Annotated in this window: 54 protein-coding genes (1 of these 54 only partly in view); 18 read left to right on the top strand and 36 right to left on the bottom strand. The window is 65.7% G+C overall.

Translation table 11 applies throughout. From position 1 onward, the window contains the following. The 4 genes from QME71_10015 to QME71_10000 form a co-directional block, all read right to left on the bottom strand. Positions 1-770: the 5' portion of a glutamine amidotransferase family protein gene (locus tag QME71_10015; protein MDI6858635.1), read on the bottom strand. 364 nt of this gene lie to the left of the window's left edge; the window shows 770 of its 1,134 coding nt (coding positions 1-770); the start codon lies at positions 768-770; its stop codon lies beyond the left edge, outside the window. Beyond that, complete coding sequence (locus tag QME71_10010) at positions 757-2,088, bottom strand: FAD-dependent oxidoreductase (GenBank protein ID MDI6858634.1); 1,332 nt, start codon at positions 2,086-2,088, stop codon at positions 757-759. Before QME71_10010 ends, QME71_10015 begins: the two co-directional genes overlap by 14 nt. Before the next feature lie 2 nt (positions 2,089-2,090). Beyond that, entirely contained in the window at positions 2,091-2,564 is a 474-nt protein-coding gene (locus QME71_10005; protein MDI6858633.1) for a 4Fe-4S dicluster domain-containing protein, read from the bottom strand. Between the two features lie 333 nt (positions 2,565-2,897). Further along, entirely contained in the window at positions 2,898-5,405 is a 2,508-nt protein-coding gene (locus tag QME71_10000; GenBank protein ID MDI6858632.1) for a hypothetical protein, read from the bottom strand. Positions 5,406-5,568: 163 nt separating this feature from the next. Between QME71_10000 and QME71_09995 the strand changes: the two genes are divergently transcribed. Continuing rightward, entirely contained in the window at positions 5,569-5,784 is a 216-nt protein-coding gene (locus tag QME71_09995; protein MDI6858631.1) for a helix-turn-helix domain-containing protein, read from the top strand. Between the two features lie 64 nt (positions 5,785-5,848). Here QME71_09995 and QME71_09990 read toward each other — a convergent pair whose 3' ends face one another. From QME71_09990 to QME71_09970, 5 genes are all read right to left on the bottom strand, one after another. Then, complete coding sequence (locus tag QME71_09990) at positions 5,849-6,646, bottom strand: hypothetical protein (protein ID MDI6858630.1); 798 nt, start codon at positions 6,644-6,646, stop codon at positions 5,849-5,851. A 23-nt stretch (positions 6,647-6,669) separates the two neighbouring features. Next, positions 6,670-7,308: a phosphoribosyltransferase gene (locus tag QME71_09985; GenBank protein ID MDI6858629.1), complete on the bottom strand. Its 639-nt coding sequence runs from the start codon at positions 7,306-7,308 to the stop codon at positions 6,670-6,672. Between the two features lie 117 nt (positions 7,309-7,425). After that, positions 7,426-8,448: a D-glycerate dehydrogenase gene (locus QME71_09980; protein MDI6858628.1), complete on the bottom strand. Its 1,023-nt coding sequence runs from the start codon at positions 8,446-8,448 to the stop codon at positions 7,426-7,428. Next, entirely contained in the window at positions 8,430-8,684 is a 255-nt protein-coding gene (locus QME71_09975) for a YHS domain-containing protein (GenBank protein MDI6858627.1), read from the bottom strand. The genes QME71_09980 and QME71_09975 overlap by 19 nt, the downstream gene beginning before the upstream one ends. A gap of 460 nt (positions 8,685-9,144) precedes the next feature. Continuing rightward, a complete protein-coding gene (locus QME71_09970) occupies positions 9,145-9,879 on the bottom strand; it encodes a LysE family transporter (GenBank protein ID MDI6858626.1) in 735 nt (244 codons plus the stop codon). A gap of 185 nt (positions 9,880-10,064) precedes the next feature. Between QME71_09970 and QME71_09965 the strand changes: the two genes are divergently transcribed. Further along, a complete protein-coding gene (locus QME71_09965) occupies positions 10,065-10,763 on the top strand; it encodes a haloacid dehalogenase-like hydrolase (GenBank protein MDI6858625.1) in 699 nt (232 codons plus the stop codon). Positions 10,764-10,945: 182 nt separating this feature from the next. Here the strand turns inward: QME71_09965 and QME71_09960 are convergent, their stop codons facing one another. The 8 genes from QME71_09960 to QME71_09925 form a co-directional block, all read right to left on the bottom strand. Next, positions 10,946-12,532, bottom strand: a complete 1,587-nt coding sequence (locus QME71_09960) for a thiamine pyrophosphate-dependent enzyme (protein ID MDI6858624.1) — start codon at positions 12,530-12,532, stop codon at positions 10,946-10,948. Between the two features lie 21 nt (positions 12,533-12,553). Further along, positions 12,554-14,530, bottom strand: coding sequence for a 2-oxoacid:acceptor oxidoreductase family protein (locus QME71_09955; GenBank protein ID MDI6858623.1), 1,977 nt, complete (start codon positions 14,528-14,530; stop codon positions 12,554-12,556). A gap of 249 nt (positions 14,531-14,779) precedes the next feature. Next, complete coding sequence (locus QME71_09950; protein MDI6858622.1) at positions 14,780-17,482, bottom strand: molybdopterin-dependent oxidoreductase; 2,703 nt, start codon at positions 17,480-17,482, stop codon at positions 14,780-14,782. Position 17,483: 1 nt separating this feature from the next. Then, positions 17,484-17,960: an NADH-quinone oxidoreductase subunit I gene (locus QME71_09945; GenBank protein ID MDI6858621.1), complete on the bottom strand. Its 477-nt coding sequence runs from the start codon at positions 17,958-17,960 to the stop codon at positions 17,484-17,486. Between the two features lie 90 nt (positions 17,961-18,050). Continuing rightward, positions 18,051-18,794, bottom strand: coding sequence for an MBL fold metallo-hydrolase (locus tag QME71_09940; GenBank protein MDI6858620.1), 744 nt, complete (start codon positions 18,792-18,794; stop codon positions 18,051-18,053). Between the two features lie 120 nt (positions 18,795-18,914). Further along, positions 18,915-20,075, bottom strand: a complete 1,161-nt coding sequence (locus tag QME71_09935) for a thiolase family protein (protein ID MDI6858619.1) — start codon at positions 20,073-20,075, stop codon at positions 18,915-18,917. A gap of 39 nt (positions 20,076-20,114) precedes the next feature. Next, positions 20,115-20,564 carry an OB-fold domain-containing protein gene (locus QME71_09930; GenBank protein MDI6858618.1) on the bottom strand — a complete coding sequence of 150 codons (450 nt, stop codon included), beginning with the start codon at positions 20,562-20,564 and terminating at the stop codon, positions 20,115-20,117. Between the two features lie 290 nt (positions 20,565-20,854). Next, on the bottom strand, positions 20,855-22,024 hold the full coding sequence (locus tag QME71_09925) for an SAM-dependent methyltransferase (protein MDI6858617.1): 1,170 nt from the start codon (positions 22,022-22,024) through the stop codon (positions 20,855-20,857). A 143-nt stretch (positions 22,025-22,167) separates the two neighbouring features. Between QME71_09925 and QME71_09920 the strand changes: the two genes are divergently transcribed. The 5 genes from QME71_09920 to QME71_09900 all read left to right on the top strand — a co-directional run bounded on the left by QME71_09920 (position 22,168) and on the right by QME71_09900 (position 25,992). Then, entirely contained in the window at positions 22,168-22,794 is a 627-nt protein-coding gene (locus tag QME71_09920) for a DUF6391 domain-containing protein (GenBank protein ID MDI6858616.1), read from the top strand. Between the two features lie 86 nt (positions 22,795-22,880). Further along, entirely contained in the window at positions 22,881-23,216 is a 336-nt protein-coding gene (locus tag QME71_09915; GenBank protein MDI6858615.1) for a LysR family transcriptional regulator, read from the top strand. Positions 23,217-23,270: 54 nt separating this feature from the next. After that, positions 23,271-24,191, top strand: coding sequence for a substrate-binding domain-containing protein (locus tag QME71_09910; protein ID MDI6858614.1), 921 nt, complete (start codon positions 23,271-23,273; stop codon positions 24,189-24,191). A 20-nt stretch (positions 24,192-24,211) separates the two neighbouring features. Beyond that, positions 24,212-24,907 carry an ABC transporter permease gene (locus QME71_09905; GenBank protein ID MDI6858613.1) on the top strand — a complete coding sequence of 232 codons (696 nt, stop codon included), beginning with the start codon at positions 24,212-24,214 and terminating at the stop codon, positions 24,905-24,907. Further along, the gene (locus QME71_09900) at positions 24,907-25,992 is read left to right on the top strand and encodes an ABC transporter ATP-binding protein (protein MDI6858612.1); all 1,086 of its coding nucleotides are present in this window, start codon (positions 24,907-24,909) and stop codon (positions 25,990-25,992) included. The genes QME71_09905 and QME71_09900 overlap by 1 nt, the downstream gene beginning before the upstream one ends. A 204-nt stretch (positions 25,993-26,196) precedes the next feature. On the opposite strand, the gene QME71_09895 is transcribed toward QME71_09900, so the two are convergent. After that, positions 26,197-26,706, bottom strand: coding sequence for a secondary thiamine-phosphate synthase enzyme YjbQ (locus QME71_09895; GenBank protein MDI6858611.1), 510 nt, complete (start codon positions 26,704-26,706; stop codon positions 26,197-26,199). 231 nt (positions 26,707-26,937) lie between these two features. Here QME71_09895 and QME71_09890 point away from each other — a divergent pair, with 231 nt between their 5' ends. Further along, positions 26,938-27,639 carry a class I SAM-dependent methyltransferase gene (locus QME71_09890; GenBank protein ID MDI6858610.1) on the top strand — a complete coding sequence of 234 codons (702 nt, stop codon included), beginning with the start codon at positions 26,938-26,940 and terminating at the stop codon, positions 27,637-27,639. Positions 27,640-27,761: 122 nt separating this feature from the next. Here QME71_09890 and QME71_09885 read toward each other — a convergent pair whose 3' ends face one another. The 10 genes from QME71_09885 to QME71_09840 form a co-directional block, all read right to left on the bottom strand. Then, positions 27,762-28,652 (bottom strand): complex I NDUFA9 subunit family protein, encoded by an 891-nt coding sequence (locus QME71_09885; protein ID MDI6858609.1) that lies wholly within the window; start codon positions 28,650-28,652, stop codon positions 27,762-27,764. A gap of 277 nt (positions 28,653-28,929) precedes the next feature. Beyond that, positions 28,930-30,264 carry a TldD/PmbA family protein gene (locus tag QME71_09880; protein ID MDI6858608.1) on the bottom strand — a complete coding sequence of 445 codons (1,335 nt, stop codon included), beginning with the start codon at positions 30,262-30,264 and terminating at the stop codon, positions 28,930-28,932. Positions 30,265-30,293: 29 nt separating this feature from the next. After that, positions 30,294-31,736, bottom strand: a complete 1,443-nt coding sequence (locus QME71_09875; protein MDI6858607.1) for a TldD/PmbA family protein — start codon at positions 31,734-31,736, stop codon at positions 30,294-30,296. Next, positions 31,729-32,559 (bottom strand): alpha/beta fold hydrolase, encoded by an 831-nt coding sequence (locus tag QME71_09870; GenBank protein MDI6858606.1) that lies wholly within the window; start codon positions 32,557-32,559, stop codon positions 31,729-31,731. The genes QME71_09875 and QME71_09870 overlap by 8 nt, the downstream gene beginning before the upstream one ends. Positions 32,560-32,631: 72 nt before the next feature. Further along, complete coding sequence (locus QME71_09865) at positions 32,632-33,966, bottom strand: glycosyltransferase (GenBank protein ID MDI6858605.1); 1,335 nt, start codon at positions 33,964-33,966, stop codon at positions 32,632-32,634. Positions 33,967-34,021: 55 nt separating this feature from the next. Beyond that, positions 34,022-35,269, bottom strand: coding sequence for a glycosyltransferase (locus QME71_09860; protein ID MDI6858604.1), 1,248 nt, complete (start codon positions 35,267-35,269; stop codon positions 34,022-34,024). Between the two features lie 69 nt (positions 35,270-35,338). Continuing rightward, the gene (locus tag QME71_09855) at positions 35,339-35,893 is read right to left on the bottom strand and encodes an Lrp/AsnC family transcriptional regulator (protein ID MDI6858603.1); all 555 of its coding nucleotides are present in this window, start codon (positions 35,891-35,893) and stop codon (positions 35,339-35,341) included. Next, entirely contained in the window at positions 35,880-36,338 is a 459-nt protein-coding gene (locus QME71_09850) for an AsnC family transcriptional regulator (protein MDI6858602.1), read from the bottom strand. The genes QME71_09855 and QME71_09850 overlap by 14 nt, the downstream gene beginning before the upstream one ends. Beyond that, positions 36,335-37,489 carry a TIGR04053 family radical SAM/SPASM domain-containing protein gene (locus QME71_09845; protein ID MDI6858601.1) on the bottom strand — a complete coding sequence of 385 codons (1,155 nt, stop codon included), beginning with the start codon at positions 37,487-37,489 and terminating at the stop codon, positions 36,335-36,337. Before QME71_09845 ends, QME71_09850 begins: the two co-directional genes overlap by 4 nt. A gap of 65 nt (positions 37,490-37,554) precedes the next feature. Then, the gene (locus QME71_09840; protein ID MDI6858600.1) at positions 37,555-38,004 is read right to left on the bottom strand and encodes an NUDIX domain-containing protein; all 450 of its coding nucleotides are present in this window, start codon (positions 38,002-38,004) and stop codon (positions 37,555-37,557) included. Positions 38,005-38,099: 95 nt separating this feature from the next. Here QME71_09840 and ybeY point away from each other — a divergent pair, with 95 nt between their 5' ends. The 6 genes from ybeY (at position 38,100) to QME71_09810 (ending at position 42,586) form a co-directional block, all read left to right on the top strand. Then, a complete protein-coding gene (ybeY, locus tag QME71_09835; protein MDI6858599.1) occupies positions 38,100-38,576 on the top strand; it encodes an rRNA maturation RNase YbeY in 477 nt (158 codons plus the stop codon). A 3-nt stretch (positions 38,577-38,579) separates the two neighbouring features. Then, entirely contained in the window at positions 38,580-40,259 is a 1,680-nt protein-coding gene (gene dnaX / locus QME71_09830) for a DNA polymerase III subunit gamma/tau (GenBank protein ID MDI6858598.1), read from the top strand. Between the two features lie 110 nt (positions 40,260-40,369). Then, positions 40,370-40,681, top strand: a complete 312-nt coding sequence (locus QME71_09825) for a YbaB/EbfC family nucleoid-associated protein (protein MDI6858597.1) — start codon at positions 40,370-40,372, stop codon at positions 40,679-40,681. Positions 40,682-40,700: 19 nt separating this feature from the next. Further along, positions 40,701-41,312, top strand: coding sequence for a recombination mediator RecR (gene recR, locus QME71_09820; protein MDI6858596.1), 612 nt, complete (start codon positions 40,701-40,703; stop codon positions 41,310-41,312). 14 nt (positions 41,313-41,326) lie between these two features. Continuing rightward, complete coding sequence (gene recO / locus QME71_09815) at positions 41,327-42,130, top strand: DNA repair protein RecO (GenBank protein ID MDI6858595.1); 804 nt, start codon at positions 41,327-41,329, stop codon at positions 42,128-42,130. Between the two features lie 51 nt (positions 42,131-42,181). Further along, positions 42,182-42,586, top strand: a complete 405-nt coding sequence (locus QME71_09810) for a zinc ribbon domain-containing protein (GenBank protein MDI6858594.1) — start codon at positions 42,182-42,184, stop codon at positions 42,584-42,586. A 3-nt stretch (positions 42,587-42,589) separates the two neighbouring features. On the opposite strand, the gene QME71_09805 is transcribed toward QME71_09810, so the two are convergent. From QME71_09805 to rsmI, 4 genes are read right to left on the bottom strand one after another with little or no spacing between them, the layout of a single operon-like run. Then, positions 42,590-43,558: a polyprenyl synthetase family protein gene (locus QME71_09805; GenBank protein ID MDI6858593.1), complete on the bottom strand. Its 969-nt coding sequence runs from the start codon at positions 43,556-43,558 to the stop codon at positions 42,590-42,592. Further along, the gene (locus QME71_09800) at positions 43,555-44,418 is read right to left on the bottom strand and encodes a TatD family hydrolase (GenBank protein ID MDI6858592.1); all 864 of its coding nucleotides are present in this window, start codon (positions 44,416-44,418) and stop codon (positions 43,555-43,557) included. Before QME71_09800 ends, QME71_09805 begins: the two co-directional genes overlap by 4 nt. Beyond that, positions 44,384-46,048 (bottom strand): methionine--tRNA ligase, encoded by a 1,665-nt coding sequence (gene metG / locus QME71_09795; protein ID MDI6858591.1) that lies wholly within the window; start codon positions 46,046-46,048, stop codon positions 44,384-44,386. The genes QME71_09800 and metG overlap by 35 nt, the downstream gene beginning before the upstream one ends. A 60-nt stretch (positions 46,049-46,108) precedes the next feature. Further along, on the bottom strand, positions 46,109-46,939 hold the full coding sequence (rsmI, locus tag QME71_09790) for a 16S rRNA (cytidine(1402)-2'-O)-methyltransferase (GenBank protein MDI6858590.1): 831 nt from the start codon (positions 46,937-46,939) through the stop codon (positions 46,109-46,111). 211 nt (positions 46,940-47,150) lie between these two features. Between rsmI and QME71_09785 the strand changes: the two genes are divergently transcribed. Further along, positions 47,151-48,284, top strand: a complete 1,134-nt coding sequence (locus QME71_09785; GenBank protein ID MDI6858589.1) for a GuaB3 family IMP dehydrogenase-related protein — start codon at positions 47,151-47,153, stop codon at positions 48,282-48,284. Between the two features lie 160 nt (positions 48,285-48,444). Here QME71_09785 and prmC read toward each other — a convergent pair whose 3' ends face one another. From prmC to hisS, 3 genes are all read right to left on the bottom strand, one after another. Next, on the bottom strand, positions 48,445-49,296 hold the full coding sequence (prmC, locus tag QME71_09780) for a peptide chain release factor N(5)-glutamine methyltransferase (protein ID MDI6858588.1): 852 nt from the start codon (positions 49,294-49,296) through the stop codon (positions 48,445-48,447). Next, the gene (prfA, locus tag QME71_09775; protein MDI6858587.1) at positions 49,293-50,363 is read right to left on the bottom strand and encodes a peptide chain release factor 1; all 1,071 of its coding nucleotides are present in this window, start codon (positions 50,361-50,363) and stop codon (positions 49,293-49,295) included. The genes prmC and prfA overlap by 4 nt, the downstream gene beginning before the upstream one ends. Before the next feature lie 90 nt (positions 50,364-50,453). After that, the gene (gene hisS, locus QME71_09770; GenBank protein ID MDI6858586.1) at positions 50,454-51,737 is read right to left on the bottom strand and encodes a histidine--tRNA ligase; all 1,284 of its coding nucleotides are present in this window, start codon (positions 51,735-51,737) and stop codon (positions 50,454-50,456) included. Between the two features lie 368 nt (positions 51,738-52,105). Here hisS and QME71_09765 point away from each other — a divergent pair, with 368 nt between their 5' ends. From QME71_09765 to QME71_09755, 3 genes are all read left to right on the top strand, one after another. Beyond that, positions 52,106-54,295: a bifunctional (p)ppGpp synthetase/guanosine-3',5'-bis(diphosphate) 3'-pyrophosphohydrolase gene (locus QME71_09765; protein ID MDI6858585.1), complete on the top strand. Its 2,190-nt coding sequence runs from the start codon at positions 52,106-52,108 to the stop codon at positions 54,293-54,295. A 159-nt stretch (positions 54,296-54,454) separates the two neighbouring features. Further along, positions 54,455-55,981: a YifB family Mg chelatase-like AAA ATPase gene (locus QME71_09760; GenBank protein ID MDI6858584.1), complete on the top strand. Its 1,527-nt coding sequence runs from the start codon at positions 54,455-54,457 to the stop codon at positions 55,979-55,981. 25 nt (positions 55,982-56,006) lie between these two features. Continuing rightward, positions 56,007-56,762: an SGNH/GDSL hydrolase family protein gene (locus tag QME71_09755; protein MDI6858583.1), complete on the top strand. Its 756-nt coding sequence runs from the start codon at positions 56,007-56,009 to the stop codon at positions 56,760-56,762. 43 nt (positions 56,763-56,805) lie between these two features. On the opposite strand, the gene QME71_09750 is transcribed toward QME71_09755, so the two are convergent. Continuing rightward, positions 56,806-57,027: a hypothetical protein gene (locus QME71_09750; protein MDI6858582.1), complete on the bottom strand. Its 222-nt coding sequence runs from the start codon at positions 57,025-57,027 to the stop codon at positions 56,806-56,808. Positions 57,028-57,153 lie beyond the last annotated feature (126 nt).

Below are 57,153 nucleotides of genomic sequence, written 5' to 3'. Positions count from 1 at the left end.
TCGATGGGAAGGCCGTGGCGCCGCATCAGCAGGTCGACGGCGTAGGCCACGACTTCCGTATCGGTCTGCATCGTGCAGTCATAGCCGAACATCTCCAGGTAGCGGCGGTTTGTGCCGTAAGATGAAATCTCGCCGTTGTGGACGACCGTCCAGTCGAGGATGTTGAAGGGATGGGCGCCGCCCCACCAGCCGGGCGAGTTTGTGGGGAAGCGTCCGTGAGCGCTCCACAGGTAGCCGCGGTACTCTTCGAGGCGGAAGTACGCGGCGATGTCCTCCGGATAGCCGACGCCCTTGAACACGCCCATGTTCTTCCCGCTCGAAAAGACAAACGAACCGGCGAAACCGGTGTTGATCTTCATCACCTGCTCGATGACGAAGTCCCCCTCCTCGCCCGCCTTTGCGCCGTGCGGCAGCAGGAAGTAGCGCCAGACGAGCGGCGGGTCTCTGATAGCGTCGCACGGCCTGGTAGGAATCTCCTCACCGCGGATGACGGTGAACGACTGCGCAATGAAGCGCTCGATCTGCTTGCGGGCCTCGTCGTCGGGGAACATGATGTGGAAGGCGTAGCAGTCGGCGTACTCGGGGTAGATGCCGTAGATGGCGAAGCCGCCGCCGAGGCCGTTGCCGCGGTCGTGCATGTTGGCGATGGCGCGGATGACGTCGCTGCCTTTGACGGCGCGCCCCGAGGTGTCCATGACGCCGAAGATGGAGCAGGCGGCGATGACCTTGTCGTCGTTGTAGGGGTTGCTGAGCCGTCTAACGTCCTGCATTTCGCCCGTCCTCCTCGATGCCGGCGCGGTCCAGCAGCCGCTGTCGCGCGTGCGGCGGTAGCGACGCGAAACTGAAGTCCTCCGCTGCGAGCGCCTTCTCGAAGCGGTGCGTATCGATGGCCGCCCGCATGAGCCCGTAGACGACGCCCGCGCTCTGGATGTCGCCGGCGAAGATCGCCCCGACGACGCGCCCGTCCTTCAAGACCACGCGCCGGTAGCGGCCGCCGCTCGTCTGCGAGCGCAGCACGCGGTAGCCGCCGTTCTTCGGCGGCTCGACGATGCCTGCCGATACAATGGCCATTCCAAAGTAGTTGAAGGCGTTGAGGTTCGTGCTTCCCTCGTAAGCGCGCGCCGGTAGGCCGGGAGCGCGGGCCATGTTGTGCCCGGCGATGCGACCACCCATGACGGCGTTCGGCCAGATGGGGTTGGGCCGCGTCTCCCCGCGTGCGAAGTCGTAGACCTCGGCCACGTCGCCGCAAGCGTAGACGTCGGGGCAGCTCGTCATCATGTGGGAATCGACGACGATCCCGCGTCGCGTCTTTATCGCTGTTCCGCTCACGAGGTCGGTTCGGGGCGAGACGCCCACGGCGGAGACTACCGCCTGGCAGGCTATCTCGCGCCCGTCGTCGAGCACAACGCCCGCCGCGCGGCGTCCGTTCTCGCGCGCGCCGATTATCTGTTCCACGCTGCGCCCCGTAATCACCTTGACGCCGGCTTCGCGCAGCCGCGCTTCGACCATCGCCGACGCCTGGCTGTCGAGAGCGGCGCTGAGAATGCGATCCATCAGCTCCACGATAATGACCTTCGCTCCGATGCTGACGAGCGCCTGCGACACGCTGACGCCGATGAGCCCGCCGCCGATGACGACGACGCGCGACGCGGCGTCAATCTCCCGGCGCAGGGCGACCGCGTCGTCGAGGGTGGTGAAGGTGAAGACGCCGCTGCGGCTTATGCCGGCGACGTCGGGCCGGATAGGGGAGCCGCCGGTAGCGAGCAGGAGCTTTTCCCAGCGCAGCGCCGTCCCGTCGTCGAGCTCGACAGCCCGGCCTTCGATGTCGAGGCGCGTGGCCTTCGTTCCAAGGACAGTTTCGATGCCGTTTTTCGAATAGAAGCCGGGCCCGCCGAGGAAGGTCTGCTTTATCGAGCGGTGTCCGGCGAGGTAGTCGGAGATGAGAGGGCGCGAGTAGGCGGGATGGCGCTCGTCGGAGATGATGGTTATCGGGCCCGCCGTGTCAAGCTCGCGGATCGCCTCCGCGGCGGCGATGGCGCCGGCGGAGTTGCCGATTAGCAGATAACGGGTGGAGACCTGCCTTCCCATCGCTACCGCTCCACGCTTTCAAGGATCGCCGCCTCCACCGCGGCTTCCTCCAGCGTGAGGGCGCGGTTGGAGCAGCCGGCGACACAGGCGGGGACATCGAGGTCAGGGCACATGTCGCACTTCGCGATCGATTGTCGCGCGGCGTCGGGTGTTATCGCGCCGAAGGGGCAGGCGATGACGCACGTCCAGCACCCGACGCAGCGTGTGGCATCGTAAAGGACGAGGCCGCTCGATGGGTCGCGGCTGAGGGCGCCGGTGAGGCAGGCGTCGACGCAGGCGGGCTCCGGGCAGTGCAAGCAGCGGACGGGCAGGAAGCCGTCCTTCGCCTGGCGCACGGATATTCTTGAGAGCGAGGGCGGGCTCTCGGACTTGAACGCCTTGAGGATGTCGCGCGACAGCGAGTGCTCGACGACGCAGCTAATCTCGCAAAGCCTGCACCCGATGCAGACGTCCTCGTTTACGCGGATGCGTTTCATTTTGCTGTCGCTGCCTTTTGCCGGAGAAGAACCGGCAGCTGCTACCGGTTACCTCTCTTTGTTTCGTCCGTTCTGTCGTCTCACCACGACTGAGAAGAGGGAGGTGAGGCGGCAAGCGGCTACCGTATGCCACAAGTTTATCGGTCTTTTATCGCTAGTGTCAAGGCAGTAGTGTGAAGAGTTCGTTAACATTTCCTCCCAAAGGAGCATGTGAGAAAAGGGGCACATTCCGACAGGCTCGGGCGTCTCTGCCCGACCAGCCGGGCTTGCCGCCCACGGATGAAAAGCGGATAAACGGATGGCTGAAGCGGCGCGCCGCCGGCAGGCGCGGCCCTATTCCGGGGGCATCTGCGGGTCTGATGAGGCGGTGTGCGCGGTGGGCAGGAGGTCCGTCTCCTCAGCGGCAGACTCTTGCCGCTCCCTGCGGCGGGGTGGCCGGGCGCGCCAGGCCGCCGCCCCCAAGCCGGCTGTCGCTGCCAGATAGCAGGCGCAGCCGACCCAGAACGAAACCGAGATCCCCCAGGAAAGGGCAATGGCCACCGCGAAGACGGAGGCGCATACGGAGGTGGCGCCGTTTACCCCCCAGAAGAAGGGCGTCGGAGCGTCCGGCCAGGCGGAAACGACCCTCATCCCGATGGGGAACGGCATCCCCATCGCCAGACCCATCGGGGCGAGAACGGCGACGGCGGCGAGAATGCGCACGGGAGTCGTCGATGATTCGAAGCGATCGATGAGAAGCGGCGTGACGAAGCCGAAGGCGAGAAGCAGCGCCAGAAGAATGACAAGGGGCAACAGGTTCAGCAACCGCGGGCCGGGGGCCGCTATCCGCTCGGTGACGAAGCTCCCGATGCCGCTGAACAGCAGGAGCGAGAACAGGACCACCGATAACCCGTACGTCGGGTGCCCCAGGAAGATGTTCAACCGCTGCATCTGCGATACTTCGATGAGCAAGAAGCCCAGCCCGATGCCCGCGAAGAACAGGAAGAAGGGAGGCATCCCCCTGAGACTGGCTTTTCTCGCCGTCAGCATCAGGGGGACGATGATGCACAGGAACGTGAGGACGAAGACGGCTATCGTCAGGCCCGCGAGGACGAGCACGGGCTCGGTCAGTCCTTTCTCGTCCGGGAGGTCACTGCGAAACAGGTCGCGGAGACGGAGCATCTGGAAGAAGTACGGCTGGTCGTCGGTGGGCGGAGAGATGTCAACCGGGAGGCCGGCCACGTAGGAGTTCACGTCTTCCGCGTTCACTATGCCCGCAAAGCTATCCTCCCCCACGTAGGCCGGCGTGATAATACGGCCGAACTGCATCTCCTCCACGGCGTGATCGAGCGCAGCAATAGTCTCCGCGGACAGAGGAGACGGACTGACGAGGATGGTCGCCGTCACCCCCGCTCCCGCCATGTAGATGTGTGCCCGCGCGTCCTTAACTCCGCGGCGATGCAGGGTCTCGGTCGCCAGGGCCACCAGGCGTTGGGCCTGCAGCGGCTGCTCCCAGTTGTAGAAGCGGGAAACGCTAAGCAGTCCGTTGGGGGTCAGGTGATCGAGGAAGCAGTCCCACGCCTCCACCGTGTAGAGAGAGTTTTCCGAGAGGGCGTAGGCGCCGGCCGCCGTGGCAGCCCACGTATCGGTCAGGGAGAGCTGTATGATGTCGTACTTCTGGTCTGAGCGCGCGATGTAGCTCCGCGCCTCGTCATTGACAAACGTCACGCGCGGGTCCCTGTCGAGATGGCCGGTGAAATCGCCGTACACGTCGTTTACGGCGTGCAGTATGTTGTCGTTGATCTCCACTCCCGTGACCGACTTCTGATCGAAGGCGAGAGCGGAAAGGATGTCGCGGCCGCCCCCGACGCCGACGACAAGGACGTCGGCGTCCTTATAACCGTAGTGCGCAAGATTCGTGACGTCGTACTTGAGGTGACGGATCTCCTCCTCACGTCCCGCATAGCGGGTCAGAACGGTGAAGGCGGTAGAGTCGATTACGAGGTCGAGCTGCTGGACCTTTATTTCTTTGGGCAGCGTGGGACTCATTCCCCACCCCATTGGGACCATGCTCAGGCTGGGGTTCACCCTGATCCTCGAAAAGGCGTTCCATTGCTCGTACAACGGCGACGAGACCTCGTAGCTGGGGACGGCCAGGTCCGACCCTACCCAGGTCACACGCAGGAATGGTTGGCGCTGTTCGAAGAGGACGGCGTTCGAGAAGGCGAGGCAAAACAGGGCGATGGCGCCAGTGAAACCGAGCCAGAAGAGTCGTTGCTGGCCGGCGGCTTGGGCGAACCAGAATGAGGCGACGCTTGGCAGGGCGGCGATGGCAACCACAGCTGAGGGGGCGTCCATCATGTCCAGCAGCCAGACGAGGGCGACGGCCCCTACGGCGGCGCCGACGAGGTCGGCGGCGTAGAGCCGGCTTATCTGCCGGGGGAAACGCGTGAGGGCAAGGCAGACGCAGACGCCGCTGAATATGAACGGGATGGCAGTCACGAGATAGATGAGGGTCGCCGAGTAGACCCCTGCTAATGACCAGCGGGCAACGAACGGCACCGAGAGCTGAGTGAGGAAGCTGAGCACGATCGATATGCTGAAGAGGAAGGAAAACACAATGAGCCGCTCGTTCGTCTTCTCCGTTGGGAAGCGGTCGGGGAGAAGGTAGACGATGAGCGCGCCGACGGTCATTCCGAAGAGGGCGACGGAGATGGCGACGAAAGCGAAGTGGTACATCATGGTCACGCTGAAGATGCGCGTGAGCAAGACTTCGTACATCAGGGTGGAAAGCGTGATGAGGAAGAGGCCGACGTAGGTGCCGAGGCGGGCCCGCGGGGTGGTCATCTCCAGCAGGGTCAAGACAGCGCCTCCCGGTGCGCGGACGGGACACTGGGCGGGGAAACCGTGTTGACGATTGTTTAGCACACTGCAGTGCTAGAGTCGAGGGGGCAGTCCTGCCGGGCGCTTGACAAGCATGGAAGAACTATGTAATGGTATTAGCAGCTTACCATCCGACTCTGAAATGGTAGTAGAACCCTTCGACAATTATCTGGACCTGGTCGAGGCAGCGCGGGTGCTCGGCATCCACCCGCAGAGCCTGCGCCGGCTGATCAAGCAGAAGAAGATACCGGCCATGGTGTTCGCCGGCAAGTATTTGATCGAACGCGACAAGCTGGAGATGTTCAAGACGAACTACGACCCGCGTCCGGGCCGGAAAACGATCCGCCGGCTGCTGTAGGGACGCCGCGCGCCAAGAAAGAAAAAAGGGCCGGGAGGCCCTTTCGCTTTTCCCGAGAAAGGACTCACGCCGGTGGCGGGACTATCTCGATCAACGGGTCGTTGAGGTTGGTGACCTGCATCTCCAGCGTCACCAGCACGTCGCGCCCCTGCTCGTCCTTGCCGCGGGCATCGAACGTTATCTCCACCGGGTAATGCCCTTCTTCAGTGAGCCAGAGGTCCACCTTCGTCTGGCCGCTGACGCCGCTTTCCTCTTCCGTATTCAGGAGCAGCGCAAGCCAGCGCATTCCTTGCTGGGTGACGCTGTAGTGGAGGACGGGAACGCCGTCAAGCTCCTCGCGGAGGGGCCGGGCGCCCGCAAACATGTCCTCCCGCGCTATCGCCGCGGTTATCTCCTCAGGAGTGAGCAGGGAGGCGTCGAGTCCCGAGTTGGCGGTCTCCGTCCACTCTTCCCCGGACTTGAACCAGGTCTTCCCTCCGATGTTGACAGTGCCGAGAGAGTGCCCGCTGTTCTTGAACTCTATCCACATCTCGCTCTTGTCCGGAGGAATGGATGCGCCCCGTATCTCGACCTCCGAGAGAAGGGATGCGAAGCCCTGGAGTAGCTCGTCCTCCATCTGGGGGATGCTCAGGCTGAGCCGCACGGAGTAGCGAAAGCTCTCGAGTTCGTTGAGCGGTCCGATGGAGACGAGCGCGGGCGGCAGTGTCGGGAACGGCGTCGGCGTGCCGGTCGCGGCCGGGGAGGCGACGGCCTCCTCAGGTGGCGCGCCGTCGTCGTCGCACGCCGCCATAAGCGCAACAAGGCCCACGACGGCAAGGACACACACAAAGAACGGGGACCGCGAGAATGGACCTTTCCTCACATCTGCCGTCCTTTCCTCCCGGGTCAAGGACCGCTGGCCCGCAGGTACTCGAGGGACCTCCTGTACCATTCCTCGCTGATCTTGCCGCTGGACATGAGATAGTTGAGGACGACTTCGAGGGTAAGTATGGAGATGAGGTTCATGTTGTGCTGCCGCAGTAGCTCGCGTCCGCCCTGTTGCCTGTCGAGCAGCACTACGACGTCTTTGATCCGCAGCCCGGCCTCTTTCAGATAGCGGGCGGTATCGAGGATGCTGTGGCCGCCGGTAATCAGGTCGTCGATGATGAGGACGCTCTGCCCGGCCTCGTGCAGCCCTTCGATCTGGCCGTTCTTGAGCTGACCGGGGTGAACGTAGATGAGGGGCACCTTAGCGGCGAGCGAGAAGGCGGTCGCGAGGTGCAGCCCGCCGAAGGGCACGCCGGCCACGAGCTGAAACGGGGCGACCTGCGGGTTGAGCATGCGCTGACGGGCGTCGACCTCATCTCTGATGACGCGCGCCGCTCGCTGGAGGGCGGAGGGCTTGCTGATGAGAAGGCGCAGGTTAAGGTATACGGGCGAGTGAACGGCGGTGCGGCCGAGCGTGAAATCGCCGAACTGAATCGCTCCCAGCTTCCACAGCGTATCGGCGAGCCAGAGGTTTCCCCGATAGGAGAGGCGTACCATTTGGGGTCCTTGCGTCGAATTAATGGCTAATATAACAGAAATGGCGAAGAATCTCTAATGCCGGCAAGATGCCCGGCCGCCCGTAACCGCGTGCCGTCATACGAAGGCTTCGTCCAGTTACGCCGGCCGGCGGGCTTCCGGATTGACGCAATGGGCCGGCATTTCGCCCTGGAGGACGGCGACGATGTTCTCCACGGCCATTCTCGCCATCTTCTCGCGGGTCGCGACGCTGGCGCTGGCGATGTGGGGAGTGATCACAACGTTGTCGAGGTCCAGAAGCGGATCGTCTGCGGGGATGGGCTCGATCTCCGAAACGTCGAGGCCCGCCGCCGCAATCCGGCCTTCCTTTAAGGCGGAATAGAGAGCGCGCTGATCGACGACGGCGCCCCGAGAGGTGTTGACGAGGACAGCGCCCGGCTTCATAAGGGCGAGCTCGCGCTCACCGATGAGGTGATGGCTCTGCGCGTCGAGGAAGACGTGCACGCTTACGAAGTCGGACTGCGAGAGGAGCCTGTCGAGGTCCACGTATTCGAGTCCAAGCTCTTTCTCCGCTTCGTTCCGCCGTACGATGTCGCAGTAGAGGAGGCGCATGTTGAAGCCGCGGGCGCGCCTGGCCACAGCGAGGCCGATCTGCCCCAGGCCGACGATGCCGAGGACGGCGCCGTGGGCGTCGCGTCCGAGAAGGAAAGAAGGGTGCCACGTTTTCCAGCCGCCGGTCCTCGTGAGGCGATCACCTTCGACGACGCGCCGGGCGGCGGCGAGGAGGAGCGCGAAAGCCATGTCAGCGGTTGTCTCGGTAAGGACGCCGGGGGTGTTGGCGACGAGGATGCCCCGCGCTGTGGCCGCCGCAACGTCGATATTGTCGTAGCCGACGGCCATGTTGCTCACCACGCGGAGGCGGGCGCCCGCGTCAAGGACTGTTGCGTCGATGCGGTCGGTAAGCATAGTGAGGAGGGCGTCGACGTGTGGCGCACGGCGGAGTATCTCGTCGCGGGGCGGCGGGGCCTCCTCGGGCCACACTTCCACGTCAGCCGCGGCCTGAAGGAGAGGGAGTGCGTTGCCGGGAAGCTCTCTGGTGACGAAGACGGCGGCGCTTTTCACTTCAGCGCGGGCGGACAGACCTACTTCCAGAACTCCCACCAGCGTTTCGACTTCGGCGCGGCCTGGCCCTTCGATGCCATCGGCATCTCGGCCGTTTCCGGCGCCGCCTCCATGCTGGAAGGAAGGGGAGCGTACTTGGAGGGGTCCGCTTCGAACTGGCGCTTACATTCCTCAGAGCAGAAGTAGTAGTTGACGCCCTGGTAGGTGGACATGCCGGCGGCGCTCGTTGTTTCGCACTCCATGCCGCAGACCGGATCGCGGACCATCTCGGCCATTTCGAAACTCCTTTCTGGAGCTGCACTTCTAGTGAAGGTAACGCATCGGGAGGGGATCGTCAATATCTGGTGGCGAGGACAGTCTTAAAGCGGTCTTACAAATGGCGTTTTCCGATTGGTCGCGGCGCTTGTTATTGGCTGCAGGACAGGGTCCTGCAGCCGGAAAAGGTTACCGGTCGGATCCAGGCCGAGCGTCGGGCCGCAAGCAAGCACCGTTTATCTGCTGAAGCGTCGTCGGGCCGCAAGCGACTCATGTCCTACTGTGACGAGGGGTCTACCGGATGGCGTGGAGATGGCGGGCAAGATGCCCGCCCTATGGGGGAGCCGGGCCGCAAGCGATTTTCGTCGGGGGCGGTCTGCCAACGGATAGAAAACGGAAAAGCGCATGCGGCGCGGATGTATTGCCGTATCCGATCCGGCGGGATGAATCCCGCAGCCTATCGTGAAGCGGCGTGTGTTGCTACATCAGGAAATCGAAGGCAGAGTAGACGAAGCGGACGCCTATCGCCAGCAGGAACACGCCGCACACAAAGAGGATCGCTCGATAGGTGCGAGCGCTCATCATGCGCCGTCCGGAAGCGAGGACGAACGCGACGAAGCTCAGCCAGAGGAAATCGGAGAGGATGTGCGCCGTGAAGAACGAGCTGACTCCAGCGGCCCCGTGATCGAGCGACTCCGTGAGGTACGCCATCCCGATGCTCGCCCACCAGATGATCCAGTAGGGGTTGGCGACGCTCACGAGGATGCCCGCCGGCACGAGGACGCCGAGCATCGGCAGGGGACGGTTTGACGCGACCGCCGCGTCCGTCCCTGCCATCGCCGCTACCAGGCGACGGCGGTAGCCTCCGGACGCGGGCTGCCCGTCACTGCTGTTCGGAAGCGAGTCCACGTCCAGGCGGAGTTCCTGGCGGGGCGCCGTGCGCACCATCTGGTACCCCATCCAGAGCAGGAACAGGCCGCCGAGAAGGGCGATCACGGCCGTACCGAGTCCCTCGTCGAGGAACTCGCTCAGACCGAGCGCGAGTCCGATGACCAGCGCCAGCTCGATGAGGCCGTGTCCTGCCGCGACCATCGGCCCGACCCAGAAGCCGCGGCGGAGCGTCTCCCGCACCGAGAGCGTGAAGAGAGGCCCCGGCATGAGGGCGCCGGAGAGGCTGATGAGGAAAGTGTTGGCGAATATCGCGAGCAGGGCCACGGAGCGTTCTCCTCAACTTTCAGTTTCGCACCCGCGCTCGAAGGCGGTCAACCGGACGAGCCTGCAGCCTGACCGCGCCGTCGGAGGCCCTATGGCCTCACCGCGCCTTGAAGCCCGCCCGCCGCAGGCAGGGACGCGGCGTCGTCTGGCCGACTGCCTCTGCTACAATGAAAAGCGGCTCAGCCATGGACCGCAAGCTCCTCCTTTTTGATGTCGACGGTACCCTCATCCGCACGGGCGGAGCGGGACGGCGCGCCATGGACCTCGCGTTCGGCGAGCTGTTTGCGGTCGAGGGCGGCCTGGACGGTGTCGAGATGGCGGGCCGCATCGACGCCGCCATCTTGCGAGCGGCGCTGCTGAAGCACGGGCTCCCTACGCAGGCCTTCGACGAGCAGGTCCGCCGCTTTCGCGACGCCTACTGCCGCCACCTCAGCGTCACCCTCAAAGAAGCGACGGGCACGGTTCTGCCCGGCGTCCGTGAGCTGCTAACGGCCCTCTGGGAAAGGCCGGACGTCCGGCTCGGCCTGGCGACAGGGAACTTTCGCAGCGGAGCGGAGACCAAGCTGTCGCACTACGGTCTCTGGCACTTCTTCGACGGCGGCGCCTTTGGCGACGATCGCGAGGAACGGAATGGGCTGGTGGCCCGGGCGATCGAGATCATGCGCGACGGCTCGTGGGCGGACGCCGACACAGTGTACGTGATCGGCGATACCGTCTACGACATAAGGGCGGCGAAGGCGAACGCCGCCGTCGCCGTCGCCGTGGCTACGGGCGGGACGACAGCGGAAGAGCTTATCGCTGAAGAGCCCGACTTGTTCTTTGACGATTTCGCGGATTGGCGGGGCGTGCTTGGGGCACTGGGCCTATCGGCCGCAGCGGAATAAAGAAGGGTGCGCTCCGTAGGGAGCGCACCCCGGGATACCGTCGCGGGGCTTGTTCCTGACGGCCATTCCGCTTCGGTGGCCTGGCGGGCGGCTTCGGCGCGATGCTGGTGGCGAGGAAAACCGCGCCGCTGCAAGTAGGGGTGACACCCGCCAGGAGTCATCCCGTAATCATTTTACATAACTCAGCGCAGTCCTGCAAGCTCCTGGAGCAAGCGCCAGTATTCAAGTCTGTCCTGCTGCGCCGCCAGCAACACCTCGCTCGGGTTCCCGTCCTTGTCGAACTGCTTCGCGAAGCGGCCCTCCGTCCTCGCGAAGGCGATGAAGTCGAGCGGCTCCTCCGTCTTCGGGTCGATGTGCCAGTCCTGCTTCATCGACGGGTTTCCCTGAAGACTGAGCCTCTCTTTAATACTCGACCCATTTCGCGGATCGTACACAAAGATGGGGAACGTGCGTGAGTCCTTGGCCAGCCGCGCCTGGTGCGACGACTGGTCGTCCGCTATCTGGTGCTCCGGCTGGCAGGCGCAGTAAACGCTGACGACGGCCGGGCCCTTGAACTCGTTGGCGGCCATGATCGAGCGGTAGAAGTGGTTGATGTCGGCCGTTATCGTCTGGGCGACGAAGACGTTGGGGTGCATCATGGCGATGATGCCCAGCTCCTTGCGCCGCTCCTGCTTGCCGGCGATGGCCGCGCCGAAGGGGGCCATCTCCGCGTCCTGCCCGGTGTAGGTTGCCGTCGACGCCTGGCCGCCGGTGTTCGAGTAGACCTGCGTATCGAGGACGAGCACCTTGACGTCCATCCCCGAGGCGAGGAGCCGGGACAGGGCGCCGAAGCCGATATCGAGAATGGCGCCGTCGCCGCCCATCGCCCACAGCCGCTTATGCTGCCAGCCCATCTGGTTCCAGCGCAGGCGTATGCCCATCGCGTCCGAGACCGCGTTCTCGAACAGCGAATTCGTCCAGGGCACGAGGTAAGGGTTGAAGGGATAGCTTGAGCCGTAGACGGTGTTGCAGCCGGTAGCGGCGACGAGGGCCACGTTCTCCGGCCCGTAGACGAAGCCGGTCGCGGCCAGCATCATGCGGATCGCCGTCGCCTCGCCGCAGCCCATGCAGGAGCCGGCGCCGCCCACGTAGAGGAGCGAGCGTTCAGCGAGCATGATGTCGGGAAGGACCTTCTCGTTGATGTAGCGGGACGGCGTGTCGGGCAGACCTTTGAAGAAGGCGAAATCGCGCTTATACGCCTCGACCGATTCCGGGGTTTTGCGCGTCATCGAGAGAGCCTCGTGGCTGCCGCAGACCTCGACGCACTCGGCGCAGCCCTTGCACTTGCTCACGTCGATGAACAGGCCGAACAGGCCGCCTTCCTCTCCCTTCTTCTCGGGCGCGCCGTAGAACTTCGTCGTCTCCGCGAAGTGGCCGCGCAGCCTTTCGCGCTCGGCGGGGTCCTCGACTACTGCCAGCCGCTTCTCGAGCTCCGATTTCGCGACGACTTTGGCGAGGATCGCCGTGTCGGGGCACTTGGTGACGCACTCCATGCAGCCGACGCACTTCTCGGCGTCGAGCGCCGGGAACTCGGGGGAGATGTAGCTAAAATCGCGGAGAGCGGCCGTCCCCGGCGGGATCAGGCTGCGCGCCGCCGCCTCATCAGAGGGGAGGATGTCGGCGCCCTTTCCCGCGCGATAGGCGGCGATGACTTTTTGCTGGAACTCCTCGGCGGTCGGGATAACGGCGCTCTGCCCCTTCTTCTGTTGTTTGCTCTTGGCGTTGCTCATGTTCTCAATACCTCTCCAGGGCTAGCGACCGGCGCGCGCCGTCGCGCTCGGTTCTTTCGCTTTCACTTCCGGCGGCACCTCGAAGACTTCGTTGAAGCCGCGGCGGACGCACTCCAGGTTGTCGCGGATCACTCCCTCGCCGCGGCCGCCGAAGTACTTGCGCAGCGACTTCTCAATGCGCTGGAACAGCTCCCTCTCGTTCACCTTCGCCTCTTCAAGGAAGGGCGTGTAGCGCAGGAACACGCCCAGCAGGACGATGCCCTGCATGCGCTGCACGAGGTCGGGGCGGCTTGCCACCTCCGCCGCGATCTTCGCCGTATCGAGGGCCAGCACGCGGATGTTGCGCTCGCGGATCGCCTGGCGCGCCGGCGCGGGTATGTCGGCCCAAACGTCCTCCGGCTTCGAGTGAGGCGTCTGGATGAACACCGTGCCGCCGTCGGCGAGGCCGGCGAGTGGGTTGCCGCTGCTGAAGGCGCTGACGTCGTGCAGGGGGACGAACTCGACGAACTTCTGCTCGCAGTGCGGCCGGATGATGTCGTGGGCCAGCGTCAGGTAGTAGCTCGTCGGCAGCCCCTTCTTCTCCGCGCCGTACCGTGGGTAGGCCTGGGCGTTCAGACCGAAGAGGTCGGACGAGATTGATGCGATGACCTTGTTGGTGGTGATGGCCCCGAAGCCGCCGACGGAGTGGCCGCGCATGGAGAACGAGCCCTTCGGCCGGACGTCGGGGTCTTCGGTGACCGGCAGCGCTGTCGGGTGGTTGACGTTGAGGGTGAAGTAGCGCTTTGGCTCCTTCGTCATCATGTTCTCGACGACCGCCACGATGTGGCCCGGCCGCACGTCGCGGCTGCCCAGGCCGGCGGAGCCCGATAGGATGGCGGGGACGCGGTTGATGGCTTCGTAGTCGGGGTGCCCGCCGATAGCGTCGGCGAAGGCGGCCTTTATCTCCGCCGTCAGCGGGTTGGACTGACCGAGCGGGTTGTCCATCTTTTCGAGAACGCTGAACGTCTTCAAATGCTTTAGAGCCGCGACGAGTTGCGGCCCCGGGAAGGGTCGGAACGCCGTCACCGTCAGCAGCCCGACTGGTATCCCTCTCTTCTCGCGCAGGTAGTCGACAGTCGCTATTGCCGTGTCCATCATCGAGCCCATCCCGACGATGGCGTATTCGGCGTCATCGAGGCGGTAGGGCATGACGGGGTTGTAGCGGCGGCCCGTAAGCTCGTAGTACTCGTCCATCGCGTTCTGGAGCGCCTGCGGCACCCTCTCGTAAAAGTACCGCTGCGCTATCTTCCCCATCATGTAGCTGTCCATGTCCTGGACGATGCCGCTCATGACGGGATGGTGTGGGTCGATGATGTTGACAAGCTTCGCGCCGGGCGGCCCGACGAAGGCGTCCATAAGCTCGGGCTCGGGCAGGCGGACGCTTTCGACAGTGTGGGTGGTGAGGAAGCCGTCCTGGCAGTTGAGGAACGGCGTCTGGGTATCCTCAGCCGTGCGGCGGGCGATGAGCGCGAGGTCGCCGACCTCCTGGGCGTTGCGGGCGAACAGAATGCCCCATCCGCAGTCGGCGACGCCCATCACGTCGTCGTGGCCGGAGTGGATGTTGAGCGACTGTGAGGTGAGAGCGCGGGCGCCGATCTGGAACACGACGGGCAGCCGCTTGCCGGAGATGGTGTAGAGGACCTCCTTCATGAGGATGAGACCCTGCCCGCAGGTGAAGTTGGTCACGCGGCCGCCGGCTGCGGCATACCCCTCGCAGGCGGAGGCGGAGCTGTGCTCGGACTCCGGCTCAAGGAAGACAAGCGTCTCTCCCCAGATGTTCTTGCGTCCGTTCGATACCTCGTCGGCGTATCCTTCCCCCATGTTGCTCGAAGGCGTAATGGGGTAGGCGCAGGCGCCCTGGGTAATGTGCGTCTCCACCCATACGGCGACGCCCGTGCCGTCGCTGGTGGAAGGGATGCCGGGATAGGGGAAGCCCCTTTCGCTTCTGTTCTTTGCCATTCGTCAGCCCTCACAAAACATAGCTAGATGGGGAAATATGCGCTCAAGTATACAAGAGTCGCGTTTCAATGCAACCGGCGGGCTGCAGCCGGCCGGTCTCCTCTCGCTGGCCGACGCGCCGAAGGCAAGCCGCTTGTCGTGCGCCGGGGAGGATTGTGATTGCGGGACCCATGATTGCGGAACCAGTACCAGTATGTCACGAATTAAAGAAGTTTGCAACGTTCAAAAGAGGAAAAGTCTCCCGGTGGGCTAGGCGGGCGTCTGGACGGCGACCTTTACCTGGGGGAGGAGACTCTCGTCGGCGTCGCCGGGAAAGAAGGCGGTGACGCCGCCGCCCACGTAGTGCAACGGCACGAAAAGGACGCCGGGAAGCACATTGGGGGTCACCCGCGCCGCGATCGCGAGTTCTCCGCGGTCGCTTACGAGGACGACCTTGTCGCCGTCCTTCACGCCAAGGCGGGCCGCGTCTTCGGGGTTAATCTCCACGAACTCTTCGCGGTGCAGCTTGTCGGCCTCGACGGAATGGACCGCCGCTCCCTCGAGACTGGTGTAGAGCCCGCGGCCGGTCGTGAGCGTGAAGACGCCGTCGGCGGGCGCCATTCGAGGCAGTGAGACGAGCGGCCTGATCGTCGCCTGCGGGACTTCTTCGGCTGCCGCGCGCGTCTTGCCCGACTGGAGCGAATCATAGCGGGCGGCGCCGTAGAGCGGCGCCACCGACGCTATCTCCTCCATTACCGCCCCCGCGCTCTCGTAAGCGAAGCCGGCCGCGCTCGACAGCTTCTCGCCCAGCCTGCTGCCCAGCTCGGAAAGTATGCGCCACGACTGCCGGGCCTCGCCCAGCGGGACCATCGCGGCGTTCAGCCGCAGCAGGCGGCGGTCGGCGCTTGTGAAGGTGCCTTCCTTGCCGTAGGTGGTCACTTCAGGCAGGACGATGTCGGCGGAGCGCGCGGTATCGGTCAGCAGATTATCGATGACGAGCAGGAACTGGAGGTTGCCCAGCGCCTCGCGCACGCTCGCTTTCGCGGCCGCGGCAAGCAGGGGGTTGTCTTTCAGAGCGACGAGCGCCTTCAGCTTGCCCTGTCGGGCCGCGGCTATCATGCCGTTGAAATCGAGGCCGTCGGCCGGCGGCAAATCGGCGCCCCACGTCTTCGCCAGGGCCTCGCCCGCCGCGGCGTCCGAAAGCGAGCGCAGCCCGGGAAGCCGGTCGGGCGCGACGCCCATGTCGCGGGCGCCGGTCGCGTTCGCATCGACAGGCAGGACGTAAAGGGAGCGGGCGGCCTGGCGTCCGCGGGCGACGATGGCGAGGTTGGCGGCCGCGCGCGCCGTGTCGCCGGCTTCGAGGGCGCTCAGTGGGCCGGGAGCGACGATGACGGCGAGATGGCCCTCGCGGTCCTTCGCGGCCTCGGTGAGCAGGGCGGCGGCGTTCTCCAGTGCCTCGGCGGGAACGCCGGGCACGTGCGCGCCGTCGCCAAGCGCTTCGACGCCCTCGACCTGCGCCTTCTCGCTTACCTCCGCGTCCTGCGCGACGAGGCGCGCCAGCGCCTGTAGTGTCGCCGCCTCGTTGCCGGGGTAGGGGCGCAACCACGCCTCCGCGAAGTCGCAGACCTCGCCCCAGTGCGGGCTGACGACTATCAGGCGGGCGCCGCCGTTCACGACCGCGTCCTTGACGCGGAGGGCGGCGACGTTATGGCTCGATTCGAGGTCGTCGGCGGCGACGACGAGCGTCTTTGCGGTGGCGATCTCGCTCATGTCGGCGGGCAGCGCCTCGGAGCCGAAGGCGGCCCGCAGCGACTCCGCAACCGCCGCCGCGACGGGCCCGCCGCTGTAATCGACGTTGTTCGTCCCGATGGCGGCCCGCGCGACCTTCTGTAGCAGGTAGTTCTCCTCGTTCGTCGCCAGCGGCGAGCCGAGGAAGCCGATGGCGTCCGCGCCGTCCCGTTCCCTGATCTCGGCGAGACGCGAGACTGCTTCGTTGAGCGCCTCTTCCCAGGTCACAGGGACGAGCGCGCCGTCTTTCTTCACGAGCGGGTGCGTCAGCCATTCCTGCTCTTCGACGGCGTCGTAGTGGAAGCGGCCGCGGACGCAGATTTGGGTGAAGCTGACGGGGTTGAGGGCATCGGGCCGGACGATGACGGGACGGCCTTCGCGCACCCCCATGCTGAGCGTGCAGCCGACGCTGCAGGAGTTGCAGGCCGTGGCGACCCACTCATCGGCCTGGCCGACCCACTTGTTGGGCTTTTCCATGAGGGTGGCCGTCGGGCAGAGGTCGATGCAGGCGCCGCAGAAGTCGCAATTCGATTCGTCCACGCGCCCCCCGGCGCCGAAGATGATACGCGTCTCGAACCCGCGCCGCGCCAGGCCGATGGCGCCCGTGTGACGGATCTCGTCGCAGGCGCGGAGACAGCGGGTGCAGATGATGCACATCTGCGGGTCGAACTCGAGGAAGGGGTTCGCGCGGTCCGCCGGCGGTTGCTCCTTCCGGTAGAAGGTGCGCTCCTCGCCGATCCACGGCTCGTAGTTGACGGTGTCGACAAGCTCGCAGGCGCGCTGGAGCTCGCAGCGGTAGTTCTTCGAGCAGGTGAGGCAGCGGTGGGTCACGACGCCGTCCCGCAGGCAGATGTCGCCGGGCATGCAATGCACGCGCCGGTGGCAGGTGAGGCAGCGGTCGGAGTGGTTGGCGAGGATGAGCGAGAGGACGGCGCGGCGCGCGTCGGCGAGCTGGGGCGTGTTGGTGCGCACCTCCATGCCGTCGGTCACGCGGGTGGTGCACGAGAGCTGGGGGCCGCGTCCCCCCTCCACCTCGACGAGGCACATGCGGCAGCCGGCGTAGGGAGGAAGTCCGTCGATGTAGCAGAGCGCGGGGATGTAAAAGCCGTTCTGCTTCGCTACTTCGAGGAGGACGGCGCCCTCGGGGGCCTCTATCTCCTGGCCGTCGATGGTTATCTTCGCCACGTCAGGCACCCCGTTCTATCGCCTCGACGACGGCCTGGGGCGCCTTGCCGCCGTGGGGGTAGGTGTAGTCGTGCTCGCGCAGGTACTGCCGAGCCAGCTCGGTAAGCGCGTGTTTGTCCTTGTACATGTCCTGGAAGATGTAGACGGCGTCGCGGTAAGTCCCACCGGGCTGGATGGCCAGGTAGGGGCAGGCCTCGGTGCAGAGGCCGCAGTACATGCAGAGACGGAAGTCGATCTCATAGCGGTCGACGCGCCGGCTGCCGTCGGGCGCGGGTGAGGTAGCGACGAGGATGCAGCCGTCCGGGCAGGCCTGGGCGCAGGTGCTACAGCCGGTGCAGCGCTCCTCGAACCACAGCAGGCTTGTCCTGGCGCGGGGAGGGATGTGGCGGACTTCTTCGGGGAACTGGACGGTGAAAGGCTTGCGGAAAGCGTTCTTGAGGGTGACAAGCATCCCCTTCGCAAGGCCGAGGCCGTACATCCGTCCTCCCTCGATTGCTGGACTGCAGCTAAAGAATAACCGGAGCGTCCTTTAGGGGGAAGACCCTATTCTCGGTGATCGTGAAAGCAGTCACAGGCGAAAGGTGGCGAAGTCGTCCGCCAGAAGTACTCCCGGCATGTCGAGCTGCGGGCGGCCCGGTTCGAGGTGGGTGAGGACGAACGTGGTCTGGGGCGGAATCTGCGCGCGAAGCCGCCGGATGTCGTCAAGGCTTATGTGGGGGCCGCAGTCCCCCTCCCAGCAGGAGCACTCGACGACGAGGACGTCGGCTCCCTTCGCGAGTTCCAGCACGGCGGGCGACATCTCGGCGTCGCCGGCGTAGGCCAAGACTCTGCCGTCCAGCCTCACTTTGAAGCCGAAGCAATCCAGCGACTCCGTGTGCTGCATGCGCACCGGTCGTGCTATCAGTTCGAGCACGGGATACTCGTTTCCCTCCGCCACTTCCAGGTACCGCCGGCGATAGCGCTGGTTCTTGCGCACGAGCCCGGGGAACCCCAGCTCGGTAAGGCGCTCTACCTTTTCCTCCACGCCGGGCGGCCCCACGATGAGCAGGTCCTTGGTGCGATGGTTGATGTACTCGTAGTCGAGGAAGAGGAAGGGCAGACCGAAGAAGTGGTCGGCGTGAAAATGGCTCAGAAAGACGGCGTCGATGCCGAGGGTCGGGATGTCGAGCCTGTTGAGATGCGCGAGCAACGTCGGCGGGGCGTCGAAGAGGAACCGACGGTTGAGCGCGAACGAGCTCCAGTAGCGGTCGCCGGCGAAGGCGTTGCCGGAACCAAGAAAGGTTAGCTCGAAGAGCGTCTCCGCTTCGCTCATGTCTCTCACGGCGCGTCCTCAGTCCATTATACACGCGGAAGGCGGCGGCCCCGATTACGGGCGGGTATCACGAAGAGGGCCGGTCTGCTGTGGCCGGCCCTCTCAGTGGATCGCGCTTGTCTATTTGACCATGATGTTGACGGTGCAGGCGGAGGTGAGCCCGATGACGTGCGCCAGCCCCACCTTCGCGTTCGGCTGCTGGCGGCCGCCGGCTTCGCCTCTGAGCTGCCATACGATCTCGCTGATGCCGCAGGCGCCGGTCGCGCCCAGGGGGTGGCCGCGCGAGAGGAGGCCGCCGCTGGCGTTCACCGCGGTCTTCCCGCCGATGTCGAACTTGCCTTCCTTCAGGTAGCGGGCGCCTTCGCCTTCCGGCGCCAGCCCCATGTTCTCGTAGTGAAGCAGCTCGGCGGTCGCGAAGCAGTCGTGCAGTTCCACCGCGTCGAGGTCCTCGGGGCCTATCCCTGCGATCTCGTAAGCCTCTTTCACCGCCAGCCGAGTGCAGAGGTTGATGTCGAGTATCGCGTTCCCCGATTCGCTCCAGGGGTCGCTGGTGAGGACGCAGGCCGCCACCTTCACGGCCTTCGAGCTCAGGCCCAGCTGTCGCACCTTGTCGGCGCTGGCGTAGATGACGGCGCCGGCGCCGTCGCCGGTGGGACAGCACATGTACAGTGTGTTGGGCCAGGAGATCATGCGGGCGTTCATGATCTCCTCCATGGAGAACTCCTGCTGGTACTGGGCGTACGGGTTGTGGACGGAGTTCTTATGGTTCTTGTAGGCTACGCGGGCGAAGTCCTCGAAGGTTGTCCCGTACTTGCGCATGTGGTCGACGCCCCATTGCGAGAACACGGGCGGCATGAGCTGCGAGCCCATGACGCCTTCGGGGATGTACGCCAGGTCTCCCATGGCGCCAATCCGGCCGGCGCCGAGGAGGCCGGCCTTCCCCATTTGCTCCGAGCCGATGCCCATGGCGATATCGAAGGCGCCGGAGGCCACCGAGAAGTAGGCCTCGCGGCAGGCAGTGGAGCCGGTGGCGCAGGCGTTCGATACGTTGACCACGGGCACGCCGGTCTGGCCGACGCTGCGCATTATCGCCTGGCCGATGGGGGCGGACAGGTTGCCGCTGCCCACCATCTGGATATCTTTCATCGTCAGGTTGGCGTCCTTGAGGGCGGCGATCACCGCTTCCGTCGCGAGGTCAACGACCGACTTGTCGGGGTAGCGGCCGTACTTCACCATGCCGACGCCGATTATGTAAGCGTCTCTCGCTGGTTTGACAGGCATGTTTCCTCCTTCTCAGCGGTCGGGGTAGCCTCTCGACCGTTAGTTCGCGGGCCGGTACTTGAAAGCGATTACGTCGTTGCCCTCGCGGTCCTCGCGGACCTTTTCGGTGTACATTTCCACCTTCTTGCCCAGGAGCGGCACCAGCTTCTCGGGGTCGGGCTCAATGCCGCCGAGGTTGCAGCGTACGGCCGTGCCCTCCGGCAGGTCGACGATGGCAGCGATGAAAGGGACCTCGATCCCGGGCGCGGACTGGTGGACGATCGTGAAGGTCTTGAGGGTGCCCTCGTCTCCGAACCTGATCTCGTCGAAGTCGCCGACCGCGAAGCACCTGGCGCAGGCCAGCCGCGGCCCCAGATATGCGGCCCCGCAGGCCTTGCAGCGGCTGCCCCACAGGTAAGGCTTCTCGTCCGGGGAGTCGGGAAGTTTCAAGTAATTGACGATGGGTTTCTGTTGTTTCTCCTTGGTTTCAGTCTCGCTTGCCTGTGTCAACGGGACCTCCTTTCGTTGGTCGGACCTCTGCCGCTGTCTCCGTCCGGAGCTGTGCGCGCCGGTAGACCGATTTCTAGCACGACTCTGAATGTGGATCAAGACATCAACAAACGCTTGACAGGGCAGTACATGTGTTCTATACTTGCCGCCAGAAGACGAACAGATGTACTGCGGAGGGAACCATGGGTAGCCTGATTGTCGCGGTGTGGGTGGTTGCGGCGGCGCTGTATCTCGTGTGGCAGTGGTGGTCGAGGGAGCTGGCGGATGGCGCGTGACGGGGCCAACGCCCACTACGCCGAGAGCTGGAGGCCCCGCAGGTGGACGGCGCCGACGCCTTTCTCCTGCAGCATCACCTTTATGCGGCCCAGGCCCGCCGGATCGGTGAGCTCGGTGACTGCCCGACGACGCGCGTAGTACTCCTCGAGGCGGGTCTCCGTGCCTTGCGGCGGAGCAAGGGCGCCGCCTATCCCCAGCGCGGTGAGGAACCTCTCCTGCGTCGTTATGCCGAGGAGGTTGAGGCCGTGCGCTTCGCCGGTCCGGACCAGGGTGGTGAAATCGACGTGCGAGGTCATGTCCTGCCGCCCGATGCGCGCGTAGGGGTCGCCGCCGGCGCTGTGGCGGTAGAAGCAGAGGAGGGTCCCGTCGCGGCGCCAGGGCGCGTAGAGGTCGGCCGCCTCGTAGCCGTAATCGAAGGTCATGACGAAGCCGCGCTGGAGCGCCTGCGCGACCTGCCTCGTCCAATCGACCGCCGCCAGGTTGACCTCGGCGCGGCAGCCCTCGCCCGGCCAGACCCCCAGCGCCTCGAAGTGGGCCGCGAGCGCCGGCGAGGAAGGGTCGCCGATCTCCTCCTGGAAGCGGCCGTCCTTCCACGTGACATATATCTCGCGCAGCTCGCCGTTTTCCATCAGCACGCGATGCACGGGAAAGCTGTCGACAAGCTCGTTGCTGAGCGCGCAGCCCTCGACGGCTTCCAGCGGCGCCGACGCGTCTTCCCAGTAGGCGTGCGCGGCCGCAGCCGCGCCCTGCGGCTCGATCGCGCGCCGTTGCCGCCCCACCAGCTCCTCGCTTGTATCCCGCAGCCGGTAGCGCAGCGCCTCGAGGAAGTCCGGCGCCTGTCTTTGCGCCCAGCGGAGGACATCGCGGCAGAGAAGGCCGTTGCCCGCTCCCTGCTCCAGCACGTCGAACACGGCGGGCCGGCCCATCAGCTCCCACATCTCGCGGAGTTGCCGGGCGACCAACTGACCGAAGATGGGGTGGACTTCGGGGCTTGTCAGGTAATCGCCCTGGCGGCCCATCTTCTCCCCGGGCGAGTTGTAGTAGCCGTACAGGGGGTGATAGAGGGCCATCGCCATGAACTGCTCGAACGTTATCCTGCCCTCCGCCTCGATCCGCAGGCGGATGGCCTCCTTGAGCGGCTCGCTCTCGGTCGACGGTTCGAAGTCGGTGTCGTCAAACTGCATGGGCATCCGCTTCCTATCTTAAGGGTGCCGCGCGGTTCAGGCGATGGGCCGAAACGATCATGGGCATCACCGATTTCAAGAAGGCGGGGCGCTGGCGAGAATCGAATTGAAGCGCTATACTCTTCTGTCGTGGGTCGTGAACAATGATATTGCTTTTCTTCGGCCTGCTGCTGGTCACTCTTGTGCTACTGCTCATGCTGCTCGTTTTCGGCTTCACGATGCGGGCGCTCTCCAGCCTGCTGCTCGTGCCGCGTTCGCTGGCGGCCTTGTTCATGAACCAGGCGGTGCGCAGCAACGAGGCGCTAAAGCACGCGACGATGAACGTGATCGAGGAGCGGTTCGGGCCGAGCGGTCTCAACGGACTGGCGCTTGAGAGCGGCTTCACTCTGGACGGCGTCGCGCCGCCGGACGTCGTCCTCGCCGCGGCACAGGAAGGGTTGCGACGTCTGCGGGCGGGCGAGCGGCGCCTTGCGGTGCACCTGCGCTCCGTCGAGGCGATCGTTGCGGCCGGCCTGCTGGGCGCCGTCGCGTTTCTCGGCGTCCTGCTCGCCATCGATCGCATGAGTCCGCTGTACGTCGTGCTCGCCGTGGTGACGGCGAACGTCATCGCCCCCTCAGTCGGGATGGCACTGCAAAGGCTGCTGCCGCGGTATATCGACCTCTCGCGTCTGCAAATCATAGGGCTGGCCGAAAGCCCCCTTCTTCCTCACGCCGAACCCATGGGCGCGTCGCGAGAGCACTTCGAGATCCGGACCGCTGTCGGCCGGTAGACGCAGCCGCCTCCTGTCATGTCGGCGGTACGATGGGGCGGCGCGGACCGGCAAAGCCCCGAATGACGCCCATTGAGGACGATGCCGTGGAGCCGAGGGTCAAGATCTGGGTGGAAAAGGGCGGCGGCGTGGCCCTGAGCGGCTACCGTGTGCGCCTGTTGCAGCTTATCGCGGAGACCGGCTCGCTTGCGGAGGCGGCGCGAAAGATGGGGCTGTCGTACCGGCGCGCCTGGGGGAAGGTGCGCGAGATGGAGGAGAACCTGGGCGCGCGACTCGTCGAGAGCGAGCCGGGAGGCCCTGGCGGGGGCCGGAGCCGCCTCACCGCCGAAGCGGAGAATATAGTCGCGCTTTACCCCCGCTTCGAAGCGGCGGCGCAGGCCGACGTCAGGCAAGAGTTCGAGAAGCTGTTCCGGCAGGGGTAGTTTTTTTGATGGGCGTTATGCTAGGGTCAGCATAACAACGCCGGGCAAAGTCGAATGAACGGGAAATGGATGCTCTTCGGTCTCCTGGTGGCGCTGGTCTTATCCATAACCGCTCTTGAGTGTGGAGAGAACGGCGACGATGGGTCAGGGTCTTCTCCGCAGGGAACGTCGTCGTCGGCCAGAGAAGGGGCGAAGGATATCATCGTGGCCACCACCACGAGCACTCAGGACAGCGGTCTCCTGGATGTTCTCGTGCCGGCATTTGAAGAGGAGACGAGGTACAACGTGAAGGTCATCGCCGTCGGGACAGGGCAGGCGCTGGCGATGGGGGAGCGCGGCGACGCCGACGTCCTCCTCGTGCACGCTCCTGCCTCCGAAAAGATGCTCGTCGATAGCGGGGCCGGGATTAACCGTCGCCTCGTGATGCACAACGACTTCATCATTCTCGGTCCCGAAAGCGACCCTGCCGGCATCAAGGGGACCACCTCTACCGTCGAAGCCTTCGAGAAGATCTACGAGGCCGGGTCTACCTTCCTCAACCGTGGTGACGATTCCGGCACCGACAAGCTGGAAAGAAGCCTGTGGAAGAAGGCCGGCCTGGACCCGAGCGGAGCTTCCTGGTACGAAGAGAGCGGCCAGGGAATGGGGGCGACGCTCCAGATCGCGAACCAGCGCGACGCCTACATCCTCTGCGACCGCGCCACCTATTTCGCCCAGAGGGGAAGCCTCTCGCTCGTCATCTTGTTGGAGGGCGATCCGGCTCTCTTGAACGTATACTCCGTCATTCAGGTCAACCCCGACAAGTTTGATCTCGTCAACGGCCCCGGTGGGGAGGCCTTCGCCGACTTCGTCGTTTCGGACAAGGCACAGCAGATAATCGCCGACTTCGTCGATGAGGTTTCCGGCGAGCCGCTCTTCATACCGGATGCCGACAAGACGTACGAGGACCTGGGGTTGAGCACGCCTTTCGGATAGACTTTCCCAGGGAGGTGGCCGTGGACCTGATTTGGGACGGACTCCGCGAGTCGCTCGACATACTGCGCAGCGGCGACTACGACCTGTGGCAGATCACGTTGCGCTCGTTGCTGATATCGGGGAGCGCCGTCGCCCTGAGTCTAGTCTTTGGAGTGGCGATTGGAGCCGCCCTCGCCTTCAACGACTTCCGTGGCCGCGGTTTCCTCGTGACGCTTGTGAATACGGGCATGGGGCTGCCGCCGGTGGTCGTCGGGCTGCTGGTGGCGATCCTGCTCTGGCGTAGCGGCCCCTTCGGGCAGATGCGCCTTATCTACACTCCCGCAGCGATGGTGGTCGCACAGACGATCATAGCCACGCCCATCGTCACCGGCTTCACGACGGCGGCGTTGCGCCACCTCGATCCGCGGCTGCGCACCCAGGTCTACGCGCTCGGCGCCTCACGGCTGCAGATGCTCTGGATCATCCTCTGGGAGACGAAGCTCCCGCTCCTGGCGGCCGTCATGGCCGGCTTCGGCGGCGCCATCTCCGAGATCGGGGCTTCAATAATGGTGGGCGGCAACCTGGCGGGCGAGACGCGCGTCCTCACCACCGCCGTCGTCCTCGAGGTCAGCCGCGGTAACTTCGCCCCCGCCATCGCGCTGTCGCTCATCCTGCTCGTCCTCATATTCATCGTGAATTTGGTCTTGACTTCCGTCCAGCAGCAGGAAGGGACTTAATGGCAGGGGAGAAGCTGTCCCTCCGCGATATCATCGTGCGCCGGCGCGACAGAGAAATCCTTCGTCTGGCCGCAATGGACGTGATGGAAGGCGAGGTGTTGGCGGTCATCGGCCCCAACGGCGCCGGCAAGAGCACGCTTCTCCAGGTGCTGGGGCTCCTCCTGCGGCCGGCCCGCGGCGAGGTGCTATTCGAGGGGCAGCCGGTGCGCAGGTGGGAGCTTTCGCTTCGACGTCGCATGGCCGTGATGCTCCAGGAGCCGCTCCTCCTGCGACGCTCCGTGGCCGAGAACGTGGAGATGGGGATGAGCCTGCGGGGCGTTCCGCGCGGCGAGCGGAAGGCGAGGGTCGAGCGATGGCTGCGGCGCTTCGGCGTAGCGCATCTGGCGGAACGTTCCGCCCGCAAGCTCTCCGGCGGCGAAGCGCATCGCGTCAGCCTGGCGCGCGCGTTCGCCCTGGAGCCGGAAGTCCTCCTCCTCGACGAGCCGTTCAGCGCCCTCGACCAGCCGACGCGGGAGGCTCTGCTCGAAGAGCTCGCGGAAGCCCTGCGCGAGACGGGGGTCACGACCGTCTTCGTCACGCACGATCGCAATGAGGCGCTGCGCCTGGGGGCGCGCGTGGCCGTGATCGTCAAGGGCGAGCTCCGTCAAATCGGCCCGACCACGGAGGTCTTCGCCGCCCCCGCTGACGAAGACGTTGCCGCGCTCGTGGGCGCGGAGACGGTCGTCGCGGGACGGCATATGTCAGAGGATGGAGGGCTGAGCCGCGTGCAGGTCGGGCCGCACGTGGTGCAGGGAGTCTCCAACGGGCGGTTGCCTGATGACGTTCTCGTTGTTGTGCGTCCCGAAGACGTCACGCTCTTCCCGGCGGGGGACCTCTCGGTCGCGGGCAGCGCGCGTAACCGCTTTCACGGCAAGATCGTCAGCGTCACGCCGAGCGGCCGGCAGGCGCGGGTGGTCATCGACTGCGGTTTTCCGCTGGTGGCGCTGGTGACGAAGCAGTCAGTCGACGAACTCGACATCCGCAAGGGACGGGAGGTGGTCGCCGCGTTCAAGGCCCATTCCGTCCACTTCATCCCCCGCCGCTGACGCCTCACCACGTAGCAGGTCGGGCTCCGCGACGGCAGGCCCCGATCCGCAACCCCTTGAGCGAGACAGGCCGAGCTCATGGTGTTGGCAGCCGTCTTGCGTTGGCAGAGCAAGGCGCGTTCGATGATGGATAGTACGGCAATTGTGCGCGTAGAGAGCGCGAAAAAGGCGCGGGCCGGGGGAAATGACGGGAGGCCCGGCGCCTTAGCCCGAGGACTCGACGCCGAGGACGCTGACGACAAGGCGTCGCTGGCGTGGGCGGTCGAGCTCGACGAGGAAGATCCGCTGCCACTGTCCCAGCATGAGGCGGCCCTCTACGACGGGCACAGTCTCGCTGCTGCTCAGGAAGAGGTGCTGGCAGTGGGAGTGGCCATTAGCGCACTCCTCCTCGTTCATGTTGACGGTGCGCCGGCGGAAATCGTTGTGGCCGTACTCCCCGTCGCAGGGGGCGAGCCGTTGAAGCATCTGCCTCAAGTCGTCCAGCAGGAGCGGCTCGTTCTCGTTGATCTTGATTGCCGCGGTGGTGTGTGTAGAGTAGACGGTTGCCTGACCGAACGCCACCCCGGACTTCCCGACTATCGCCGATACGGCGGGTGTGATATCGATGAACTGCAACGCCTCTTCGGTGTCGAGCTCTATCGCTTCACAGTAGACACGTGCGGCGGGTGCGCGGGTATCGATCAGGACTGCCGTCTCGTTCGCGACCTCGAGCAAGCTCCCATCCATGTAACTGACGCCCTCCGTGGAAATGCTGAGCAGAACGAGTCATCTCTGTAAGTTTACCACGTTTCACGCTCAGGAAAAGAGGGTGTCCGAACCAGCCCACGAAAATGAAAGAAAGCCTACCCCCGGGATTCAGGGTCGCGCGCTGAGGTGCTAGGATAGGCGCTGACAACGACGCCCGTTTCCGTCCCGCGCGCGCGGTCGGAGGGAGGACTCCGAGTCGTGAGCGAGATCGAACGCATCCGCGCCGCCTACGCCCGGCGCGCCGCCGCCGGCCTCGATGAACGCTACTCGCTGACGGACCCGGCGAACCGCTATCTCTTCCAACGGCGCGAGGAGGCGCTCCTCTCGCTGCTGGGGCGGCAGGGCGTCGCCTCCCTTGCTGGCCTGCGCATCCTCGATATCGGCTGCGGCAGCGGCGAAGTGCTCGACGGGTTCGTCCGTTACGGCGCCGACCCATCGCTGCTTGCGGGCGTCGACCTGCTGGAGGAGCGGATCGAGCGGGCGCGCGGGCGCAATCCAGCGGTCTCGTTCGCCGTGGGCAACGCCGCCGCCCTGCCGTACCGCGACTCCGCGTTCGACGTCGCGCTCCAGTTCACGCTGATGTCGTCGGTGTTCGATGGGGAGACGCGGCGTCGCATCGCCGCCGAGACGCTGCGCGTCCTCCGGCCGGGCGGTCTGCTCATCTGGTACGACTTCATCTGGAACCCGACGAACCGTGACGTGCGAGGGATACGCCTCGGGGAGGTCCGGCGGCTCTATCCGGGCTGCCGCCTCGATGTCCGCAGGGTGACCCTGGCGCCTCCGCTGCTGCGCCCGCTGGTCTGCGTCTCGGCGGCGCTGTGCCGGGCCGTCGAAGCGGCGCCCTTCCTCCGCAGCCACTATCTCATAGGGGTGCGGAAAGAAGCGCCGCCTGCGTCGTGAGGCTGCAGGCGAGGGCGGGCCGGGTACAGACCCCCGGCCCAGTCGGAACGGAAGTCAGGGAGCTTCCCGAGAAGGGTGGGCGCGCCCCGTCTGCCGGAGCGGCGTTTCGCGTGCCGCGTCCTTCAGGGCGCGGTGCGGCCCCTGAGGTGCGCCAAGCCGTCGGCCAGCCGCTTCGGCTCGAAGCCGAACTGCTTGACTACCGCATCGACTTCCGTGGTGTTGTCCTTCGACAGCATATCGAGCTGCTGCGTTGTTACCGGCGGGTTGGAGAGCAGCGCCTGGAAGAGGCCGGCCATCGGGCGCATGGCCCAGAGCGGCACATGGACGCGCAGCCGTCGCTTGCCGAGCGCGTCGCAGATCACCTCCACGATCTCGTCGTAGGTGAGGTGCTCGGGCCCGCCCACCTCGATAACCTGGCGGTCGCACTTCCCCTCGTCCAGGCAGGCGACGACGCACGACACCAAGTCTTCGACCCATATCGGCTGGAACTTCGTCTTGCCATTACCGGCGATGGGCATCACGGGAAAACGCCGCGCCATGTCGGCGAGGCGGTTGAAGAAGTCGTCGTCGGGCCCGAAGACGAGTGATGGCCTGATGATGGTGTATGTCAGGCCGCTGTTCACCACCGCCCGCTCTGCCAGCCACTTCGCGTGCCAGTACGGGTACTCGGGGCCGGCGGCCGCGCCTATCGCACTGACGTAGACGAGCTTCTTGACACCCGCCTTCTTCGCCTCCTCGACCACGTTCACGGTGCCGGAGCGGATGACGGCGTCGAAGCTTTGCTCACCTTTCTCGACGATGACCGCGACCAGGTGGACGACCTTGTCGACGCCGGCCATTGCGTCGGCCAGGCCCTCGCCGGTCATGACGTTCGCGCGCGCTTCCTCGACCGTTTCCGGCAGGACGCCCTTGCGGCTGCCGCGGGCGGCGACGCGCACCTTCTCGCCCGTTTCGACGAGCCGCGCCGCGACCCGTCGCCCGATGAAGCCGGTGCCTCCCAGCAACAGGATCATGCGTCACCTCTCTATCAAGACTCTCCCAGGCCAACGATTGCGCAGCGAGGAAGGAATGTCAAGGAGGGAAAGCTGGCCTGTTAGCGAACAAGAAACGGATAGGGATGGCGGGAGTCGAGTGCAGGGGAGCGTCTTGACCCTCAGATGCGTCAAAGAGCCTGCATTCGGGGCTACGCAGTCCTTACATTGGCGCAGGCCGACCGGTTCCTCTCGACAGACAGAGGCTACTGCGCCGCCTACTTCCCCGAACTCAAATTGGGAAAAGGAACAGGGGGCGCTAGAATTCGGTGGCGCCGGTAAACGCCCACGAGCGGATCTTGAGCGCGGGCACGCGGCTCACCCCCGCTATCGCCTCGTGCAGCCTCGTCTCGCCGCCGATAAGCTCCACCTGGTTCATGGCGTCGAGGTAGCTCTGCGTGAAGCGCAGGTTGCGCACGGGGGCCGTGATCTTCCCCTTCTCGATGAGGAACGTGCCATCGCGGGTCATGCCGGTGACGATGACCCGCAGCGGGTGCACCGGCCGCGTGTACCAGAAGCGGCTTACCCAGATGCCCCGCTCCACAGACGCGAGCATCTCTTCCTTCGAGGCGTTTCCCGCCGCCAGGAACATGTTGCTGGGGACAGGGCCGAAGGTAACGGCGGCCGGCAGGGCGTGGCCCGTCGATGTTTTGCCCTCCTTGCCGGCGTAGTAAGTATCGTAGACGATACCCTTCGCCACGCCTCCCACAATGAAGTCGACCCGCTGTCGGGGCACTCCCTCGAAATCAAACGGGTTGGCGATGGTCTCGGGTGAAAGACCGTCGTCCCAGATCGTGATGTTTTCGCCCATCACCTTCTCGCCCAGGTGGTCGGTCATGAAGCTGCGCTTTTCCTGATAGGCCTGCGCGCCGAACGACAGGTAGGCGAAGAAGTCGAGGATGTCGGTGACGGCGTAGTCTTCGAGGATGACCTCGTATTCCCCCGGGTCGATCGCTATCGGGTCGGTGCTGCGCAGGCACTTGTCTATCGCCTCGGCGGCGAGGGCGGTGCCGTCGATGTCGTCGATATCGATGCTGAGGCGTGAGGCGTAGCCGCTGCTGGTGGCCGACATCATCGTCGTGTTGAGGCTGGCGTGCGTGTCTCGGTTGTAGGCGAACACGCCAAGGGAGTTTGCGACGGCGATCTCGGAGACGCCGGTCTTGAAAGCGCCGGCGGCCGTCACCCCCTCGCGGCGGGCGGCATCGCAGATAGTGGCGACGACGCTCGCCCGCTGCTCCGGCGTGCAATCGGCGGTGCGCTGCGAGTAGGCGTGGGCCTGGGGCAACGGCGCCGGGCCCGGTAGCGACCGGAAGTCCTCATTCTCCTTCTGGTGCCGCGCCAGCGTCACCGCCTTCTCCGCAACCGCTTTCAGCGATTCGTCGGAGAGGATGTTGGTCGCAGCTATGCCTATCTTCTTGCCGATGACGGCCCGCACGCTGACCTCAAAGCCTGTCCGCGCGACGTTCTGGTGGATGTAACTGTTCGCGAAGCGCGTGAGCGCCGAGTGGCTGCCGAAGATGAGCACTTCCGTCTGATCGGCGGCGCTCGCGGCCAGCACACGGTCGGCGATGTTCTTCAGCCCCGGCTCGTCCATTAACATTTCTCTTGCCTCTCTAGGGCGGCCTATCTGACCAGTCCGACCTGGATGTTGCGGAAGCGGGCGGGCGCCGCGCCGTGGCCAGTGTGCGCCACCTGCTCCGGCTGGCCCTTGCCGCAGTTCGGCGTTCCCCAGACCACCCAGTGGTCGCGGTTGCAGACAGCGTCGCAACTACCCCAGAACTGGGGCGTGATGCCGGTGTAGGTCGCGTTCTTCACGAGGTCGCCCAGCTTGCCGTTCTTGATCTCGCGCGCCAGCTCCGTGCCGAACTGGAAGTTGAGCCGCCGGTCGTCGATGCTCCAGCTACGGTTGGTCTCCATGTAGAGGCCATCGTCGGTATCAGCGATCAGGTCTTCCAGGCGCCAGGAGCCGGGCTCGAGGTTGACGTTGGTCATGCGGATGAGCGGGATGTGGTTCCAGTCGGCGGCGCGCATCGTTCCGTTGCTGCGCATTCCAAGCATGGCCGCCGTCTCGCGCGACATAAGGTAGCCGAGGAAGACGCCCTCGCGCACGATGGGCGTCGATTGCGCCGGCACCCCTTCGTCGTCGTAGCCGAAGGTGCCGAGCCCGCCGGGGATCGTTGCGTCGGCCGTAAGGTTCACAACTCCTGAGCCGTACTGCAACACGCCCAGCTTGTCGACGGTGAGGAAGCTGGTGCCGGCGTAGGCGGCCTCCGTCCCCAGCACGCGGTCGAGCTCGATGGCGTGGCCGCAGCTCTCGTGGACCTGGAGCGCGAGCTGGCTGCCATCGAGGATGATGGTGGTGACGCCTGAAGGGCAGGGTTTCGCGGTGAGAAGCGCGGCCGCCTCCTCCGCCACACGCAGCGCGTTGCCCGGCAGGTCGTAGCGCTCCACGAACTCCCAGCCCTCGGTGCCCTGGTGGCGCCCGACGCTGTTCGGGTAGGAGCGCTTCTGCACTTCGCCGTCGCCCACGGCTGTCGCCTCGATGCCGCAGCCCGTCTCGATCAGCTCCTGCTCGATGTAGCTCCCCTCGGTGCTGGCGAAGGTCTTGTTCTCGCGCTGGTAGTACAGGTTCGATTCCGCCATGACGATGCTCTTGACCTTCATCATCTGTTCGTTGACGACGATGAGGAGAGCTATCTTGTCATCGAGCGAAACGGCGAACGGGTCCTTCGCGAAGGCAGTCCGGTAGGCGTCCTGGTGGACTTCGGGTGGGCCGAGATCGGCGCGGGGGCCGCCCGCGCGCGCGGAGGCTTTGGCGATGCGTACCGCCTCCGCCGCCGCCTGGTCGGCCTCTTCCAGCGTCATGCGGTTGCTGCCCGCGAACCCCCAGTAGCCATCGACGAGGACGCGGACGCCGAACCCCATCGTCTCGTCGGCCGTCAGCGCCTCGACGTTCCGGTTGCGGACGGTTATCGATTCACTCTTGCGGCCTACGACCCGGACGTCGGCGTATCCGGCGCCCCGCGCGCGCGCCGTGTCGAGGGCGCGCATAACGAGTTCACGCATCAGAGGTCTCCTCACTAGCCGCGGAAGCGCGGGCTGAACGCCGTATGAAGTCGAGGACGGCCTGATTGGTCTCCTCCTCGCGCTCTATGTTGAAGCCGTGCCGGGCGCCCGGAAACAGGACGAGCTCCGCGCCGGGGATGTGCTCCGCCAGATACTCGCAGGCGGCGCGCGGGATGACGGGGTCGTCGGCGCCGCCGATGACGAGCGTTGGCACGCTTATCTCTTTGAGGCGCTCGCGCGCATCGAACTCCAGGACGGCGGCGAGCTGCTTCTGCCAGAACTCGACCGGCGGCATGAGGGGAAGCTCGATCTGGAACTGGAGCCAGAGATCCTCTTTGTGCTCGGCGACGTAGCGGTCGCTGTAACCTGTCCAGAGCATTACCTCGAAGCCTTCCCGGGGCGGCGCGTCCATGGCCCGCGCCGTCGCGTCCTGCACCGCCTGCTCCGGCGGCCAGGCGGCGAGACAGGGGCTGGTGGCGCCGAGGATGAGTGAGCGCACAGCGCCGGGATAGTCGAGCGCCAATTGCTGGGCGATCATCCCGCCCATGGACACGCCGAAGACGTGCGCGGAGTCGATACCCAGCGTCCGCAGGAGGCCGGCGGCGTCGCGGGCGAACAGCGGCATCGAGTAGTCCTGCGGCCTGTCGCTGCGTCCGCTGCCGCGGTTATCGAAGGCGATGACGCGCAGGTACCGGGAGAGCGTGGGCACCTGGGCGTGCCAGGCAAGGGTGCTGGCGCCGAGGCCCATTATGAGGAGCAGCGGTTCCCCGGAGCCGTAAGCCTCATAGTAAATGCTGTTTCCATTTACGATGGCTTTCGGCACACGACCCCCTGATCATCGCCTCCTGCGAGAGGGAAGGCGGACTTCCGATGAAGATGGCAGGGTTTTTCCGGCCTATCCCGCGGAAGGGGGCAGCACCTTGAGCGGGGCACCCACCGCGGATGAGGCTTCGAGCGCGGGCTCTCTCGCGGGCGCCTCCAGCCCCACGAGCGACCTCAGGATATGGAGATAGTCCCGCAAATTCCTCGTGATAAGGAAGTTCTGCCGGACTCTCTCCTTGCCCGCCCGGCCCATGTCGTCGGCGATCTCCGGATTCTGCAGCAGATAAAGGACGCGCTTGGCGCAATCTTCGGCGGTGCTGACCAGGTAGCCCGTCTTCCCGTCGACGATCTGCAGGGGGATGCCGCCGACGTTGCCCGCGACCACGGGCCGCCCCTTCCACAGCGCTTCAGTGACCGAAAGGCCGAACCCCTCGCGGACTGATTTCTGTATAACGACCTGCGCCGAGCGCTGGAAGGCGTTGACCTCCACGTTGCCCACGCCGTTCAGGTTGGTGCGCACCTTGATGTCCATGTCTTCGCCGGCGCGCCGCACCGTGCGCTCGTACCAGGCCCATCCTTCCGGGTCGTCGTACGCCATCGAAGCGACCATAACGAGTTGCAGGTCGGGCAGCTCCTTCTTGACGGCGCGATAGACGTCGATAACGCCGAGAGGGTCCTTCCACGGGTCGAAGCGCGATATCTGGGCGATGATCGGTTTCGCGGGGTCGATCTCGTGGTGCCGGAGTATGTTCTCGATCGTGTCGTCGGGGATGTCGGCGTTCTTCGCGTTCAGGGGGTCTATCCCCGGAGGGAGGACGAAGAGCGCGGGCCCGACGAGATCGTCTTTCATGTAGTCGCGGAGGGTGAAGATGGCGGCGTCGTAGCGGGAGACATAGGGGCGGAGCATGTCCCAGACCTGCACCTGGGCATCCGTCAGGTCGATGTGACAGCGCCAGATCCACTTCCCGGGCGGCTTGCCGCCGCGCAGTTCTTCGAGGAAGCTGAGGATGGGGGCGGGCTGCGGGTCGTGGATGATGACGAAGTCGTAGTCCTCGTCGAACATCTCGGCGTTGATGCGGTTGTACTGCAGCCACAGCTCCCACATCTGCGGCGTCCAGTCGGCGTACATGCCTTGCAGGCTGTTGTGCATCGCCTTGGTGACGCGGAAGAAGTCGTCGCCGGCGCGGATTACCTGCCATTCGGCGTTGAAGCCGACGTTGATCATGAGGGGGACGAAGGAAGTCAGGATCTCGGCGACGCCGCCGCCGAAGGGCGTCGAGTTGAGATGAAGGACGCGGGCGCCCTTAAAGGGGGCAGCGAGCTCATAGATTTCATCGACGTGATTGTCGCCTATGAGGGGCCGGTAGTTCTCGAGCGCCTTGGGCGTGATGGGGACAGTGCTGAGCATCCGTATTCTTGCGTCTTTATCTAATTAAAATCGTACCGTAAGCGCCGCCTACCGTCTACGGACTGGAGGACACCGTCTGTAAGAGCTGCAGGTAATCACGGAGGTACCGGCATATAAGGAAATTGTCGGCAACATGCTGGCGCCCGGCAGATCCCAGCCTCTGCGCAAGTTCCTCGTCCCGTATGAGGTCGACGATGCGCTCGGCGAATCCCTCATCGCTTTCGGCGAGGAACCCCGTCTTGCCGTCGATGATCTGTTTCGGAATGCCTCCCATCGGTGCGGCGACTACGGGCGTGCGCTTCCACAGCGCGTCTGATATCCAAATGCCGAAGCCGCGTTGCAGCGCCCGCTGCATCACAGTCCGCGCCGCCCTCTGGATGACGTTGACCTCGACGTTGCCCGCGTGGTCCGGATGGGGCAGCACGTGTATGTCCGGGTCTTCCGCCGCGACCTTTAGCACCGACTCGAAGTAGGAGAACGCGACAGGGTCCTGGGGGGAGGCGGTCGCTACCAGAACGAGCTGAAGGCCCGGAATCTCTTCCCTCGCATACCAGTACGCCTGCACCGCGCCGAGGGCGTTGCTTTCTTTGCTGAGGGGCGCGATCTGCGCGACCAGAGGGCGCTCAGGGTCGATCCCCAGCCGGTTGAGCAGGTGATCGACCGCGTGTTCGGATATTTCCATGTTGCGGGTGCCCAGCGGGTCGATGGCGGGAGCGATGAAGCTGACTGCCGATTTCTCCATCCCCCTGCCAAGGAAGGACTCGTCCTCGAACACGAGCGCATCGTATTCCAGGATATGGGGCCGCAGCAGCCTCCAGACCTCTTCATGCGCGGAACCGGCGTCGATGTGGGAGTGAAGCACCCATTGCCCGCGATGGCGGCCCTTATGGGCGTAGGAACGAAGCGCGGCCGGCTGGGGATCGTGTACCACTATGACGTCGAAGTTCCCGCGGAGGAGCTCGGCGTTCATGGCCGTGTACCGTTCCCAGACGCCGGTCATGTCGTCGGTCCACTCGACCTGGCCGCCGGCGAGCGCCCTGTACATTTCCTTGTTTACGTAAGTGAAACCCTCGTCGGCGCGTGTGACTTCCCAGTGGCACTTGAGGCCGAGGTCGCAAAAGAGAGGGACGGAGGAGCGGAGGAGCTCGGCGACGCCGGTGCCGAAGGCGGTAACGCTGATGTTCAGCACCTTGAGGTTCTTGAGGGGCTTGCCGAGCCGTCTCAATTCGTCGACGACGTCGCCGCCGACGATGGGAACATGGTCATCGAGCGTCTTCGACTTGCCGATCAGCGTTCGGTGCATGCTCCTCCGGGACAGGCTACTGCTGAGAGGACGTTCTTCGACAATGTTAGTCCACGGCGGGTAAGGGTGTCAATCTTCGTTCGTATGAAGAGCAAAGAGACGGTCTTCTCCGCCGCCCTCTGCCGGAGCCTGCAGCCGCATGCCGCGCTTCCTGAACTGCCGCACGCTGAACAGCACGTCGTGCGCACAATCCGCTATTCCCGCCTCCGCCGCGATGCGCTCCGCCGTTGCGATCACTTCTTCCCGTGAACGGCCGTGCAGCATGGCGTACAGGTTGTAGGGCCAGTCGGGGGGACGGCGCGGACGCCGGTAGCAGTGCGTGACCGCCGCGAAGGCGGCGAGCTTCCGCCCCGCCTCCGACACGCGGTCGTCGGGGACGTCCCAGACGGCCATCCCGTTGGCGGTGAAGCCGAGCGCCCGGTGATTGAGGACGGCGCCCAGGCGGGTGACTATGCCCCTCTCCATGAGCGAGCGAAGGAGGGCGATAACCTGCTGCTCCGTCTTCCCCAGTCCGTTGGCGACGGCTTCGAACGGGCGGGCGACGATGGGCAGGCCGTCCTGCACGGCGAGGACGACCCTTCGTTCTTCCTCGGTCAGGGCCTTCGATGCGTTACGCGAGCTCAAAACGGACTCCCAGGAAGTATTCCTCCAGCGCCGGCAGCTCCATGACCGGCAGCCTCGTCCGCTTGCGGATGGCGTACAAGGCGGCATCGACCTCTGCCGGGTCGGCGGACGAGATGACGAACCAGAGGTTGTAATGGTGTTCGCGCTCGTAGTTGTGGCTGACGGCCGGAAAGCCGTTAACGTATGACGCGACCTCCTCCAGGCGATCGGGCGGGACGCTCATGGCCGCGAGCATGCGCTTTCCGCCCATCGCCGTCGCGCTGAGGACGGGGCCGATCCGGTTGATAGCGCCCGCTTCGAGCAGCCTGCGCAGGCGCGAGACGACCTCGTTTTCGGGGAGGCCGAGTTTCTTGCCGATCGACAGATAAGGGCGTGATTCCAGAGGAAGGCCCGTCTGCAACTCGTCGAGGAGGGCGGCGTCCGTCGGGTCCAGCTTCAGCGTCATGTGGATTGACCGGAAGGGCTGCTGTTTTGCCATGCGGGCGGGAGGTAGACGCAGTAGGGGTCGGACTCCAGGTAGTCGCCGGTGACGGCGAACGCGCGGGCACGGGAGCCGCCGCACACTTCGCGGAAATCGCAGACGCCGCACTTCCCTTTAAGACGAGCGTAATCTCTCAGCTGGCGGAACAAGGGCGAGCGGCGGTAGATGTCGATGAAGGACTGTTCGCGGAGGTTGCCGCCGGAGAGGGGAAGGAAGCCGCTTGGGCAGACGTCGCCGATGTGGCTAACGAAGGCGAAGCCGTTGCCGTCGTTCACGCCCTTGCCCGACTGCCCGAGGCCGTCGGCGAAGCTGTAGCCTGCGCCGGTGACCAGCGAGGCGTCCGCGCTGGGCGCGTGCGCGGCTTCCCGGCGTCGCCGCTGGATGACGACGCGCCGGTAGTGCTGCGCCGCCGTTGTCCGCACGTCGAACGGGGCGGTCTTCGAGAGGTCGTACATCCAGTTAAAGACGCGCTCATGTTCTTCGGGCGAGATCACGTCTTCGATGCGGCCGCGCCCGGTGGGGACGAGGAAGAACAGGTTCCACATTACGGCGCCGTAGCGGGCCACGACCTCCGCGATGCCTTCGAGGTCGTGGACGTTGTACCGGCTCACCGTCGTGCCGATCTGAAGGGAGATGCCGAGCCGCTGTATCTCCGCCAGTATCTCGACGGTGCGTTGGAAGGAGCCGTTCCGACCCCTGAACGCGTCCTGGATTTCGGGGCGGGAGCCATCGAGGCTCACCTGGAGCCGTGACACGCCTGCCTTTTGCGCCCGCGTTAGCCGCTCTCTTGTGACGAGCGCCGTCGCCGTTGGTGACAGGGCGACCCGCAGGCCGCGCTCTCTCGCCCGGCCCATGAGATCGAAGAGATCGGGCCGCATCAAGGGGTCGCCGCCGGTCAGGATGAGGATGGGGCCGCCCATTGCGACCAGCTCGTCGATGAGGCGGAAGCCCTCTTCAAGCGACAGCTCGCGCGGGTCGCGATGAGGCTGCGCTTCGGCACGGCAATGGACGCAGGCGAGGGCGCAGGCGCGCGTGATCTCCCAGGCGACGGTGAACGGCGTCAGAGAAAAATCGACCTCGGACAGAGGGGGACGCGGCCGCTCGCTGACGTGCATATCAGGCTCGTGTTTCGCTGGCTTCTATTATAGCAGGCGGCCGGTAGGCGGCGGAGCGCACTCTTTCAACCGCGCGTCCGGCCCGAGGGCCACACCCGGCGGAGCGCGTCTTCCAGCGCGGGAACGGTATCGTACCGCGACAGTTCTTCGGGCGCCACCCAGCGGCCCTCAACGTTCTCCCAATCGAGCTCGACGTCTCTCCCGGATGCCATGTCGAAGAGGAACGGGTAGACGAGCCAGCGCAGTCCCGATTGCGCATCGTCGACGGGCAGGGGCTCGCCCGCGGCGACCAGCGTGACATCGTCGTTGCCGAGCCCCGTCTCCTCGCTGATCTCCGTCATCGCCTGATCGAGCGGAGTCTCCGCTTCCAGGTAGCCGCTGATTGCGGACCACCGTCCACGATAGGTGCCGACGCGTCCGCTGCGCCGGACGATGAGGACGCGCGCCTCGCCCCGCGCGTCGGTGCGGCGCAGGAAGCAGGTCACGACTTCTCGGCGCGCAGGTTGATCGTTCATCTCACGTCCGGGGGAAATCTACAACAGAAGAGGCGGGCGCGTAAACGGCTTCCACCGGCGCGACGGTTGATCCATGATAGGGCGCAGGGGGAAGGATGCGAAGGCATGAGGTAGAGGTGCGGGTCGACGCCCCGTTCCGGCGGGAGGTGAGGGAGGAGTGGGTGCGCGGGATCGTCGGGCGCGTCCTCGCCGCCGAGAAGACGCCCCGTGTGTGGGTAAGCGTCCGGATCGCGGGCGATGCGCTCGTCCGCCGGCTCAACCGTGAGTACCGCGGCGAGGACGCGCCCACCGACGTCCTCGCATTCGCCCTCTCAGAGAATCCGCATGACTTCGTCCTCCCGCCCGGCGGCGTCCTGCAACTGGGCGAGGTCGTGGTCTCGCTTCCCACGGCCCGACGCCAGGCGCGCGAGGCGGGCCGCCCCCTGCTGACCGAAGTCGCCCACGTGCTCATTCACGGCGTCCTCCACCTGCTCGGGTACGATCACGAGTCCGAAGAGGACAGAAAGCGGATGCGCGGCCGCGAGGAAGGCCTGCTCTCCGCGTTGGGGAATGATATAATTCAGCGTGAGTAGTCGATGGCTGTCGAAGTCCTCTACCGCAAGTACCGCCCCCAGTCCTTCTCCGAGCTTGCCGGACAGGACCCCATCGCGCGTACGCTGCGCAATGCGGTCGCCGCGGGCAAAGTAGCCCACGCTTACCTGTTCAGCGGCCCGCGCGGCACCGGCAAGACAAGCAGTGGCCGCCTTCTCGCCAAGGCCGTGAACTGCTCCAACCCGCAGGACGGCGAGCCCTGTAACGTCTGCGACTCCTGCCTGAGCTTCCTCGAAGGACGTGCTATCGACCTCATCGAGCTCGACGCCGCCAGCAACCGCGGCGTCGACGACATCCGCAACCTGCGCGATAACGTGGGCTTCGCCCCTGCCGTCGCGCGCTTTAAGGTGTACATCATCGACGAGGCGCACATGCTGACCGAGCAGGCGTTCAACGCTTTGCTCAAGACGCTGGAGGAGCCGCCGCCGCACGTCCTGTTCGTGCTCGCGACGACGGAGCCCCACAAGATACCGGCCACCATCGCCTCGCGCTGCCAGCGCTTCGATTTCCGGCGCATCCCCCTCGAAGCCGCTGTCGCCCGTCTGGAGACCATCTGCGAGCAGGAAGGCATCGCCTGCCCGAAGGAGGCGCTCGAGCTCGTCGCCCGCGCCGCCACCGGCAGCATGCGCGACGCCATCAACCTCCTCGAACAGGCGGTTGACTATCACGGCCGCGACCTGTCGGTCGACGCGGTCCGCAGCGGCCTCGGCCTGAGCGGCGACGCCCGCAGCGCCGAGCTTGCCCGCCTCACGCTCGAAGGCGACCTGCCGGGTGGCCTGATTCTCATATCGTCTGTGCGCGACGACGGTCTCGACCTGCGCCAGTTCCAGCGGCAGGTCGTCTCCTACCTGCGCGAGTTGCTCCTCGTCCACGCGGGGGCGGAGAACACGCTCAGCCTGACAAAGGAGCAGGCGGCGGAGATGAAGAAGCTGGTGAAAGGCGTGTCGCGGGACGAGCTCCTGCGGGCTCTCCAGACCTTCGCTCAGGCCGACCTGCGCGCCGACCCTCTGTCGCCGCTGCCCCTCGAGATCGCCCTCACAGAGTGCGTCCTGACAAAGCAGCGGGTTGCCGCAACCGCGCCCGCATCGCAGCCGGCGCCGGAAGCGGCCCCGGCCGCTCCTCCGGCGGCGGCGCCTTCTCCCGAGCCAAAGCCGCCTGTATCGCGCTCCCGGCCAGCGACGGCGGCGGCGTCTGAGACAAGGGATGCGGCCCCGATTGCGGAGCCGGAGCGCGCTCCCGCATCGGAGGCGACGCCTGTCCAAGTCCCCATCGAGATCACCGCGCCCGCGTCCGAAGAATTGGCGCGGGTCCAGGCCGAGTGGGAGCATATCTACCGGCTTACTCGGCAGAAGAATCAGAAAGCCGGAGCCCTGCTCAACAGCAATTGCGCTATCGTCGGCATGGAAGGCAAGACAATCGTGCTGGCATTCCAGCATCAAATGCTTGCCGAGAAGATGAATAGCGACGACAACGGGGCAAACATTCAGGCCGTTCGCGAGGTGGTACAGGAGGTTCTTGGCAGCGAGTACGACATCCGCTGCGTCCTGGACCCGGACGCGGTTGTGGCGCAACGGGCAGCAAGGCGTGGGAGCGCGGTGAGAGGCGGGCACCTGGTGGAGGCCGCCCGCGAAATGGGCGCGCGCCTCGTCAACGAAGGAGAATGAGGAGGGTTGCCCTTCCTTTAGCCTCGGAATGATGCCGCGTCCGTCAGGGCCTGGTGCAGCAAGACAAGTCTCGTCGAAGGACAACGATCCTCAAAACATGAGGTGTGACAATGAAAATGAACCGCGAGATGATGCGGCAGATCCAGCAGATGCAGTCGCGGCTGGCGAAGGCGCAGCAGGAGCTCCAGAACAAGACCGCCGAAGGGAGCGCCGGCGGCGGCGCTGTCAAGATCGTCCTCTCCGGCGACTTCCGCGTCCTGTCGCTCACCATCGCGCCCGAGGTTATCGACCCCGACGACGTCGAGATGCTGCAGGACCTGGTGACCGCCGCCCTCAACGAGGCGCTCCATAAGGCGCAGGCGTTGCAGTCGGAGCATCTGTCCGGCCTCACCGCCGGGCTGCGTCTGCCGGGAATGCCCTGAACGTGGTGACGAGCCTCGAATGACAAACATCTCTTCGTCCACCGCCATGCCGGTGGGGCGCCTTATCGAGGAGCTGAGCAAGCTGCCCGGTATCGGCCCGAAGAGCGCCCAGCGCCTCACTTACTACCTGCTGCGCGCCCCGCAGGAGTACGCGCAGGCGCTCGCGCAGGCGATCCTGGAAGTGAAGGAGAAGATCGTCCTCTGTTCCGTCTGTCAGAACATCACCGACTCCGACCCCTGCGCCATTTGCCGCGATGAGCAGCGCGAGCAGTCGATCATCTGCGTCGTCGAGGAGCCGCTGGACATCCTGGCCCTGGAGCGGACCGGCAGCTATAAGGGGCTCTACCACGTCCTCCACGGCGCCATCTCCCCCGTCGACGGCATCGGGCCCGATGACCTGAAGGTGCGCGAGCTGCTGGCGCGGCTCAAGGACGGCCGCGTCCGCGAAGTGATAATGGCCACGAACCCCAATCTCCAGGGCGAGGCGACGGCGATGTACCTCAGCCGCCTCATAGCGCCGCTGGGGATCAGGATGACGCGCCTCGCGCGCGGCCTCCCTATGGGCGCCGACCTCGAGTACGCCGACAACATAACCCTCGCGCGCGCCCTCGAAGGCCGCCAGGAGGTCTGACCTCCGCCTCCGCCATGACGACATCCGATGAGCGCCGCCCCCGGCTCTACAAGACGGCCGGCATCGTCCTCCGGCAGCGGCGGCTGGGCGAGGCCGACAAGATAATTACCCTCTTCACCCCCAACCTCGGCAAGCTCGACGCTGTCGCGAAGGGAGTGCGGCGTCCCCGGAGCAAGCTCGGCGGTCATGTCGAGCCGCTCAGCCACACGTCGTTCCTGCTGGCGAAGGGACGCGAGCTCGACATAATCACGCAGGCGCAGGCCGTCGAGCTCTTCGCCCCTGTGCGAGAGGACCTCGACCGCACCGGCCGCGCCCTTTATCTGGTCGAGCTCGTCGACCGCTTCACCCCGGAGCGCCAGGAGGCGTACCCGGTGTTCCGCCTCCTGCTTGAGAGCCTGCGGCGCCTCGCCGCCGAGACGTCTCTCGACGCCGTCCTCCGTTTCTTCGAGATGCGCCTCCTCGACCACCTGGGCTATCGGCCGCAGTTGCAGGAGTGCGTCGTCTGCGGCAAAGCCCTGCGCCCTCAAACGAACAACTGGAGCGTGGAGAGCGGCGGCGTGAGTTGCCCGGAGTGCGCCCGCGACTCGCCGATGCCTCGACCGCTTTCCCTCAACGCGCTGAAGGTGATGCGGCTGCTGCAAACCGGCGACTTCGCGGATGTGGCCCGCCTGCGTCTGACGCCTGCTCTCGCAGTCGAGATCGAAAGGCATCTGCGCGAGTACATCTTCTACCTGCTTGAGCGCGACGTGCGCTCTGCCCGCTTCCTCGACACGCTTCGCCACACGGATCGCGTCGCGGAACGAGAGGTTAGACAGTAAGCGATGCGGGCTGTAATCTGAATTCAAAGCAAGCTGTCGGAGGTTGGTTCGGTGCCCCTGTACGAGTACTACTGCGAAAACTGCAACGGCATCTTCGAGGCCCTTCGCCCCATGCGCGAAGCCTCCGATCCCGTTCCCTGTCCACTTTGCAGCAAGGACGGGCAGCGCATCATGCCCACTTCCTTTGCCGCCTTCACCTTCCGCGACGGCTACCCCCGCCGCATTCCCGATAAGGGCACGTACTGGCACCTGGGCAAAGAGGTGAAGCGGCCGATCACGGGCCCCGTCCGCGTGGGGGAGCACCCGGAGCTGAACAAGCCGCGGCCGCCGGCGCGGAAGAGCAAGGGCGAGCTTGAAATCGAGCGGGAAAAGGCGGAGCTCCAAAAGAAGGAAGAAAAAAAGATGCTGGACTCCGGCGTCCGCCCGATCAGGGGGCCGAAGCCACAAATCCGCTAGCGGCTACGTCCGGCGCTCCAGCACGTAATCGGCTAGCCCCTCGAGAGCGTCGCGCGGTGCCCCCGGAGGCAGCTCTCGCAGCGACAGGCAGGCGCGGTCGCGATAGTCCCTGGCCACCGCGTACGACTCCTCGAGTATCCCCGACTCCTTCACCATCCCGATGGAGCGGGCCAGCAGCTCACTGCCGCCTCTTGCGTCGAACAGAAGCTTGACGGGGTTGTCCTCAGGGTAGCGCTGCACCAGGAGGAGCGAGGGCAGCGTCAGTGTCCCCTGCATGAGGTCGCTTCCCACAGGCTTCCCCATTTCCTCGGCATCGCCGTCGAAGTCGAGGATATCATCCACGATCTGGAACTCCATCCCCAGGTTCTCGCCGTACTTCTGAAGCGATTGCACGACCGCACGCGAGGCGTTTGCCGCGAGCGCACCTCCCTGCGCGGCAACGGCGAAGAGCGAGGCCGTCTTGCCGTTGATCCGGCGAAGATAGTCGTCAAGGCTCTGGTAGTATTGGAAGGCAGACCTGTCCTCGCTCAACTCCGCTTGCGCCATGGCGATCATTGTCTGCGCGAACAGGCTGGTTACTTCGACATTGCCGGTCTGTGCCACCAGCACGGCCGCTACCGCGAATATGTAGTCGCCCAGCACGACCGCGGAGTGATTATCGAACAGGCTGCTGGCCGTCGGCCGGCCGCGTCTCATGCCGGCGCTGTCGATGATGTCGTCGTGCACCAGACTCGCCGTGTGGAGGAGTTCGAGCGCCGCCGCCAGCGGCACGGACGGCGCATCCGCGGAATCGCCGAACTTGCCGGAGAGCAGCGCCACCGCCGGCCGCATCCGTTTGCCGCCCTTGAAGAGAACGGCCGACAGCATCTCGGCCAGCCAGGGGCTGTCGGGCCTGGCCACCCGCTGAAGCGTCTCTTCGACGCCCGCCAGCTCCCGACGGATTGGGGCGTAGAGGCTGGAGATCGCTTTCACGCCGCGCCACCTCGTCGGCCCGACACCGGCTCGCGGGCAGTGATGCGGAACAGAGCGCGCGCGTTGTCGGTCGTCGCCCGTGCGACCTCGCCGAAGGTAACGTCCTGGATAGCCGCAACCGCCTTCGCCGTCTCGACTACGTCCGCGGGTTCGCTACGCCTGCCGCGCCGGCTCTGCGGCGCCAGAAACGGGCAGTCGGTTTCGACGACCAGACGCTCGAGGGGCACCGCCGCGACGACCGATCGAAGGTGGGCCGCGTTGGGGTAGGTGACGTTCCCGGCGACGGAGATGAGGAAGCCCATCTCGAAGTAGGCCCTCGCCGACTCCGCGCTGCCTGCGAAGCAGTGGAGCACGCCGAGCGGCCGCGAGAGCGCCGGATTGCTATTCGTCCAGCTTCTGAGCGCGGCGAGCGTCTCCTTCTCCGCTTGCCGCGCGTGGATAATCACCGGCAGACCCAGTTCCGCCGCCAGTTCCAGATGGGCGCGGAACGCCCGCTCCTGGTCGGCGCGAGGGGAAAGATTGCGGTAGAAATCGAAGCCGGTCTCCCCGATGGCGACGACGCCCGGCGCCTGAGCTAGCTCCCTTAGCAGGTGGAGCGCTTCGCCGTCAAACGACTTCGCCTCGTGGGGGTGGAAGCCGACCGCCGCGAAGACGTCCGGGTGGCGCTTGGTGAGGGCGACGGCGCGCCGATTGCTCTCGCCGTCGATGCCGACGACTACGCTTCCCGACACACCCGCATCCCGCGCTCGTTCGAGCACGGCGTCGCGGTCCCTGTCGAAAGCGGCGAGCTGAAGGTGGCCGTGGGAATCGAAGACGACGTCCATGTCAGGCAGGCGGCGCCTCCTCTTCTTCGGTGACAAGCGGCTCCAGCTTCTTGAACAGGGGCTCCGGCTCGCGGAGGGGCGTCCCCGGCTCGACGGCGCGGACCTGCCAGCCGGCCGCGGTCACGTCCCCTTCCTGCCCCAAATAGCCGTGCAACCGCTCCGAGGTGAAGGGCAGGTAGGGGTAGAAAGCGGTCTTCAGGGTATTGATCACACTTATGGCCGTGTGAAGGGCGGTTGCCGCCTCTAGCGGGTCTTCCTTGATCCGCCGCCAGGGCGATTTCTCTTCCAGGTAGCGGTTCGCGTCCTGGGCCAGCGACATCGCGCTCGCCAGTCCGGCGCGAAAGCGGCAGGCGGCCAGATGATCGCCCTCCTCTTGCAGGGCCGTCTCTGCGCGGGAAAGCAGCGCGCGGCTCTCAGCGTCCAGATAGCCCGGCTCCGGCACCTTGCCGTCAAAGCGGCGGTAGGTGAACGTGACCACGCGGTGCACCAGGTTGCCCCAGGTAGCCAGCAGCTCGTCGTTGTTGCGGCGCACCAGCGCGACCTCGCTGAAGTCGCTGTCGGCTGTCTCCGGCATGATGGCGGTGAGATAGTAGCGGAGCGGGTCGGGGTCGTATTTCGCCAGGTAATCGGGGAGGAACGGCGCCGTGCCGCGGCTCGTCGATGCCTTGCCGCCGCCGAAATTCAAGTACTGGTTCGCGGGGACGTCGTAGGGGAGGTTGAGGCCGCCGTACATCATGAGCATCGCCGGCCAGCTAAGGGTGTGGAACCAGATATTGTCCTTGCCGATGAAGTAGTAGCTCTTGCACTCCGGGTCCTGCCAGAACTCGCGCCAGGCCTCGGGCTCGCCGCGGCGCTGCGCCCATTCCTTCGCCGCCGACAGGTAGCCGATGACGTTCTCGAACCAGACGTAGATGCGCTTGTCCTCGAACCCCTCGACAGGTATCTTGATCCCCCATTCGAGGTCGCGCGTTATCGCCCTGTCGCGGAGCCCCTGCTGGAGCACCCCCAGCGAGAAGTTAAGGACGTTCTTGCGCCAGTGCGCCTTGTCCTCTGATAGCCAGGCCTTGAGGCGCTCGTTGTAGGCGCTGAGACGCAGGAAGAAGTGCTCCGACTCGCGCGTCTCCGGCACGGAGCCGTCGAAGCGGCAGTGCGCGTCCAGCAGATCGTTGGGATCAAGCACGTTGCCGCAGTTGTCGCACTGGTCGCCGCGGGCGTCGGGGTAGCCGCAGATGGGGCACACGCCGATGACGTAGCGGTCGAGGAGGAAGCGCTGCTCGACGGTGCAGTAGGGGAGGCGCATCTTCTCCCGGTAGATGTCGCCGTTTTGGAGCAGCCGGCTGAACATATCCTGGACGACGGCGGCGTGGTTAGCCGTGCCTGTCGTGGTATACAGATCGAAGGCGATGCCGAGGCGCCGCCACGAGTCGACGAACTCCTCGTGGAAGCGGGACGCGATCTCCGTCGGGCTGACGCCTTCCTCGGCGGCGCGGACGGTGATAGGGGTGCCGTGCTGGTCGCTGCCCGACACCATTAGCACGCGGTTGCCTTTCACGCGGTGATAGCGCGCGAAGATGTCGGGCGGCAGGTAGGCGCCGGCTATCTGGCCCAGGTGCAGCGAGCCGTTGGCGTAGGGCCAGGCCACTCCGATGAATATCTTCTCAGGCATTGGCGTCCTTCCCGCATCGCTACCATGTACTAATATACCAGCCGCACCGTTCTGAGAAACCTACTGTAGCCCCAGCCAGAGGCGGTAGAGCCGCCGTCGCGATACGCTGTGTCGCTCCGAGAGCAGCCGCATCGTTTCCTGTGCGCTCCTGCCCTCGTCGCGCAACCGGCGCATTTCTTCGATGATCGCCGCTTCGTCCTGCCGATCGCCCTGCTCCGGCACCTGCCCTTCCTCAGGCGGGGCGACGACGAGCGTGAACTCGCCCCGCGGCTCGCGAAAGCGCTCCTGCGCCTCCGAGACGCGGCCGCGAAAGACTTCTTCGTGGAGCTTCGTCAGCTCGCGGCAGACGACTACCCGGCGGTCGCCCAGCTCCGAGCGCAGGTCGGCGAGCGTCCCGATCAGGCGGTGCGGCGCCTCGAAGAGGACGAGCGTCTCGTCCCTGTCTCGAAGCGAGTGGAACAGGCGCCGGCGCTGGGAGGCCTGCCGCGGCGGAAAGCCGACGAACGTGAACCCGCGCGGGCCGACGCCGGAGGCCGCGATCGCCGCCGTCACCGCCGACGGCCCGGGCACGGGCACGACCTGCACGCCCGCTGCGTTCGCGGCCGCCACCAGCTCCCGGCCGGGATCGCTTATTCCGGGCGTCCCTGCCTCCGATACGAGAGCGACGTCGCCTTCGCTCAGGCGCTGGAGGACGAAGGGCGTCTTCTTCGCCTTGTTGTCGTCGTTGTAGCTGGTTACCGGTGTGTGGATATCGTAGTGTGAGAGGAGCTTGCGGGTGGTGCGGGTATCCTCGGCGGCGATCAGACTGACCTCGCGGAGGGTGCGCAGGGCGCGGAGGGTGATGTCCTCCAGGTTGCCGATTGGCGTCGCGACCAGGAAAAGTTTCCCCATCGTTTTACATAAATTGATTATTCGTCTAATCGTTGCAATATTATAAACGATCAGGGGTTGTTTACCATTGACCTCTCCCCCGCTCTTTGATAAAGTCTTTGAAAAGCACCTCTGAGGGAGGGGGGAGCAAATGAGGGACATCGGCTGGCAAGATGTCCCGGCGCGGGTACCGGCATCGCTGGTTCCGACTGTCGAGCCCCGGGAAGAGGCCATGGCGCCCCCCGGGGCTAAACAAATGCGCCGGGCGTACGGCTTCGACGAGGTCGCCATAGTTCCCGGCGACGTAACCCTTAATCCTGAGCTTACCGATATCTCCTTCAGTCTCGGAGACATCAAGCTGCCCCTGCCGTTCATCGCCGCCGCGATGGACGCCATCGTCGATCCACGCTCTGCCGTTGTCTTCAATCAGCTTGGCGGGCTGGCCGTGCTCAACCTGGAGGGCGTACAGACGCGCTACGAAGACCCTGAAGGCGTCCTGGCCGAGATCGCGTCGGCGCGGATCGACGAAGTGGGTGCGTTGCTGCAGCGCATATACTCGCAGCCCGTGAAACCCGCGCTCATCGGCGAGCGGATCAGGCAGGTGAAGAGTGCGGGCGCCCTCAGCGCCGTCTCCTGCACGCCGGCGAACGCCAAGAAGTTCGCGCCGTTGGCCGTCGAAGCGGGCGTCGATGTCTTCTTCGTGCAGTCGACGGTGACGACGGCGCGCCACATTTCCCGCAGCCTCGAGGGCCTGCGTTTCGAGAAGCTCTGCCAGCAGCTACCGGTGCCCGTCGTCGTCGGTAACACGGTGAGCTTCGGGCCCTGCAAGGAATTGATGGAGACGGGAGTGGCGGGCGTGCTCGTCGGCGTGGGGCCGAGCTGCATCTGCACCACGCGCGAGGTGCTGGGGATCGGCGTGCCGCAGGTCACGGCGACCATCGACTGCGCGGCCGCCCGCAACGCCTACTTCCGCGAGAGCGGACGCTACGTGCCCATCATCACCGACGGCGGCATCCACAGCGGCGGCGACCTGTGCAAGGCGTTTGCCGCCGGCGCCGACGCGGTCATGCTCGGCACCCTGCTGAGCAGCGCCGAGGAAGCGCCCGGGCGCGGCCATCACTGGGGGATGTCGGCGCCGCACCCCGAGCTGCCGCGCGGCACGAGGGTGACGGTGGGCGTGCGCAACAATTTGAAGAAGATACTCCACGGCCCCACTTCGCGCAGCGACGGCACGGAGAACCTGGCGGGCATCCTGCGCACTGCGCTGGGCGTATGCGGCGCGGGGAACGTGCGCGAGTTCCAGCAGGTAGAGCTGATGATCGCGCCCGCGATTAAGACGGAAGGCCGCACCTTCGCCTCGTCGTAGCGGCCGGGGAACTCTGTTCCGGAATGTAGCGGAAGGCTTCAGCCTTCCACGCCGCTACACAGCGAATGGCCCATCGCTGCCGAGAGCCCGTAGCCCCTCTTGCGGCGACATGCGTGTGACCCGTACGCGACGATGTTGAGGGCTAAAGCCCTCCTCTACATCACCCTGCCAGCTCGATTACCAGCACGCGGTCGAGCCCGGCGAGGTCTTTCTTCACTTCGATGTGCGCGTCCGGGAAGCGCTCGCGGGCCACTGCCCGCAACCGCTCCCCCTGGTCCCAGCCGATCTCCGCCAGCAGCAGCCCCGGCCGCTTCGGATACGGCGGCGCCTGCCGCAGGAAGCGCTCCAGCACCTCCGTCCCCTCCGGCCCGCCGTCGAGCGCCGGGCGCGGCTCGTGGTCGCGGATCTCCGGCTGTAGCGCGTCCCACACGCTGGTCTTTACATAAGGCAGATTGGCTACGATGAGGTCGGCGGGCTCGGGCAGCGGCTCCAGCAGGTCGCCCTGGAGGAAGCGCATCCGCCGCTTCACCCCCAGCAGCCCGGCGTTGCGACCCGCAAGCGCCAGCGCTCCCGCCGAGAGGTCGGTGCAGTAGACGAGGGCGTCCGGCAGGTGATAGGCAATGGCGACGGCGAGCGCGCCGCAGCCCGTGCCCACGTCGACAACGATCAGCGGTTGCGCTCTTTCGCCCGCCCACCGGAGCGCCTCCTCCACCAGCAGCTCTGTCTCCGGGCGCGGGATAGGCGCGACGGGAGTGGTCTCCAGGTCAAGGTCGAAGAACTCCTTGTGGCCGGTGATGTAGGGCGTGGGCTCGCGGGCCAGCCGCCGTTCGATGAGCTTGCGGAAGCGCTCGTCCCGCTCGGGCGATATCTCCTGCTGGAGACGGGCATAGAGGTGCGGGCGGTCCCACTGCAAGACATGGCGCAGTAGCACCTCGGCTTCGATGGCCGCGTCCTCGATGCCGGCGGCCGCCAGCCTGTTCTCGGCGGCGTGAAGCGCTTCCGCCAGCGTCACACGAGCTGTTCCTCCAGCAGCCGCGCCTGCTCTTCGGTGGCGACGGCGTCGATTATGGGGTCGATGTCGCCGTCGAGGATGCCCTGCAGGTTGTGCAGCGTCAACCCCACGCGATGGTCGGTCACGCGGTCCTGGGGGAAGTTATAGGTGCGTATCTTTTCGGCGCGCTCGCCCGTGCCGACCTGCGAGCGCCGCGTGGCGCCGATCTCCTCTGCCTGGCGTCGCTGCTCCGCGTCGAGCAGGCGCGCGCGCAGAACGGCCATGGCGCGCACACGGTTCTTCCACTGCGAGCGCTCGTCCTGGCAGACGACGACGATCCCCGTTGGGATGTGGGTGAGGCGAACGGCGGTGGCCACCTTTTGGACGTTTTGGCCGCCAGGCCCGCCGCTATGGAAGATGTCGACGCGAAGCTCGTCCTCGTTTATTTTCACGTCGACCTCTTCGGCTTCCGGCAGAACGGCAACGGTGGCTGTCGAGGTGTGGATGCGCCCCTGCGCCTCCGTCAGCGGCACGCGCTGCACGCGATGGACGCCGCTCTCATACTTGAGGCGCGAGAAGGCGCCGCGGCCTTTCACCTCGAAAATGATCTCCTTGAAGCCGCCGACGCCGCTTTCGCTGCGAGACATGACCTCGACGCCCCAGTTGTGGCGGTCGGCGTAGCGCGTGTACATGCGGAAGAGGTCGGCAGCGAACAGGGCGGCCTCCTCTCCGCCGGTACCGGCGCGTATCTCCATGATGACGCTCTTCTCGTCGCGGGGGTCAGGCGGCACCAGCGCCTTCCTGATGCGCTCCGTGAGCGCCTCCTTCCGCTCGTTCAGCCGCTCCAGCTCCTCGCGCGCGAGGTCCCTCAATTCCTGCTCCTGGCTCTCTTCCAGCAGGTCGCGCGCCTGCTGGATGCCCGCCTCGGCCTGCTCATAGTCCTGGTAGAGCGCCACGATTTCTTCCAGCGAGGCGCGCTCGCGGGCGAGCGTCTGCAGCCGTTCGTAGTCGGACGCGACCTCCGGACGGCCCATTTCCGCCGTTATCTCTTCGTAGCGGTTGACGAGTCCGCGTAATCTATCGAGCATTCTTCTGTCCATACGTGAGCGAACCCCGACGCATCGGGGCCCGATTCACTCGAATTATAGCACAGCGAGAGGCGGCGCGGCCGTCGACGGCTATGCCGGCGACTGCGGGTCCGCGGCAGCGCGGCCCAGAAAAGCGACCGCCTCTTCGCGTGTCAGCTCGCGCTGAGAGGCGTCGGTCATGTTCCGTAGCTGGACGGTGCCGGCGGCAAGCTCGCGCTGACCGAGGATTACGGCCCACCTCGCTTTCAGCGCGTCGGCGTGGCGCATCTGCGCGCGGAGGCTGCGGCCGCCCGTGGCCACGACCGCCGACACCCCTTCGCGGCGCAGACGGGCGGCGAGAGCAAGCGCCTCCGTTTTCGCTTCTTTGACCTGGTAGGCGACGTAGACATCGGGCGTCGGCTGCGGCGGCACGGGCGCCTTTTGTCGCTTCATATTCAGCACTATGCGCTCGATGCCGGCCGCGAAGCCGATGCCGGGGGTGCGCCTGCCGCCCAGTTCTTCGATGAGGCGGTCGTAGCGTCCGCCGGCGCCGACGGTGCTCTGCGCGCCGCCGCCCCGGGGCTGTATCTCGAACACGGTGCGGGTGTAGTAGTCGAGGCCGCGCACGAGGCGGGGCTCGATCTCGTAAGGCACGCCCAGCGCATCGAGGTAGCGGCGCAGACTGTCGAAGTGCTCGCGGCAGGCGGGGCAAAGGTAATCGAGGATGGAGGGCGCGGAGGCGATGACCGGCTGACAGCTTTCCTGCTTGCAGTCGAGGAGGCGCAAGGGGTTGCGCTCGACGCGCTCGCGGCAATCGCGGCAAACAGTATCGATCAGGCCGCGATAGTGGTCTTGCAGGGCATTCAGGTAGCCGGCGCGGCACTCGGGGTCGCCGATGCTGTTGAGCAGCAGGACGAGATCGCGCAGCTCCAGGTTCTCGTACAGTTGCCAGAGCAGCTCGATTAGCTCGGCGTCGATTGCCGGGTCGTCCTCGCCGATCGCCTCGCAGCCGAACTGGGTGTGCTGGCGTTGTCGGCCCGCCTGCGGCCGCTCGTAGCGGAAGGTGGGCGCGATGTAGTAGAGACGGACGGGCTGGGTGCGGTTGTACATGCCGTGTTGCAGGTAGGCGCGGCAGACGTTGGCCGTCCCCTCGGGGCGAAGGGCCATGCGTTGGCCGCTGCGGTCCTCGAACACGTACATCTCCTTCTGGACGATGTCTGTCGCGTCACCGACACCGCGCTCGAAGAGGGCCGCCTCTTCGAAGATGGGCGTGTCGATGCGCTGATAGCCATAGAGGCGGCTCAGTCTTTCGGCCTCGCCTATCGCCCGTTGCCAGTAGGGCTGGTCCTTCGGCAGGACATCCGCTGTGCCGCGCGGCACGGAGAAGTGGGGCAAACGTGGCTCCTCGCTTAGGTGTTCGAGCGGATTCAGCATATCGGAGCGGGGGCGCACTGTAAAGCGCCACGCTCAGGGTCAGCGTGCGATGCGTGGACGATGGGATGGCCCAACCAGCCGGCGTCCCCGGGGTTGGCCGGGGCGCAAGCAGGGAGAGTGCAGAGGGGAGTCCCCTTTGCCGGGGTCCGGGGGGTCCGCCGAGACGTTTGGGGGCGGGCGGGTGGGAAGGTAGGCGCTCGTGTTGCGGCGACCACGTCGGACGCTTCCCCTATGCCGGGCGCGGCGAAAGCACGGGAACGGCAGGATGCCCGCCGTCTGCCTCGGATATGGTACATTAGTACTTGGAACGCTAGACTCCGGATAGTCGCATGGTTGCCTCAATAGACGAGCTGCTCGACAAGGCGCGGGAATACATCCCCGACGGCAATATCGCCCTCATCGAAAGCGCTTACCGGTTCGCGGAAGAGTGCCACCGCGACCAGGTGCGCAAGACCGGCGATCCTTACATCACCCATCCTCTCGATACGGCGAACACGGTCGTCGACCTCCAGCTCGACGCGACTGCCGTCGCCGCCGCCCTCGTCCACGATGTCACGGAGGACTGCGGCGTCCCCAACGCCGAGCTGGTTAAGCGGTTCGGCAGGGACGTCGCGCGGCTCGTCGACGGCGGCAGCAAGCTGGAGAAGATCGCCTGGAAGGCCCCCGACGAGCGCGTGGGCGACAAAGCGGCGCAGGCGGAGAACCTGCGCAAGATGTTCCTCGCCATGGCCAAGGACATCCGCGTGGTGATCATCAAGCTCGCCGATCGGTTGCACAACATGCGCACGCTGTACGCGCTGCCGCCTGAGAAGCAGCTTCGGGTGGCGCAGGAGACGATGGAGATATATGCCCCGCTGGCGAGCCGGCTCGGCATCTGGCAAATAAGCCGCGAGCTGGAAGACCTTTCCTTCCGCTACCTCAACCCTGAACGTTACCGCGCCATCGCGAACCTCCTCGCGTCCAGCCGCAGCGCGCGCGAGAAGTATGTGGCGCAGGTCGAGGGCATCCTCAAGGCGGAGCTGGAAAAGCACGGCGTCGAGGCGGACGTGCAGGGCCGCGCGAAGCACATCTACAGCATCTATCAGAAGATGGAAAAGTACGCCGCCCAGGGCAAGACCTTCAACGAGATCTACGACCTGCTGGCCCTACGGGTGCTCGTGGAGACGGAGGCCGATTGCTACCGCGCCCTCGGTGTCGTCCACAACCTGTGGCATCCTATCCCGGGCCAGTTCGACGACTATATCGCCAATCCTAAGGAGGGCGTCTACCGCTCGCTCCACACGACCGTCCTGTGCATGGGGGCGCGCGCTCTCGAGGTGCAGATACGCACCCACGAGATGCACCGCCTGGCCGAGTACGGCGTGGCCGCTCACTGGCGCTACAAGGCGGGCGGCAAGGGCGACCTCCACTTCGAGGAGCAGGTGTCGTGGATACGGCAGCTCCTGGAGTGGCAGCGCGAAATGGCCGCCGCCGACGACTTCGTCGAGCTGGTGAAGACCGATATCTTCCAGGACCAGGTGTTCGTCTACACGCCGAAGGGCGAGGTGAAGGACCTGCCTGTCCGCTCCACGCCCATCGACTTCGCGTACCGCATCCACACCGACGTCGGGCACCGCTGCATCGGGGCGCGCGTCAACGGACGCCTCGTTCCGCTGAACTACCAGCTCCAGAACGGCGACGTGGTCGAGATCATGACCAGCAAGACGCCGCGCGGGCCCTCGCGCGACTGGCTGAACCCGAACCTCGGCTACATCATGACCAGCCACGCGCGCGAGAAGGTGCGCGCCTGGTTCAAGCGCCAGGAGCGGGCGATAAACGTCGAGCGCGGCCGCGACATGCTGGTCAGGGAACTGCGACGCCTCGGCCTGACGCTGGCGGAAGCGCAGCCCCACCTCATCGACGGCTTCAAGTACGACGATATGGACGAACTGCTGGCGGCCATCGGCTACGGCGGGGTCAGCCTGCACCAGGTCGCGGTGCGGCTGGCGCCGCTCATCCAGGAGGAGGCGCCGGCAGAACCATCGGTGGAGGCGCCGCCGGGCCCCGTCTACACGTCGAGCATCGAAGTGCTGGGCACGGGCGACCTCCTCACCCAGCTTGCCCGCTGCTGCAACCCCGTCCCCGGCGACCCGGTCATCGGCTACGTCACGCGCAGCCGCGGCGTGACCGTGCACCGGCAGGACTGCCACAACGTGCGTTACGAAACGGAGGTCGAGCGGTTGGTCGACGTGCAGTGGGGGCGCACGAGCCGCCTGTACCCCGTCGCGGTGCGCATCGAGGCGTGGGACCGCGTGGGGCTGCTGCGCGACATCGGCACGATCGTGGCCGAAGAGAAGGTAAACATGGTGGCTGTGCGGACGCAGGAGCACGACGACCGGACGACAAGTGTTTACATAACGCTCCAGACCACAGGCGTCGACCAGCTGACTCGCCTCTTGGGGAAACTGGAGCGGGTGCGCGGCGTCTTCTCCGTCGACCGGCACGTCGAGGGGTCGCCGCGTCAAAGCGCCTCAAAGTAGCGGGCAACCGGCTTCCTATCAACGGATAGGAAACGGATAAACGCGTGGCTTCAGGGCCGTCCAGCGTCGGTGAGGCGGGCAAGATGCCTGCCCTTTCATTTTCGCTAGAACTCCCGGCTACTTGCCTGAGCGCCTTGCCCTATGCGATAAATAGGGCCGATGCTCGCCAAAGTCCTCTCCTGCGCCGTCGTCGGACTCGATGGGGCAATCGTCGAGGTCGAGGTCGACATAGCGTCCGGCCTCCCCGCCTTCTACATCGTCGGCCTTCCTGACGCCGCCGTCCAGGAGGCGAAGGAGCGCGTCCGCTCCGCCGTCCGCAACTCCGGACTCCAGTTCCCGCAGAAGCGCATCACCGTTAACCTCGCCCCCGCCGATCTGCGAAAAGAAGGCCCCGCCTATGACCTGCCTATCGCCGTCGGGATACTCGTTGCCTCGGGGCAGGTGGCCGCCGATCTCTCCGATTGCCTCCTCCTCGGCGAGCTCTCGCTCGACGGCCAGGTGCGTCACGCCCACGGCATCCTGTCGATGGTCGCGCTGGCGAAAGAGCAGGGCATCGGCACCGTCTACGTTCCCGCCGCCGACGCGCGCGAGGCCGCCCTCATCGAGGGGGTGCGCGTGATCCCCGTGGCCGGCCTGGCGCAGCTTGCGGCGCACCTGGCGGCGTACGAGCCGATAGCGCCGTTCGTCTGCGACGCGACGGACGCGCAGGCGATGCCGCCGCTGTGGGAGGGCGTCGACTTCGCCGACATCAAGGGACAGGAGCACGTGAAGCGCGCGCTCGAGGTCGCGGCGTCCGGTGGCCATAACGTCCTTATGACGGGGCCGCCCGGCGCCGGCAAGACACTGCTCGCGCGTTCGATGCCGTCGATCCTGCCCTCGATGAACACCGACGAGGCGCTGGAGGTGACGCGCATATACAGCGTGAGCGGGCTGCTGCCGCCGGAGACGCCGCTCATCAGGCAGCGGCCGTTCCGTGCGCCCCACCACACGATATCGCACGCTGGGCTCGTCGGCGGCGGACGCCAGCCCCGCGCGGGCGAGATCACCCTCAGCCACCGCGGCGTCCTCTTCCTCGACGAGCTGCCGGAGTTCGGGCAGGCCGGTCTCGAGGTGCTGCGCCAGCCGCTGGAGGACCGCGTCGTCACCATCAGCCGCGCTCAGGGGACGGTGACGTTTCCCGCCAACTTCATGCTTATCGCCGCCATGAACCCCTGTCCCTGCGGCTTCTACGGCGACCCGACGAAGGAGTGCACCTGCGCAAATTCGACCGTCAGCCGTTATCAAAAGCGAATTTCAGGGCCGTTGCTCGACCGCATCGACATCTTCGTCGAGGTGCCGCGCGTGGACTACGAAAAGCTGGCGGGCGACAGCGCGGGCGAGCCCTCGGAGAGCGTGCGGCAACGGGTGGAGGCGGCGCGGCAGAGACAGGCGGCCCGGTTCGAGGGTACGCGCATCAGGTGCAACGCCGAGATGACCCCCGTCGAGGTGCGCGAGTACTGCCAGAGGCAACTGGCGGAGCCGGCGCAGGCGCTGCTGCGGCTGGCGATGACGCAGCTAAATCTGTCGGCGCGGGCGTTCCACCGCGTCTTGAAACTGGCGCGCACGATAGCCGATCTTGCCGGCTCGGAGGTGATCGCCTCCCAACACCTGGCGGAGGCGGTGCAGTACCGCCAACGCGGCGCCTAGCGACGGGCGGCGGCAGGACGTTGAGATGAGTCCGAAAAGAGCGTGTCCGGCGGCCTTCGTTCTCCTCCTGCTCATCGCCCTCCTTTCGCTGTCGGGTTGCCGGTCCGAAGATGGGCGCATCGCCGAGTTCAACGGAGGCCACGCCAGCATCGTCTTCCTCGGCGATAGCATCACCATCGGCTATCTCGCCTCCCGTCCTTCGAACACTTTTCACGCTATCGTCGAAGCGGGCCTCAACGATGAAGGGCTGCGGACGCAAAGCCAGCTCTTCATCTCCGTCGATCCGAACACCAACCTGCCGGTCACCGTTAACGCGATGGCGACGGACCCGGATGTCGTCATCGTCGAGTTCGGCGTGCACAGCGTGGCGGCGGGGGACATCACGGAAGGCGTCTTCAGGAGACTGTACGGCCAGATTCTCGATTGCGTCGCCGGTGACGGCACCGTGGTCGTGGCCGGCACCGTGCCGTGGTTGGGGTGGGAGCGCGACAGCCCTGCGTACGAGAAGGCGGCCCTGCTATCGGAGGTGATCAAGCAGGAGGCTGCGAAGAAGGACGTGGGGGTAGCCGATCTGTGGTCGGCCACAAAGCTAAGAGAGGGCTTCGTCTCCAGTGCCGAAGACCCCTCGTTCCTGCCTCCCTATCGCGGCGACTCGTTTCATCCGGCGGACGCGGGGCACGCCCTGATCGCGCGGGTCTACCTCGAGGAGCTTCGCGATGAGCTGAAGCGACCGCCGGAACGGCCCTACGAAAGAGAATGCCCGCGAACCGGCGGCCAGTGAGCAGATCGGAAAGACTGCGGGGTAGAGAAGTCAGCGGCAGGGTCTACTGCAGCTCGCTGAAGGCGCCGCAGACCGGGCACTTCAGCGCGATTTCGCCGAAATCGACTCCTTCAGCGATGGCCTCGAGGAGGGTAGCACCGCAGCCTCCGCACAGGTACTTGTCGCTGCCGTTATGCCCTCGTAAGGCTGGCGCCTTGTGCAAGACCAGAATCGGGCGGGTACCCGCCTTCGGCCTGCGGATCACCCTCGTCTTAAACGCCGGCATCATGTTCCCTCGACTTGTCGCTACCGCTAGCGCTCTCTAGCATTCCCCGGATCGCAGTATAACACAAGTGCCTGTGCTCGTTCAGAAACATTGGTGACACCTAGAATGGTGTCACTATGCGATTCA

It is taken from the genome of Dehalococcoidia bacterium (genome assembly GCA_030018455.1).
Classification (GTDB): Bacteria; Chloroflexota; Dehalococcoidia; order DSTF01; family JALHUB01; genus JASEFU01.
Note: the sequence above shows the minus strand (reverse complement) of the source record. Positions and strands in the feature narration are given on the sequence as shown.

Bases quoted from the DNA above. Each gene is read 5' to 3' on its own strand.
- QME71_09935 (MDI6858619.1), bottom strand. From the start codon at position 20,075: ATGCCTGTCAAACCAGCGAGAGACGCTTACATAATCGGCGTCGGCATG.
- QME71_09760 (MDI6858584.1), top strand. From the start codon at position 54,455: ATGCTCGCCAAAGTCCTCTCCTGCGCCGTCGTCGGACTCGATGGGGCA.
- QME71_09910 (MDI6858614.1), top strand. From the start codon at position 23,271: ATGAACGGGAAATGGATGCTCTTCGGTCTCCTGGTGGCGCTGGTCTTA.
- QME71_09840 (MDI6858600.1), bottom strand. From the start codon at position 38,004: ATGAACGATCAACCTGCGCGCCGAGAAGTCGTGACCTGCTTCCTGCGC.
- QME71_09960 (MDI6858624.1), bottom strand. From the start codon at position 12,532: ATGAGCAACGCCAAGAGCAAACAACAGAAGAAGGGGCAGAGCGCCGTT.
- QME71_10010 (MDI6858634.1), bottom strand. From the start codon at position 2,088: ATGGGAAGGCAGGTCTCCACCCGTTATCTGCTAATCGGCAACTCCGCC.
- QME71_09875 (MDI6858607.1), bottom strand. From the start codon at position 31,736: ATGCGTGAACTCGTTATGCGCGCCCTCGACACGGCGCGCGCGCGGGGC.
- QME71_09955 (MDI6858623.1), bottom strand. From the start codon at position 14,530: ATGGCAAAGAACAGAAGCGAAAGGGGCTTCCCCTATCCCGGCATCCCT.
- QME71_09985 (MDI6858629.1), bottom strand. From the start codon at position 7,308: ATGGTACGCCTCTCCTATCGGGGAAACCTCTGGCTCGCCGATACGCTG.
- recR (MDI6858596.1), top strand. From the start codon at position 40,701: ATGACAAACATCTCTTCGTCCACCGCCATGCCGGTGGGGCGCCTTATC.
- QME71_09940 (MDI6858620.1), bottom strand. From the start codon at position 18,794: ATGAGCGAAGCGGAGACGCTCTTCGAGCTAACCTTTCTTGGTTCCGGC.
- QME71_09945 (MDI6858621.1), bottom strand. From the start codon at position 17,960: ATGTACGGCCTCGGCCTTGCGAAGGGGATGCTTGTCACCCTCAAGAAC.
- QME71_09860 (MDI6858604.1), bottom strand. From the start codon at position 35,269: ATGCACCGAACGCTGATCGGCAAGTCGAAGACGCTCGATGACCATGTT.
- prfA (MDI6858587.1), bottom strand. From the start codon at position 50,363: ATGCTCGATAGATTACGCGGACTCGTCAACCGCTACGAAGAGATAACG.
- QME71_09765 (MDI6858585.1), top strand. From the start codon at position 52,106: ATGGTTGCCTCAATAGACGAGCTGCTCGACAAGGCGCGGGAATACATC.
- QME71_09995 (MDI6858631.1), top strand. From the start codon at position 5,569: ATGGTAGTAGAACCCTTCGACAATTATCTGGACCTGGTCGAGGCAGCG.
- QME71_10005 (MDI6858633.1), bottom strand. From the start codon at position 2,564: ATGAAACGCATCCGCGTAAACGAGGACGTCTGCATCGGGTGCAGGCTT.
- metG (MDI6858591.1), bottom strand. From the start codon at position 46,048: ATGCCTGAGAAGATATTCATCGGAGTGGCCTGGCCCTACGCCAACGGC.
- QME71_09925 (MDI6858617.1), bottom strand. From the start codon at position 22,024: ATGCAGTTTGACGACACCGACTTCGAACCGTCGACCGAGAGCGAGCCG.
- QME71_09755 (MDI6858583.1), top strand. From the start codon at position 56,007: ATGAGTCCGAAAAGAGCGTGTCCGGCGGCCTTCGTTCTCCTCCTGCTC.
- QME71_09975 (MDI6858627.1), bottom strand. From the start codon at position 8,684: ATGGCCGAGATGGTCCGCGATCCGGTCTGCGGCATGGAGTGCGAAACA.
- QME71_09850 (MDI6858602.1), bottom strand. From the start codon at position 36,338: ATGACGCTGAAGCTGGACCCGACGGACGCCGCCCTCCTCGACGAGTTG.
- dnaX (MDI6858598.1), top strand. From the start codon at position 38,580: ATGGCTGTCGAAGTCCTCTACCGCAAGTACCGCCCCCAGTCCTTCTCC.
- recO (MDI6858595.1), top strand. From the start codon at position 41,327: ATGACGACATCCGATGAGCGCCGCCCCCGGCTCTACAAGACGGCCGGC.
- QME71_09965 (MDI6858625.1), top strand. From the start codon at position 10,065: ATGGACCGCAAGCTCCTCCTTTTTGATGTCGACGGTACCCTCATCCGC.
- QME71_09885 (MDI6858609.1), bottom strand. From the start codon at position 28,652: ATGATCCTGTTGCTGGGAGGCACCGGCTTCATCGGGCGACGGGTCGCG.
- rsmI (MDI6858590.1), bottom strand. From the start codon at position 46,939: ATGGGGAAACTTTTCCTGGTCGCGACGCCAATCGGCAACCTGGAGGAC.
- QME71_09845 (MDI6858601.1), bottom strand. From the start codon at position 37,489: ATGCACGTCAGCGAGCGGCCGCGTCCCCCTCTGTCCGAGGTCGATTTT.
- QME71_09785 (MDI6858589.1), top strand. From the start codon at position 47,151: ATGGCGCCCCCCGGGGCTAAACAAATGCGCCGGGCGTACGGCTTCGAC.
- ybeY (MDI6858599.1), top strand. From the start codon at position 38,100: ATGCGAAGGCATGAGGTAGAGGTGCGGGTCGACGCCCCGTTCCGGCGG.
- QME71_09880 (MDI6858608.1), bottom strand. From the start codon at position 30,264: ATGGACGAGCCGGGGCTGAAGAACATCGCCGACCGTGTGCTGGCCGCG.
- QME71_09865 (MDI6858605.1), bottom strand. From the start codon at position 33,966: ATGCTCAGCACTGTCCCCATCACGCCCAAGGCGCTCGAGAACTACCGG.
- QME71_09825 (MDI6858597.1), top strand. From the start codon at position 40,370: ATGAAAATGAACCGCGAGATGATGCGGCAGATCCAGCAGATGCAGTCG.
- QME71_09920 (MDI6858616.1), top strand. From the start codon at position 22,168: ATGATATTGCTTTTCTTCGGCCTGCTGCTGGTCACTCTTGTGCTACTG.
- QME71_09900 (MDI6858612.1), top strand. From the start codon at position 24,907: ATGGCAGGGGAGAAGCTGTCCCTCCGCGATATCATCGTGCGCCGGCGC.
- QME71_09750 (MDI6858582.1), bottom strand. From the start codon at position 57,027: ATGCCGGCGTTTAAGACGAGGGTGATCCGCAGGCCGAAGGCGGGTACC.